Below are 54,902 nucleotides of genomic sequence, written 5' to 3'. Positions count from 1 at the left end.
CGCGCCCCTCCGGTCCTCAGGCCAGGAACGCCTTCAGGTCGTCCAGCAGCCGCTCGGCATGCGTGGCGCCCAGACCATGCGGCGCGCCGTCATATTCGATCAGCTGCGCCTGCGGGACCAGCGTGGCCATGCGGCGGGCGGTGGCGTCGATGGGCACGATCTTGTCGGCGGTCCCGTGGACCACCAGCGTCGGCACCGTGATCCGTGCCACATCGGCGGTGAAGTCGGTCATCCCGAAGGCCGTCACGCATTCCAGCGTGGCGCGCGGGCTGGCCATCAGCGCCATGCCCTGCGTCCAGTCCAGTACGGCCTGGCTGACCCCGCCGCTGAACACGCCCTGCCCGTAGAACTGCTTGAAGAAATCCGCCAGGAAGGCCGGGCGGTCCTTGCGCAGACCCGCGCGCATCTCCTCGAACAGCGAGGCCGGCGCACCGTCGGGATTGGTCTCCGATTGCAGCAGCCCCGGTGCTACGGACGAGATGAACGCCGCCCTGGACACCCGGCCCGCGTCTGCGCCCGAGAAATACCGCGCAACCTCGCCGCCGCCCATCGAAAAGCCCACGAGGGCCGCATCCGTCAGATCCAGCTCCTCGATCACCGCGGCCAGGTCGCCCGCCATCGTGTCATAGTCATAGCCCGACCAGGGCTGCCCCGACCGGCCGAAACCCCGGCGGTCATAGCTGACGACCCGGTACCCGGCCTCGGCCAGACCCAGGGCCTGCACCTCCCAGCTGTCGGCAGTCAGCGGCCAGCCATGGATCAGGACCACCGGGCGCCCCTCGCCCCAGTCCTTGACGTAAAGCGGGGTGCCATCCGGCGCGGAGATCATCGGCATGTCGCGGTCCTTTCGGTCTGATGTGACCGGGGAAACGCAAGGGCCCGGGCGGGGTTCGCCCGGGCCCGATCACGCTTCTGTCGCCCTCAGGGCAGCCGCACCCAGGTCTGGCTGCTGCACAGAAGCCCGCCCGCGATGCAGCCCGACAGGCTCATGCGGTCGCCCGCCACCGCGGCCTTGCCGGCATAGACCTTGTCGTTCGACGGACGCCAGACGCGGCCCGTGTAATCGCCGCTGCCCTGCGGCGCCATGTCAATGACGATCTGCCGCCCCACATTCGGCGAGGCATATTCGGCCCCGTCGCGGAAGGTGCGCGCGATCGTGCCGCAGAACGCCCCGCCGCAGGGGGCCACGGTGACATGGGCAAAGGCCCCCTCGTCGGGCTGGGTCTGCCACAGCCCCTCGATCGGGTCGGCGGCGGCGGCCCCCGCAGACAGCAGCAGCCCGGCGGCCAGAATGACGTGACGCATGTTCTCTCCTCCTCAGGATGGGGCCAGATTGCGCGGGCGCGGGCCAGGCGGGCAAGCGTGACGTCAGGTCCGCCCCTTGCCGTGCCCGGCCCCCCCGTGGCAAAGGGGGGCCGACCCCCAGGACCTCCGGAGCCGCGCCATGATCCTCTACCCCGCCATCGACCTCAAGGACGGCAATTGCGTGCGCCTCCTGCGCGGCGACATGCAGGCCGCGACCGTCTTCGGCACCGACCCGGCCGCGCAGGCCCGCGCCTTCCAGGACGCCGGCGCCGAATGGCTGCACCTGGTCGACCTGAACGGCGCCTTCGAGGGCAAGCCCGTGAACGCCGCCGCCGTCGAGGCGATCCTGGCCGCCACCACCATTCCCACCCAGCTGGGCGGCGGCATCCGCGACATGGCCACGATCGACGCCTGGTTGGACCGCGGCCTGACCCGCGTGATCCTGGGCACCGTCGCCGTCGAGAACCCGGACCTCGTGCGCGACGCCGCCGAGGCCTTCCCGGGCCGCATCGCGGTGGGCATCGACGCCCGCAAGGGCCGCGTGGCCACCCGGGGCTGGGCGACCGAGACCGACATCGACGCCACAGACCTGGCCCGCCGCTTCCAGGATGCCGGGGTCGCCGCGATCATCTACACCGACATCGACCGCGACGGCGCGATGGGCGGCCCCAACATCTCGGCCACCGAGGCTTTGGCCCGCGCCGTCACCATCCCGGTGATCGCCTCGGGCGGCGTCTCCTCGCTGAAGGACCTCAAGGCCCTGGCCGACACGCGGATCATCGCCGGCGCCATCTCGGGCCGCGCGCTCTACGACGGCGCCCTCGACCTGCGCGAGGCGCTTCGAACCCTCGCCTGACCCTTTCATCTTGGCACAAATATCCCGGGGGGATCGCGCCCTTCGCGCGATGGGGGGCTGGCCCCCCTCTGGCCCTGCCGCCCGCTCTGCGCTAGACCCCTGCCGGACAGCCCCAGCCAAAGGCGCATCCCCGATGCTCAAGACCCGCATCATCCCCTGCCTCGACGTGGCCGATGGCCGCGTGGTCAAGGGCGTCAACTTCGTCGACCTGATCGACGCCGGCGACCCGGTCGAGGCCGCGCGCGCCTATGACGCCGCCGGCGCCGACGAGATCTGCTTTCTCGACATCCACGCCACCCACGAGAACCGCGGCACCATGTTCGATCTGGTGACCCGCACGGCCGAACAGTGCTTCGTGCCGCTGACCGTGGGCGGCGGGGTGCGCAGCCATCTGGACGTGCGCGCGCTGCTGCTGGCCGGGGCCGACAAGGTCAGCTTCAACTCGGCCGCCGTGGCCGATCCCGATGTGGTGGCCGCTGCCGCCGACCGCTTCGGCAGCCAGTGCATCGTCGTGGCCATCGACGCCAAGACCGTGGCGCCGGGCCGGTGGGAGATCTTCACCCATGGCGGGCGCAAGCCCACCGGCATCGACGCCGTCGACTTCGCCCGCATCGTCGAGGCGAAGGGCGCCGGAGAGATCCTGCTGACGTCCATGGACCGCGACGGCACCCGCTCGGGCTTCAACCTGCCCCTGACCCGCGCCATCGCCGATGCGGTGAACGTGCCGGTCATCGCCTCGGGCGGGGTCGGCACGCTGGACCATCTGGTCGAGGGCGTGACCGAGGGCCATGCCAGCGCCGTGCTGGCGGCCAGCATCTTCCATTTCGGCACCCATACCATCGCCGAGGCCAAGGCCCACATGGCCGCCGCCGGCATCCCGATGAGGCTGACATGACCCCCTGCACCGCCTCGCCGCCACGATCGAGGCCCGCAAGTCCGCCGATCCCGACGGCAGCTGGACCGCGAAGCTCCTCGCCAAGGGCCCCGAGAAATGCGCCGAGAAGTTCGGCGAGGAGGCCGTCGAGGCGATCATCGAGGCCGTCAAGGGCGACCGCGCCCGCCTGACCTCCGAGGCGGCGGACGTGATCTTTCACCTTCTGGTGATGCTGGCCGCCCGCGACGTGACCCTGGCGGATGTCGAGGCCGAGCTGGCCCGCCGCGAGGGCGTGTCGGGCCTGGCCGAAAAGGCGGCGCGCGACACGGGCTGACACCCGAGGGGCGGCAGGCAATTTGCCCCTGCCCGCCCCGGAACCCTTCCCCTCGGGCGGCCACAAGGGCTATAAGCCCTGCAATCGCCGCGCAGGGCGCGGCCAGACCAGAAGATGGCAGAGGACGGCATGAGCAACGATTCCACCCATGACAATCATCACGAGGGCGACGTGGCCTTCATCCGGTCGCTGGCCGAACTGCTGAATGCCAGCGAGCTGTCCGAGATCCAGGTCAAGCGGGAATACGGCGAGCACGACCGCCTGACGGTCAGCCTGTCCAAGCAGGGCAAGCAGGTCGTCTATGCCCAGGCCCCCCAGCAGCAGACCTCGTCCTTCCAGCCCGCCCCCGGCCCCTCGACCTCGCTGACCGTCGCGGCCCCGGCGGGCGCCCAGGATCCCGCCAGCCTGCCCGGCGCGGTGACCTCGCCCATGGTGGGCACGGCCTATCTGTCCGCCGAGCCCGGCACCGCCCCCTTCGTGGCCGTGGGCCAGACCGTGGCCGAGGGCGACACGCTGATGATCGTCGAGGCGATGAAGACCATGAACCACATCCCCGCCCCCCGGGCGGGCACGGTCAAGCGCATCCTGATCGAGGACGGCATCCCGGTCGAATTCGGCACTCCCCTGATGATCGTCGAGTGATCCCATGTTCGACAAGATCCTCATCGCCAACCGGGGCGAGATCGCGCTGCGCGTGATCCGGGCCTGCCGCGAGATGGGCATCGCCTCGGTCGCGGTCCATTCCACCGCCGATGCCGACGCGATGCATGTGCGCATGGCCGACGAATCGATCTGCATCGGTCCGCCCTCCTCCGCGCTGTCCTACCTGTCGATGCCCGCGCTGATCTCGGCCTGCGAGATCACCGGCGCGCAGGCGATCCATCCGGGCTACGGCTTCCTGTCCGAGAATGCCGGCTTCGTGCAGATGCTGGAAGACCACGACATCACCTTCATCGGCCCCCGCGCGGAACATATCCGCATCATGGGCGACAAGATCACCGCCAAGGACACCATGAAGGCGCTCGGCGTGCCCTGCGTGCCCGGCAGCGAGGGCGGCGTGAACGACGTGGACGAGGCCTTCCGCGTCGCGGCCGAGATCGGCTATCCGGTCATCGTCAAGGCCACCGCCGGCGGCGGCGGGCGCGGCATGAAGGTCGCGCTGGACGAGACCGGCCTCGACGTCGCCTTCCGCTCGGCCCGGGCCGAGGCCAAGGCGGCCTTCGGCAATCCCGACGTCTATCTGGAAAAGTACCTGCAGCGTCCCCGCCATATCGAGATCCAGGTCTTCGGTGACGGCAAGGGCCGCGCGGTGCATCTGGGAGAGCGCGACTGCTCGCTGCAGCGCCGCCACCAGAAGGTGCTGGAGGAGGCCCCCGGCCCCGCCATCACGCCCGAGCAGCGCGCCCGCATCGGCAAGGTCTGCGCGGACGCGGTGGCCAAGATCGGCTATTCCGGCGCCGGCACGATCGAGTTCCTGTTCGAGGACGGCGAGTTCTACTTCATCGAGATGAACACCCGCCTTCAGGTCGAACATCCGGTGACCGAGGCGATCTTCGGCGTGGACCTGGTCCGCCAGCAGATCCGCGTCGCCGCCGGCCTGCCGATGGAGTTCCACCAGGAGGATCTGGTCATCAACGGCCACTCGATCGAGGTGCGGATCAACGCCGAAAAGGTGCCGGGCTTCTCGCCCTGCCCCGGGCGGATCACCCAGTATCACGCGCCGGGCGGCCTGGGCGTGCGGATGGATTCCGCGCTGTACCAGGGCTATGCGATCCCGCCCTATTACGACAGCCTGATCGGCAAGCTGATCGTGCATGGCCGCGACCGCGACGAGGCGCTGGCCCGCCTGTCCCGCGCGCTTGGCGAGCTGATCGTGGACGGGGTCGACACGACCGTGCCGCTCTTCCGCGACCTCTTGGCCGAGCCGGACATCCAGTCGGGCAACTACTCGATCCATTGGTTGGAGCGCTGGCTGGCGCAGCACTACACGTAGGCGGCGATGCTGACGCCCGCGCAACTGCTGACCGGCTATGCACGCGGCGTCTTCCCCATGGCGGAAAGCGCCGAGGATGATCGCCTGCACTGGTACGACCCGCCTCTACGCGGCGTCCTGCCGGTGGGCGGCGTCCATGCCGCCAAATCCCTGCTGCGCGATCTGCGGCGGGGCGGCTGGTCGGCGCATCTGGACGGCGATTTCGACCGGGTGGTGGCGGCCTGCGCGGATCGCGAGGCGACTTGGATCAACGCGCCGCTGGCGACGCTCTATGGCGCGCTGCACGGGCTTGGCCATGCCCATGCCATCGAGATCCGGCACGAGGACCGATTTGCCGGGGGGATCTTCGGCGTCACCCTGGGGGGCGCGTTCTTCGGGGAATCGATGGTCTCGGCGCGGCGGAACGGATCGCGGATGGCGCTGATCTGGGCCTCGGCACATCTGGCGCGTTGCGGCTTCACGCTGTTCGACACGCAGTTCCTGACGCCGCATCTGGCCCGCATGGGCGGGGTCGAGATCCCGCGAGAGGCCTATCGCCTGCGCCTGTCAGACGCGCTGCGCCACGACGCCGATTTCCGCGCCCATCCCCTGCCCCCGGCCGATCAGCTCTGGCAGGACATCACCCAGACATCGTAGCGCGCGTCATCCAGCGCCGAGAGCGCGGGCGCGCTGGCGATCATCCAGCCGCTGAAGACCGTGGCATTCTGGCGCAGGTCGGTGATGATCAGCTGCGCGAAGGCGTCCGAACTGGGATCGCCCGCCGGATAGCGGCATTCGCCCAAGCGGATCTCCAGCCGGCCATAGCGCTGCGCCTCGCCCACCTGCAGCGGCAGATCGACCGTCCGCCCCGAGACCTTGTCCAAGCCCCGCAGCATCGCGCCGGGCGCGCGGACCGTGTCCTGGGCTGCGGCGGGACCCGCCAGCAGCGCCAGGCACAGGGCGGCGCAGATCACGGGACCGATCATGGGGCCACCTCATCGCCCGACTGGCTGTCGACGAATTTCAGCATCAGCTGCAACAGGCTGACGGCGCCCTGCACATCCTCGATCTCGTCGCCCGGACCCAGATCCTCGGGGCTGCCGCCCGGCTGCAGCTGGATATAGGCCCCGCCCAGAAGCCCGTCCGACTGGATCAGCGCGGCGCTGTCCAAGGGCAGCACGATGTCGTCGGGGATCGTCAGCACGGCATCGGCCAGATAGGTCTGCGGGTTCAGGCGGATGTCGCTGACGCGCCCGATGCGCACGCCCGCCAGCCGCACCTCGGTCCCCACGGCGACGCCGTCGACATCGGGAAAGGAGGCGGTGACCTCGTAGCCCGCACCGCTGCTCCACCGGCCCTGCGCGGCCCAAGCCAGAAAGCCCACCGCCACGGCCAGGACCACGGCGCCGGCGATCAGTTCGGCCCGCGCCTCGCCCCGGTGAAGGCCCGTCGCGGACATGCTATTCGGGACGCCATGCGTCATAGTCGCTGCGCGGCTCCGGCTGCGCACGGTACAGCGATCCGGCGGGGACATAGGCCCCGGGCGTACCAGTCTGGTTGGACTTGTGGGGCTGTTCCCAGGCCTTGCGCGGCACGGCCAACTCGGTCGGCGGCTCGGCCCAGGTGTGGTGCAGCCAGCCATGCCATTCCGGCGTGATCTGGCTGGCCTCGGCCTCGGCGCCGTAGATCACCCACCGCCGCTTGCCGTCCTTGGTCTGGTAGAAGATGTTGCCCGCGCCATCCTCGCCGACGCGAACGCCATGCCGCCACGTCCAGAACTGGGTGTTGAGCGTCTGGCTGTTCCACCAGGTCAGAAAGCGCAGCAGAAACGACATCGACAGGACCCTTTTCAGCAGGATGATCCCCGGGATATGCCCCGGTTCCGCGCAAAGGTCCAGCCGTCAGCCGGACCGGACGACCAAGGCCGGGATCACCCGGCCGAGGCGCTTTCCTTCTTGGCATCTGCATGAATCAGCAGCGGCTTGGCGGCGGTCGATTCGACGGCCTCCTCGTTCACCACGACCTCTTCGACGCTGTCCAGACCCGGCAGTTCGAACATGGTGTCTAGCAGGATCTCCTCCATGATCGAGCGCAGACCCCGCGCGCCGGTCTTGCGCTTGATCGCGCGCTTGGCGATGGCGGTCAGCGCATCCTCCGTGAAGGTCAGCTGAACGCCTTCCAGATCGAAGAGCCGCTGGTACTGCTTGACCAAGGCGTTCTTCGGCTTGGTCAGGATGATGATCAGCGCTTCCTCGTCGAGGTCCGTCAGCGTGGCGATCACCGGCAGGCGGCCGACGAATTCCGGGATCAGGCCGAACTTCAGCAGATCCTCGGGCTCCAGTTCCTTGAACAGCTCGCCCACGCCGCGATCGTCCTTTTCCTTAACCGCCGCGCCGAAGCCCATCGCCGTGCCGGCGTTGCGCTGCGCGATGATCCGGTCGAGGCCCGCGAAAGCGCCGCCGCAGATGAACAGGATGTTCGTCGTGTCCACCTGCAGGAATTCCTGCTGGGGGTGCTTGCGCCCGCCCTGCGGCGGAACGCTGGCGACCGTGCCCTCCATGATCTTCAGGAGCGCCTGCTGCACGCCCTCGCCTGACACGTCGCGGGTGATCGAGGGGTTGTCGGACTTGCGGGTGATCTTGTCGACCTCGTCGATATAGACGATGCCGCGCTGCGCGCGTTCCACGTTGTATTCCGACGACTGCAGCAGCTTGAGGATGATGTTCTCGACATCCTCGCCGACATAGCCGGCCTCGGTCAGGGTCGTCGCATCGGCCATGGTGAAGGGCACATCCAGGATGCGGGCCAGGGTCTGCGCCAGCAGCGTCTTGCCGCAGCCGGTGGGGCCGATCAGCAGGATGTTGGACTTGGACAGTTCAATGTCGGTCTTGGACCCGTGGTTGAGCCGCTTGTAGTGGTTGTGCACCGCGACCGAGAGGACGCGCTTGGCATGTTCCTGGCCGATCACGTAGTCGTCCAGCACGCCGCAGATCTCGCGCGGGGTGGGGACGCCGTCACCGGATTTCAGGCCGCTGGACTTGGTCTCCTCGCGGATGATGTCCATGCACAGCTCGACGCATTCATCGCAGATGAAGACGGTCGGTCCCGCGATCAGCTTGCGGACCTCGTGCTGGCTCTTGCCGCAGAAGCTGCAATAGAGCGTGTTCTTGCTGTCGTTGCCGGACTGGTTCGCCATCGTCCACTTCCTTCACTGCCGCCCCGCGTAGCCGCGCTGCGGGCGGCGTCGGATTTCAGGTCCCGCGCGCCGCATCTTCGGTTTCCTGCGACGGATCGGCCGCCGCAGGTCATTTCCGCCATGTTACGGGCCAGCCCGGCCCGTCACAATCCCCAAGGCACCTATTTCTTGTCGGTCGCCTCGGCCTTGCCGCGGGGGGCCACGACCTCGTCGATCAGGCCCCAGTCCCGGGCCTCCTCCGCGGTCATGAAGCGGTCGCGCTCCAGCGCCTCCTCGACCTCGGCCAGGGTGCGGCCGGTATGGGTGACATAGATCTCGTTCAGCCGGCGCTTGAGCTTTTCGGTCTCGCGGGCATGGATCAGGATGTCGGTCGCCTGGCCCTGAAACCCGCCCGACGGCTGGTGGACCATCACCCGGCTGTTGGGCAGCGAATAGCGCAGGCCCTTTTCGCCGGCGGCCAGCAGCAGCGAGCCCATCGAGGCCGCCTGCCCCACCACCAGCGTGGACACGCGGGGCCGGATGTACTGCATCGTGTCATAGATCGACAGGCCCGAGGTCACCACGCCGCCGGGGCTGTTGATGTACATGCTGATGTCCTTGGACGGGTTCTCCGCCTCGAGGAACAGGAGCTGCGCGCAGATCAGCGTGGACATGCCGTCATGGACCGGACCCGAGACGAAGATGATCCGTTCCTTCAGCAGGCGCGAGAAGATGTCATAGGCCCGTTCCCCGCGAGAGGTCTGTTCGACCACCATGGGAACGAGGTTGTTCATGTAGAATTCTGCCGGATCGCTCATCGTGTGTCCTTGCCTGTTCGTCTCTGGTGCCGCGATTCGTCCGGGCGTGAACCCCTGTCTTAGCCGCGATAGGTTGACAGAGTCTTAGTAACCGGCAAGGTCAGCCGCAAGGGATGGAACGAAAAACGACCCCCCGGGGACGTCAGGAGGCAGTCGTGAAACTGATCGTGGGCCTAGGCAATCCCGGTGCGAAATATGCGGCCAATCGTCACAATATCGGCTTCATGGCGGTGGATCGCATCGCAGAGGATCACGGCTTCGGCCCCTGGCGCCCCCGCTTACAGGCACTGACCGCCGAGGGGCGGCTTGGCGAGATGCGGGTCACGCTGCTCAAGCCGCAGAGCTTCATGAACCTGTCGGGGCAGTCGGTGGGCGAGGCGATGCGCTATCTGAAGCTGACCCCCGCCGAGATCATCGTGCTGCATGACGAACTGGATCTGGCGCCGGGCAAGGCGCGGGTCAAGCAGGGCGGCGGGCATGCGGGGCATAACGGGCTGCGCTCGATCCACCAGCATCTGGGGCCGGATTACGGGCGCGTGCGCCTTGGGATCGGGCATCCGGGCCACAAGGACAAGGTCGCGCCCTATGTGCTGTCCGATTTCGCCAAGGCGGAACAGGACTGGCTGGACGACCTGCTACGCGGCATCTCGGACGGGGCGGCGGCGCTGGCGGCGGGCGACGGGGGGCGGTTCCAGAACGCGGTCGCCAACCGCACCGCGCCCGCCCGCAACAGCGGGACCGAGGCGCCCGCCAAGCGCGCCCCAGACCCCGCGCCGCCCAAGGCGCCCCGCGCCGATGCCCCCGCACCAGGCCCCGACCCGGCCGCGCCCGAGGCACCCGAGGCGACTGCCAGCCTGGCCGACCGGCTGCGCGCCCTGACCGACCGCTTCAGATGAGCGATCGGGTCCGGGCGGCGTTCCGCGACCAGGCCCGGGCCTGCACCGATCTGGGATCGCCCCTGACGGCGGCACTGTGCCGCAGCCTGCCCGGGGCGCTGGAGGCCGTGGGCGGCCCGGTCGCCAACCGCGTGCTGGGCTGGCCGGGCGATCCGTCCCCTTCGGCGGCGTCGGTGCCGTTGCGGCTGTGCGGGGCGCTGCATGCGCTGGTGCTGACCGGGGCGGCACCCGATCTGGCGCGGGCCTATGTGGCGGCCGAGGTGCCGGACGGGCTGCTGGAGGAGGTGCTGCAGGCCCACGACGCCGCGATCCTCGACTGGCTGGGCAGCCCGCCCCAGACCAACGAGGTCGCGCGCTCGGCCGCGCTGATCGGGGCGGCGCGGTTCCTGCGGGGCCTTGCGCCCCTGCCGCTGCGGCTGCGGGAACTGGGCGCCTCGGCCGGGCTGAACCTGAACTTCGACCGCTATCACCTGCAGGACGGGGGCACGGGTGTCCGGCTGGCCCCCGACTGGCAGGGCGATCTGCCGCAGGGGGCCATCGAGGTCGCCAGCCGCCGGGGCGTCGATCTAAACCCGCTGGACCCCGACCGGGACGGGCTGCGGCTCATGGCCTATTGCTGGGCCGACCAGACGGCGCGCATGGCCCGGCTGCGCGCGGCGCTGGATCTGGCGCGAGGCGATCCGCCACCGGTGGACCGGGGCGATGCGGGCGACTGGCTGACGGACCAGCTGGCCCGCCCCGCGCCGGGCGCGCTGACGATGGTCTTTCACACCATCGCCGCGCAGTATTTCCCGCCCGCGACCGCCCATGCCTGCGCCAGGTCGCTGGCCCGCGCAGGGGACGCCGCCACCCCCGAGGCGCCCTTGGCCCATGTCGAGATGGAGGCCGACGGGGGCGAGGGCGCGGCCCTGCGGCTGACGCTGTGGGACGGGGTGCGGCGGCACTGGGCGCTCGGGCGTGCGGATTTCCATGGGCGCTGGATCCGGTGGCAGCCCCGCCAGATGTGACAGGTTCCCCCCTTCCCCCGGCCGTCTCTGCAGCCTACCCTGTCCGGATGAAGACCAGATGCGGAAGGAGACGCCCATGCAGCCGTCGGTGAACGTCCTGGGCGGCAAGCTGCAGCCCTGCTCGACCCGGCCCGTGACCGGGTTCTATCGCAACGGCTGCTGCGACACCGGCCCCGAGGACCGGGGCAGCCACACGGTCTGCGTCGTCCTGACCGAGGAATTCCTGGCCATGTCGCGCTATCTGGGCAACGACCTGACCACGCCGCGCCCCGAATTCGGCTTTCCGGGGCTGCAGGCGGGCCAGCGCTGGTGCCTCTGCGCCAGCCGCTTCCTGCAGGCGGCGCAGGAATTCGCGGCCCCGCATGTGGTGCTGGAATCCACGCACAAGCGCGCGCTGGACATCGTGCCGCTGGAACTGCTGCAGCGCCACGCGCGGCCCGCCGCCGACTAGGGGGCGCGGGCAGGCATCAGGGGTGCGACCGGTGCGCCCCCCGGAGCCGTCAGATCTTCATGTCGAAGCCCAGATGCTTGGCGACGGTGAAGATGTCCTTGTCGCCGCGCCCGCACATGTTCATCACGATCAGGTGGTCGGCGGGCAGGTCCGGGGCGATCTTGATCACATGGGCTAGGGCATGGCTGGGCTCCAGCGCCGGGATGATCCCCTCCAGCGCACAGCACAACTGGAAGGCGCCAAGCGCCTCGTCATCGGTGATGCTGACATATTCGGCCCGGCCGATATCCTTCAGCCAAGCATGTTCCGGCCCGATGCCCGGATAATCCAGGCCCGCGCTGATCGAGTGCCCTTCCAGGATCTGGCCGTCATCGTCCTGCAGCAGATAGGTGCGGTTGCCGTGCAGCACGCCCGCGCGCCCGCCCGACAGGCTGGCGCAATGCTGCATGCGGTCGTCGACGCCCTTGCCCCCGGCCTCGACGCCGATGATCCGGACATCGGTGTCGTTGAGGAAGGGATAGAACAGCCCCATCGCGTTCGATCCACCGCCGATGGCCGCGATGATCGTGTCGGGCAGGCGCCCCTCGCGCGGCATGATCTGCTCGCGCACCTCCTTGCCGATGATCGACTGGAAGTCGCGCACCATCGCCGGATAGGGATGCGGCCCCGCGACCGTGCCGATGCAGTAGAAGGTGTCGCGCACATTGGTCACCCAATCGCGCAGCGCATCGTTCATCGCGTCCTTCAGCGTGCCGCGGCCCGATGTCACGGGGATCACCTCGGCGCCCAGCAGGCGCATGCGGAAGACGTTGGGCGCCTGACGCTCGACGTCATGGGCGCCCATGTAGACGATGCACTTCAGCCCGAAGCGCGCGCAGACGGTGGCGGTCGCCACGCCGTGCTGGCCCGCCCCGGTCTCCGCGATGATCCGGGTCTTGCCCATGCGGATCGCCAGCAGGATCTGGCCCAGCACGTTGTTGATCTTGTGCGCGCCGGTGTGGTTCAGTTCGTCGCGCTTCATGTAGATCTTGGCGCCGCCCAGGTTCTCGGTCAGCCGTTCCGCGAAATACAGCGGGCTGGGGCGGCCCACGTAATGCGTCCACAGATCGTCCATCTGCGCCCAGAAGGCGGGGTCGGTCTTGGCGCGCTCGTATTCGGCCTCGAGGTCCAGGATCAGGGGCATCAGCGTCTCGCTGACGAACCGGCCGCCATAGATGCCGAAACGGCCCTGCTCGTCGGGGCCGGTCGTGAAGCTGTTGGGCAGGTCGTCGGGCATGGGATGCGCCTTCTGGGTTCGGAACGGACGGGATGGGGCCCGGGCCTGCGCCCGGTCGCCCTCTTCTAGCGGCCTTCGCGGCCGGGGTGAAGCCCCGGCCCGGCCCGGCGAGGCGCGACAGATCGGCGGGAGGCCGTGCCGCGCCAAAGGGCCGCAGCGCCGCCCGAGGCTCAGCGGAAGCGACCCTGCTCGATCGGGGCGGGCGGCACGGGCTGGGTCACCAGATGGCTGCGGCGCTTTTCGTAGAAGGCGTTGCCGCCCGCGACCAGCACGTAATGCATGTTGTCATAGGGGAAACGATAGCCGTGGGTGTGGAAGAACATCGCGTTGCCGATGCGCGGATGGCGTTCGCCGCGCAGGACGGCGCTGGCGGCGCGGCGCACGTCGGGCACCCGCTCCAGATCGATGGGGCGCGACAGCACGCCGGGGGCGAACTGGTTCTTCTGGCCCACGACCTCGCAGACCGTGTCGGGAAACTGGTCCGAGGCGACGCGGTTCATCACCACGCTGCCCACCGCGATCATCCCGTCGCGGCTGGAGCGGTTGGCCTCGAAGAAGATCGCCCGCTCCATGCAGGATTGCGCGTTGAGTCGCTTGCGGCCGAAGCCGGAATCGCCGCAGCCCGTCAGGACCAGCAGCACGGCCGACAGCGCCGCGACGGCGCGCGATGTGGAAGGTAGCGTCATGACCTGCCCGTCCCTTTTGTTTTGCGCCGACATTCGGGCATGGATCGCGCCGGGGCAACCCGAAAGGACAGGGGTCGCCCCATTTGCCCGGTGGCGGGGTCAGGCGGCGGGCTTCTGCGCCCGGCCCGCCACATAGGTCTGCGCCACGGCGCGGTCGTCCCCCATGATCTGCAGGATGAACAGTTCCTCGGCCAGGGTGCGGGCGCGGTCCATCCGCAGCGCCATGGCGGGGGTGGCGCGAGCGTCCAGCACGACCAGATCGGCCATGCTGCCGGGGGCCAAGGTGCCGATCCGGTCCTCCATTCCCAGGGCCAGGGCATTGCCGCGCGTGGCCCAGTGGAAGGCCGCCAGCGGGTGCAGGCTCTGGCCCTGAAGCTGCAGGATCTTGTAGCCCTCGGCCAGGGTCGCCAGCATCGAATAGCTGGTGCCGCCGCCGATATCGGTGGCGATGCCGCTGGTCACCCCCGCCGCCCGCAGCCCGCCCGCATCGAAGAGCCCCGAGCCGAGGAAGAGGTTCGAGGTCGGGCAGAAGACCGCGCGGCTGCCGGTCTCGGCCATGCGCGCGATCTCGCGCGGTTCCAGATGGATCGAATGGCCCAGCAGGGTGCGCGGGCCCAGCAGGCCGTAGGTGTCGTAGATGTCCAAGTAATCCCGTGCCTTGGGGTACAGGCTTAAGGTGAAGTCGATCTCGGCCCGGTTCTCGGACAGGTGGGTCTGAATGTGGCAATCGGGATGCTCGGCGGCCAGCTGGCCCGCCATGTCCAGCTGCTCGGGCGAGGAGGTGATGGCGAAGCGCGGGGTGATCGCATAGCGCTGGCGGCCCGTGCCGTGCCAGGCCTCGATCAGGGCGCGGCTGTCGTCATAGCCCTGCTGCGGCGTGTCCAGCACCTCGGGCGGGGCATTGCGGTCCATCATCACCTTGCCCGCCACCATCGCCATGTCGCGGGCATGGGCGGCGGCGAACAGCGCCTCGGCCGACTGCCTGTGGACCGAGCAGAAGGCGACGGCCGTGGTGGTGCCATGCGCGGTCAGCAGGTCCAGGAAGGCCCCGGCCATGGCGGGGGCATGGCCCTGCCGGGCAAAGCGCGCCTCCTCGGGGAAGGTGTAGTCGTTCAGCCAGTCCAGCAGCTGCGCCCCCCAGCTGGCCACGACCTGCACCTGCGGGAAATGGATATGCGTGTCGATGAACCCCGCCAGGATCAGGTGCGGGCGGTGGTCGGTCTGAGCGATGCCCGCCGGGATCAGGCCCCGGCGCGACATCTCGGCGTGATCGCCGGTGGCGGTGATGACCCCGTCGGTCACCAGGATCGCCCCATCCTCCCAGAAACGGTGGCTGTCATCCGTGTCATGGGGGTCGGCGTGAAAATCGAGGACGCGGCCCCGGATCAGCTGTTGCATGGATATTTTCGTGAAGAAGAGAGGGTGAGGCACGCCATCAGCTCGGCGGCGGTGAAGGCGGCGATGATCTCGGGGCGCTTGTCGCGACTGAAACCCGCGCCGATGGGACAGGTGAGGGGCGCGGGGTCGAGGCCGCGCGCAATGGCGAAGCGGGCGAATTGCGCGCGCTTCGTGGCGCTGCCGATCATGCCGACATAGGCCAAGTCGCGCCGGGCCAGCGCCTCGGCGGCCAGAAGGAAGTCCAGCGCGTGATCATGGGTCAGGATCACCACGAAGGTGCCGGGGCGGGCGTCGCGGATCAGCGCCTCGGGCAGAGGGGTCAGCCGGGTGGGCCCCGAGGCCCGCGCCAGCTCCTCGGGGCGGCTGTCGATCAGCAGGGCGTTGACGGGCAGCGGCTGCAGCGCGCGCGACAGGGCCCGGCCGACATGGCCCGCCCCGAAGATCAGCGCGTCGGGATGGGCGGGGGGCGTGGGCGCCTCTCGGTCCAGCGACAGGATCACGCGGCCGCCGCAGCATTGCCCGATCTCGGGGCCGAGGGGGATGTCCATGCGGGCCGTCGCCTCGCCGCGCGCCAGCATCTGGCGGGCGCGGTCGATGGCCATGTATTCCAGCTGCCCGCCGCCGATCGTGCCCTGGATCGTGTCCGGGCCCACGATCATCTCGGCCCCCGCCTCGCGCGGGGTCGAGCCGCGCGCCGAGGTCACGCGGACGCGGATCATCCGCGCAGCCGCTCGACCGCCATCAGCACCCGCTCGGGCGTGGCGGGCGCGTCCAGCCGCGCGGGTTCGCGGTAGCCCGCGACCGAGGCCACGGCCATGTTGATCGCCTCGAAGACGCTGATGCCCAGCATGAAAGGCGGCTCTCCGACGGCCTTGGAGCGCTTGATCGTGCGCTCTGAGGCCTCGGACCAGTCGGCCAGCGCCACGTTGAAGATGCGCGGGCGGTCGCTGGCCAGAGGCACCTTGTAGGTCGAGGGGGCATGGGTCTTGAGCTGCCCCTGCTCGGACCACCACAGCTCCTCGATGGTCAGCCAGCCCGCGCCCTGCACGAAGGCGCCCTCGACCTGCCCCCTGTCCAGCGCCGGGTTCAGCGACCGGCCCACGTCATGGAGCACATCCGTCCGGTCGATCACGTATTCGCCGGTCAGCGTGTCGACCGAGACCTCGGACACCGCCGCGCCGTAGGCGTAGTAGTAGAAGGGCCGCCCCTTGCCGGTCGCGCGGTCCCAGTGGATCTTGGGCGTCTTGTAGAAGCCCGCCGCCGACAGGTGGATGCGTGCCATGTAGGCGGCCCGGATGACCTCGGTGAAGGGGATCAGGTGGTCGCCCGCCCGGATCTGGCCGGGCAGGAAGGCCACGTCCCCGGGCGCGACCTGCCACCGTTCGGCCACGAACCCCACCAGCCGCGCCTTGATCTGGTCCGCCGCGTCCAGCGCCGCCATGCCATTGAGGTCGGTGCCCGAGGAGGCCGCGGTGGCCGAGGTGTTGGGGACCTTCTCGGTCGTGGTCTTGGTGATCTTGATGCGGGCGATGTCGCATTGGAACGCCTCTGCCACCACCTGGGCCACCTTGGTGTTCAGCCCCTGCCCCATCTCGGTCCCGCCATGGTTCAGGTGGATCGAGCCGTCGCTATAGATGTGGATCAGCGCGCCCGCCTGGTTGAACCAGGTCGCGGTGAAGCTGATCCCGAACTTGACCGGCACCAGCGAGATGCCCTTGCGGATCACGCCGCCTTTCGCGTTCCAGTCCAGCACGGCCTGCCGGCGGGCGTGATAGTCGCTGCTGGCCTCAAGCTCGTCGAAGATGCGGGGCAGGATCTGGTCGGTGACCTCCTGATGATAGGGGGTCAGCTGGCCGTTCTGATAGAGGTTGCGCTTGCGCACCTCCAGCGGGTCCAGACCCAGGGCGTAGGCGATCTCCTCGATCATGCGCTCGGCCACGATCACGCCCTGCGGGCCGCCGAAGCCGCGGAAGGCGGTGTTGCTGACGGTGTTGGTCTTCAGCGGGTGGCTGCTGATGCGGACGTCGGGATAGAAATAGGCGTTGTCGGCATGAAACAGCGCGCGGTCGGTGACCGGGCCCGACAGGTCGGCGGAAAAGCCGCAGCGGGCGTACCAGTCGCCCTCCACCGCCTGGATGCGGCCCTGATCGTCGAAGCCCACCGCGTAATCGACCACGAAATCGTGGCGCTTGCCGGTGGCGATCATGTCGTCGTCGCGGTCGGGGCGGATCTTGACGGCGCGGTTCCAGCGCTTGGCCGCCACCGCCGCCACGCAGGCGAACAGGTTCATCTGCGTTTCCTTGCCGCCGAACCCCCCGCCCATGCGGCGCACGTTCACCACGACCGAATGGCTGGACACGTTCAGGACATGGGCCACCATGTGCTGCACCTCGGACGGGTGCTGGGTCGAGACATGCAGCGCGACATCGTCATCCTCGCCCGGGATGGCCAGCGCGATCTGGCCCTCCAGATAGAAGTGATCCTGCCCGCCGATGGCGAAGCGGCCCTCGATCCGATGCGGGGCGCGGGCCAGGGCTGCGGGCGCGTCGCCGCGGCGCAGGGTCAGGGGGTCGGTGACATAGCCCATGCCCGCATCGCGCGCCGCGATCGGGTCCAGCGCATGGGGCAGCGGGTCATAGGTGATGCGCGCCCTGTGGGCGGCACGGCGGGCCTGGTCGCGCGTCTCGGCCACTACGGCAAAGACCGGCTGGCCCCAGAACTGCACCACGCCTTCGGCAAAGATCGGGTCGTCGTTCTTGCCGTTGGGCGAGACGTCGTTGACGCCGGGCAGATCGGCGGCGGTCAGCACGCCCAGCACCCCGGGCTGCGCCAGCACGTCCGAGAAATCGCTGCCCGTGATCCGCCCATGCGCGCAGCTCGACAGGCCCAGATAGGCATGGATGGTGCCCGTCGGCTCGGTCAGGTCGTCGGTATAGTCGGCGCGGCCGGTCACATGCTTGATGGCGCTGTCATGGGCCTGATCCTGATGGGCCAGTCCCCGGATGGCGGTCCTGTCGTCCTTCATGGCCTCAGGCTCCTACGGGTTGGCGCAGCCGCACGGGCAGGCCGGGATCGGATTGCTCCAGCCAGAAGCGGCGAAGCAGGTTGCGCGCCACCAGGGCACGGTAATCGGCGCTGGCCCGCATGTCGGACAGCGGCGTGAAATCCTGCGCCAGCGCGCGGGCGGCGGCGTCGAAGCTGCTTTCCGCAAAGGGCTGGCCCTGCAGCGCGGCCTCGGCGGCCCGGGCGCGCTTGGGGGTGGCGGCCATGCCGCCGAAGGCCAGCCGGGCGTCCGTGATCACCCCGCCTTGCACCTCGAGGCACAGGCCCGCCGCCACCGCCGTGATGTCGCTGTCATGGCGCTTGGTGATCTTGTAGGCGGCGATGCGCGCGCCTGCCCGGGTCGGGATGACGATCCGTTCCACGAACTCGCCGGGCGCGCGGTCCTGCTTGCCGTAGTCCAGGAAGAAATCCTCCAGCGGCAGCTCGCGCCGCGCGTCCCCGCGCCGCAGCACGATCCGCGCACCGAGCGCGATCAGCAGCGGCGGCGTGTCCCCGATGGGCGAGCCGTTGGCGATGTTGGCGCCGATCGTGCCCATGTTGCGCACCTGCCAGCCGCCGATCCGCAGCCAGTAATCATGGGCTTCGGGGATGTGGCAGGCGATCAGGGGGGCGGCCTCGGAATAGGTGACGCCCGCGCCAAGATGCAGGTCGCCGTCCTCGACGCGGATGTCCTTCATCAGGTGGCCGATGAAGACGGCGGGGCTGATGTCGCGCAGGAACTTGGTCACCCACAGCCCGACATCGGTGCCGCCCGCGACCAGCGTGGCCTGCGGCTGGTCCAGCAGGACCTGCGCCAGATCGTCGGCGTCAGCGGGGATGATGGCGCGGTCGGCGCCGCGCGCCAGTGTGATCCGCCCGCCCGCCATGCCGGCCAGCCGGGCGGTGACCGAGGCGCGTTCGCGGGCCAGCGCGTCCTGCGCCTGGCCCCCGGCGGCGCCTGCGGCCAAGGCCGCGGTGATGATCGGCTGATAGCCGGTGCAGCGGCAGATGTTGCCCTGCAGCGCCACCTCGATGGCGGCCTCGTCCGCCTGCGGGTCGGTCATCCACAGACCATAGAGCGCCATGACGATGCCCGGCGTGCAGAAGCCGCACTGGCTGCCATGATGCTCGACCATCGCGGCCTGCACGGGATGCAGCCCGCCGTCGGGGCCGCGCAGATGCTCGATCGTCACGACATGGGTGGCGTGGCAGGAGGCCAGCAGCCGGATGCAGGCATTCACCGGCTCGTAGACCAGCCCGCCCTCGGTCAGGCGGCCCAGCAGCACGGTGCAGGCGCCGCAATCGCCCTCGGCGCAGCCCTCCTTGGTGCCGGTCAGGCGGCGGGCCAGGCGCAGATGGTCCAGCAGCGTGTCCGACGCGCCCACCTCGGTCAGGGCGACCTGTTGGTCGTTGAGCAGAAACCGCAGCTGGGTCATGGTGATCCTTCCTCGCTTGGTCCCGATGCTAGGCGGAAATGGATGGTTGCGAAATCGGGCGCGGCATAGAAGACTTTACACGTCTCATTGAAAGCGGGCCACCCTCATGTCCTATCTGGAAAGCCTGCGCGTCTTCGTGAGGGTGGTCGAGCTGGGCTCGATCACCGCCGGAGGCAGGGATCTGCGCCTTTCCCCGGCAGTTGCCTCGAATCGTATCAAGGATCTTGAAAATCGCTTCGGGCTGCGGCTGCTGAACCGCACCACCCGCAAGCTGACCCCGACCGAGATCGGGCGCGCCTTCTATGACCATGCCCGCCGGGTGATCGAGACGCTGGACGAGGCCGAGGCGCTGATCGGCAGCTTCTCGGGCAAGCCGCAGGGGGTGATCCGGCTGACCGCGCCCCTGGGGCTGGGGCGACGGCTGATCGCGCCGCTGGTCCCGCCCTTCTGCGCGGCCAATCCCGGGGTCGAGATCCGGCTGCGCCTGTCGGACCGCAACGTCAACATCGTCGAGGATGCCATCGACCTGGCCTTCTTCCTGGGCGAGCCCGCGGATTCGGCGCTGAAATGGCGCAAGATCGCGGACTGCCCGCGCGTGCTGGTCGCGGCCCCCGCCTATCTGGCGCGCGAGGGGGTGCCCGAGGGGCCCGACGATCTGGCCGGGCACAACTGCCTGCTGCTGCGCTATCCGCGCAGCCCGGAATATTTCTGGACGCTGCAGACGCCCGAGGGGCCGCGCAAGATGATGGTGCAGGGGCGCTTCGACACCGATGACGGCGACGTGCTGACGGGGTGGGCGCTGGACGGCCACGGGATCGCGAACCGGCCCATGTACGAAGTCGCGGGCGATCTGGCGGCGGGGCGGCTGGTCGAGGTGCTGGCCCGTCACCGCCCCCTGCCCGCCCAGTTCGGCTGCCTGACGCCGCATCGGCGGCTGCAGGACCCCAAGGTGCGGCTGTTCGCCGATCACGCGGTGCGCGAGCTGCGCCCGCTGTTCTGACCGCCGGTCCGACCCCTGCCCCGACCGGCGCCTAGAGCCCCGCGACCGCGGATGCGCCGACCTGCCGGAACCAGCGCAGGATCAGGTCGCGCTCGGCATCCTCCATTCCGGTGATGTTGGCGGGGGGCATCGCGTCGGTCAGCCCGGCCTGGACATAGATGTCGCGCGCGGCGCGGGCGATGTCAGCGGGCGTTTCCAGCAGCACCCCCTTGGGGGCGTGATGGATCCCCTCCCAGACCGGCTCGCGGGCATGGCACATCGAGCAGCGGCCGATCACGGCATTGGCGGCCTCGTCAAAGCCCGGACCCTCGGCGAAGCGCGCCTCGACCGGCGTCAGCGGGCGGGCCATCGCTTCGTCATAGCTGTCCTGGTTCACGCCCAGGGCCGACAGCCACATGACCCCGATGAACAGCATCACCGTCACCGCCCAGGTCCACCAGCGATAGCCCCTGCGGGCATGCATGGTGTTGAAGAAATGCCGGATCGTCACCCCCATCAGGAAGATCAGCGCCGCGATCAGCCAGTTGTACTGGCTGGCGAAGGCCAGGGGGTAGTGGTTCGACAGCATCAGGAAGATCACGGGCAGCGTCAGGTAGTTGTTGTGGGTGGACCGCAGCTTGGCGATCTTGCCGTATTTCGGATCGGGCGCGCGGCCCGCCTTGAGGTCGGCCACCACGATGCGCTGGTTGGGCATGATGATCAGGAACACGTTCGCGGTCATGATCGTCGCGGTGAAGGCGCCCAGATGCAGCAGCGCCGCCCGGCCCGTGAAGATCTGGTCATAGGCCCAGCCCATCGCCACCAGCGCCACGAACAGCAGCCCCATCAGCACCGTGGGCCGGTTGCCCAAGGGCGACTTGCACAGCCCGTCATAGATCAGCCAGCCCAGGGCCAGCGACCCGGCCGAGATCGCGATGCCCTGCCAGATGGCCAGATCGGCCTTGGCGGGCTCGATCAGGTACAGGTTCGCGCCCGCCCAGTAGGTGACCATCAACAGCGCCGCGCCCGACAGCCAGGTGGCATAGCTTTCCCATTTGAACCAGGTCAGATGCTCGGGCATCCGCTCGGGCGCGACCAGGTATTTCTGGACATGGTAGAAGCCGCCGCCATGGACCTGCCATTCCTCGCCATGCGCGCCCTTGGGCATGCCGGGCGCCTTCTGCAGGCCCAGATCCAGCGCGATGAAGTAGAAGGACGACCCGATCCAGGCGATGGCGGTGATGACATGGGTCCAGCGGACGGCGAAGGCCAGCCACTCCCACAGGATGACGGTTTCCGGGATCATCTCAGCTGCCCCGATAGGTCGAATAGCCGAAGGGAGAGACCAGCAGCGGCACGTGGTAGTGATCGTCACGCGACATGCCGAAGCGGATCGGGATCACGTCCAGAAAGCGCGGGCTTTCGGCAAGCACCCCCGTCGCATCCATCCAGGCGCCGGCGTGGAATTCCAGCTCGTAGGTACCGGTGACGAAGGCCTCCTCGGGCAGGATGCGCGCATCGGTGCGCCCGTCGGCATTGGTGCGCATCCGGGCCAGTACGTGGCGCGTGCCGCCATCGAGGCGGCTCAGCACCACCTCCATCCCCGCGGCGGGCGCGCCCCGGGCGGTGTCCAGAACATGGGTCGTCAGATAGCCCGCCATCGCGGCTCTCCCTTGCTGCGTTTTCCCCGTGATACCCGCTTCCGGTCGGCAATCGAGCCACGGGCATCGCAAGGCAGTCTATAGGGATCGTGGACAATCGCCCGCAACCCGCCTGTGCGTCCGCCACTGCCCCGACCCCGACGATCCCCAGCTAAGACCCGCGCGCGCCGATCGGAAACGCTTTTCCCGCCGGGCCCTGCGCGTGCCGCCCGCACTGCCGCCGGATTGGGCAGCGGTCGCACCCGCCGCCCCCGAAAAACCGCCCGTCTCGCGGGATTTTCCCCCTTGTGCGGGGCGATGTTCGCCGTCACCACAAGGCAGCATCGTCAACGGAGGCAGAATGGCCGATCCGATCCGCCGCCGGGGCCGCCCGCCCAAGGCGCAGGTTCCCCTGCCCGGCACCGTGCAGGCGCTGGACCGCGCGCTGGACCTGCTGGACCTGCTGGCCGCCCGTCCCGGCCTGACGCTCTCCGAGGTGGCCGAACATGCGGCCCAGCCCCCCTCGACCGTGCACCGCGTCCTGCACACGCTGGCCACGCGCGGCATGGTGGAAAGCGATCCCGCGACCCAGGCCTGGAATATCGGCCCGCAGGCCTTCCGGTTGGGGTCGGCCTTCATGCGCCGCTCGGGGATCGTGGAGCGCGCCCGCCCGATCCTGCGCGCACTGATGGAACATACCGGAGAGACGGCAAACCTCGGCATCCTGCAAGGCGACGCCGTGCTGTTTTTGAGCCAGGTCGAGACGACCGAGACGATCCGCGCCTTCTTTCCGCCGGGCACCCGCTCGCCGCTGCATGCCTCGGGGATCGGCAAGGCGCTCTTGGCTTTCGGAGCGGCGGGCGGCGCCACGGGTCCGCTGCAGGGCGCGGCGCCGCTGGCGCGCTTCACCGACAACACCCTGACCGACCGCCAGGCGCTGCAGGCGGATCTGGCGCGCATCCGCCATCGCGGATTCTCCTTCGACGACGAGGAGCGCACGCGCGGCATGCGCTGCATCGCGGCCCCGGTCTTCGACCTGTCGGGCGAGGCGGTGGCCGGGGTCTCGGTCAGCGGCCCCGCGCACCGGATCGCGGCCGAGCACGTGAAGACCCTGGGCGCGGTGGTGGCCGCCGCCGCCGCCAGCCTGACCGAGGCGATGGGCGGCCAGACGCCCTGAGCCCCTAGTGGCCGCCGAAGAAGGTGTATTTCGCCACGAACATCGCCGCGATGATCCAGGTCGCGGCATGCACCTCTCGGGCGCGGCCGGTCAGCAGCTTGATCAGCGCATAGCTGATGAAGCCGAAGGCCAGCCCGTTGGCGATGGAATAGGTGAAGGGCATGGCGATGGCCGTCAGGACCGCGGGCGCGGCCTCGGTCACGTCGTCCCAATCGACCTCGGACAGCTCGCGCACCATCAGCGTGGCGACATACAGAAGCGCCGGCGCCGTGGCATAGGCCGGGACCGCGCCCGCCAGCGGCGCAAAGAACATCGCTGCCAGGAACAGCACGCCCACGACCACCGCCGTCAGCCCGGTCCGGCCCCCCGCCTGCACGCCCGAGGCGCTTTCGACATAGGCCGTGGTGGACGAGGTGCCCAGCAGCGCGCCTGCCGTGATCGCCGTCGAATCGGCCATCAGCGCGCGGCCCAGGGCGGGGTTCTGGTGGGTCGGCCCCTCGGTCAGCAGGCCCGCGCGCTTGGCCACCCCGATCAGCGTGCCGGTCGCGTCGAAGACCTCGACCAGCACCATCACCAGCACGACCTGCACGATGCCGAAGGTCAGCGCGCCCATCAGGTCCATCTGCAGGAAGGTGGGCGCGATCGAGGGCGGCATCGACACCACGCCGCCGAACTGGCTGACGCCTAGGGCGATGGCGGCCAGCGTGGTCACCAGGATGCCGATCAGGATCGCGCCGGTCACCTTCAGCGCGTCCAGCGCCACGATGACGAAGAACCCCGCGATGGTCAGCAGCGTCCCCGTCGCCGTCAGGTCGCCCAAGGCCACCAGCGTGGCCGGGCTGTCCACCACGATCCCCGAGGATTGCAGCGCGATGATCGCCAGGAACAGCCCGATCCCCGCCGCGATGGCGCTGCGCATGGACGACGGGATGCCCGCGATCAGCCAGCGCCGGATGCCGGTGGCCGACAGGAACAGGAAGATCAGGCCGCTGATGAACACCGCCCCCAGGGCCTGCTGCCAGGTGAAGCCCATCATGCCCACGACCGTGAAGGCGAAGAAGGCGTTCAGCCCCATGCCCGGCGCCATGCCGATGGGCCAGTTGGCCCACAGCCCCATGATCAGCGATCCCAGGGCCGCCGCCAGGCAGGTGGCCACGAAGACCGCGTCCCGGTCCATGCCGGTCGTGGCCAGGATGTCGGGATTGACGAAGATGATATAGGCCATCGTCAGGAAAGTGGTGATGCCGGCGATCACCTCGGTCCTGACGCTGGTTCCCTTGTCCGACAGCTTGAAGTAACGGTCCATGACCCCCCCTTTGGCAGCGGCCTTGTTGGGCTGCCTTTCGGCGCAGCCTGGGCCCGGCGGGCCTGGGCGACAATGCCCGCCCGCCCGCAAGTCTTTCAATGCCCGATTGAAAAGCAGTGGGATCTTTGCGGTTTCCTTGATACAGAATTCGGCGTCTGCCCGCTTGCCGTCGCCCGCGCTGCGCGCTTTTCTGGCAGCGTCACGACCTTGGGCCCAAAGGGGACTTCGATGCGCTACAGCCGCGATCTGCGAGGATATGGCGAAACCACCCCCGATCCCCGCTGGCCGGGCGGCGCCCGCATCGCGGTCCAGATCGTGCTGAATTACGAGGAGGGCGGCGAGAACAGCATCGAGCATGGCGACCCCGCCTCCGAGGCGTTCCTGTCCGAGATCATCGGCGCGCAACCCTGGCCCGGGCAGCGGCACTGGAACATGGAATCGATCTACGACTACGGCGCGCGCTCGGGCTTCTGGCGGATGCACCGGCTGCTGAAGGACATCCCCGTCACCGTCTACGGCGTGGCCACCGCGCTGGAGCGCAGCCCCGAACAGGTCGCCGCCATGCAGTCCGCCGGGTGGGAGATCGCGACCCACGGGCTGAAATGGATCGACTATCGCAACGTGCCCGCCGAGGTCGAGGCCGACCACATCGCCCAGGCCGTGGCCCTGCACACGGCGGTCACCGGCCAGCGCCCCCATGGCTTCTATCAGGGGCGCACCTCGATGAACACGGTGGCGCTTGGCTGCGAGGAAGGCGGCTTCGCCTATCTGGCCGACACCATCGCGGACGAGCTGCCCTATTGGCATGTCCACAAGGACAGGCCGCAGCTGATGGTGCCCTATACGATGGACGCCAACGACATGCGCTTTTCCAGCGGTCAGGGCTTCGGCACCGGCACCGATTTCTTCGACTACCTCCGCGACAGCTTCGACATGCTTTACGCCGAGGGCGCGGCGGGGGCGCCCAAGATGATGTCCATCGGGTTGCATTGCCGCTTGGCGGGTCGGCCCGGACGCGCCATGGCCATCCAGCGGTTCCTGGACCATGCCCGCGCACATGAGGGGGTCTGGTTCGCCTCGCGCCTGGACATCGCCCGCCACTGGGCCGAGGAACACCCCTATTGGCCCCGCCCCCGCCCCTCGCAGATGGCGCGCGCCGATTTCGTCGCCCGCTTCGGCAGCATCTACGAGCATTCGCCCGTCATCGCCGAACGGGTCTGGGACGCCGAGATGGGGGCCGTCCATGACAGCGCCCAAGGCCTGGCTGCCCGCATGGCGCAGGTCTTCCGGCAGGCCTCCGAGGCCGAGCGGCTGGCGGTGCTGAACGCCCATCCCGATCTGGCCGGAAAGCTGGCGCAGGCGAAGCGCCTGACCTCGGACAGCAGCGCCGAACAGGCCAGCGCGGGGCTGGATGCCCTGACCGACGCCGAGCGCGCCGGGTTCACGCAGCTGAACGAGGCCTACATGGCCAAGCACGGCTTCCCCTTCATCATCGCGGTGCGCGACCATGACAAGGCGGGCATCCTGTCGGCCATGCAGGCGCGCCGGGACAACGACACCGCGACCGAACGCGCCACCGCCGAGGCCCAGGTGATCCGCATCGCCACCCTCCGCCTGCAGGAGATCCTTTCGTGACCGACCAGACCCCCGACCACCAGACTGCCGACAGCCCGCCCGAAGGTGCCCCCACCGGCGACATCGCCCGCGTCCTGCCCGCGCAGCATGCCGGGCCCTATGCGGGTCCGGTGGCGGGCCTGCCGCCGCAGACCGGCATGACCACCGACACGGCGGTCTTCACCACCGCCTATGCGGTCATCCCGCGCACGGTCATGCGCGACATCGTCACCAGCTATCTGCCCGGCTGGCAGGGCATGCGCTTCTGGATGCTGGCCCGCCCCCTGTCGGGCTTTGCCGAGACCTTCAGCCAGTACATCGTCGAACTGGCCGAGGGCGGCGGCAGCGAGACCCCCGATGACGACCCTGAAATTCAGCACGCGATCTTCGTCACCGGCGGCGACATGCAGGTGATCATTGACGGGACCGAGCATCTGCTGACCCCCGGCGGCTTCGCCTATATCCCGCCCGGCACGCCCTGGCGGGTGCGCAACCGCACGGCGGGGCCCGCGGGGTTCCACTGGTGGCGCAAGCGCTGGCAGCCGGCGGCCGGGACCGATCGGCCCGACCCCATCGTGGTGCAGGAACAGGACATCGCGCCCTCGATGATGCCCGACACGGACGGGGCCTGGGGCACGACGCGCTTCATGGACCCCGCCGATCTGCGCCACGACATGCACATCACCGTGGTGACCTTCAAGCCCGGCGGCTCGATCCCCTTCGCGGAAACCCATGTGATGGAACACGGCCTCTTCGTGCTGGAGGGCAAGGCAGTCTATCGCCTGAACCGCGACTGGATCGAGGTCGGACCGGGCGACTTCATGTGGCTCCGCGCCTTCTGCCCGCAGGCCTGCTATGCGGGTGGCCCGGGACCGTTCCGCTACCTGCTCTACAAGGACGTGAACCGCCACGCGCCCCTCTGGCCCAACCGTTGAGGCCGGGGGCATCGGTCACTTCATCGGATCATGGCCCCAGTTCATCAGGGAGAAGCGCCAGTCGCTCGTCTCCTTGTCCTCGTCGGGCCCGCCCTGCGCCAAATGGCGCTTGATATAGCCGTTGACCTTGGCCATGTGCGACCAGTCGTCCTCGGTCAGGTCGGCCTTCTTCTTGTCCTTGATGCGCAGGATGTGGCGGCCGGACTTGTGGCCGGTGCTTTCGCCCTCGCCGCCGGTATCGCCGACGGACTTGCTGTCCTCGGTCTCCAGCCAGTCCTTCAGCTCGGTCGGGGTCATGTTGACCAGCTCCTGCCAGTCGCTCCAGGTGTCGTCCTGCGCTGCCATCATGTCCTCCGTGACGGGCTGTGGGGGCCGAACACCCGCGCGCGGGGCGCGGTTCCCCGCCCTCAGCCCTTGGTGGCGCCCACGGCGGGGGTGATGGTCCGCGCCCGGACGCGCGCCTCGCGCCAGGTGATGTAGCTGATCGCCCCGATCATCAGCCCGCCGCCCAGCAGCACCCATCCGTCCATCGGCTCGTGGAACACCAGCACGCCCACGAGGCTGGCCCAGACCAGCTGCAGGAAGGTCACCGGCTGCGTCACCGCCAGGGGCGCGGCCGCGAAGGCCCGCGTCATCGTGTAATGCCCGGTGGTGGCGAAGACCGCGACCAGCCCCAGCCAGCCCAGCTGCGCCCAGCTGGGCGGCACCCATTGCGCGATGGCCAGCGGCGCCAGCCCCACCGCCACCATCAGCGACATCATCGCCACCACCACCGAGGCCGGCACCCGCCCCGACAGCTGCTTGGCCACCAGATAGGACGCCCCGAAGGCGACCGAGGCCAGGACCTGAGACAGATGCCCGGGATCCAGCTCGCGCAGCCCCGGGCGCAGCACGATCAGCGCGCCCATCAGCGCGACGCCCACCGCGATCATCCGCCGCGCCGCCAGCCGCTCGCCCAGAAACAGCGCCGCGCCCAAGGTCACGATGATCGGGTTGAGAAAGCCGATGGCGGTCACCTCGGCCACGGTGATGCGCGACATGGCATAGAACCACGCGACAACCGCCACCACATGCAGCGCGCCGCGCAGCGCGAACATGCCCCAGACATCGCGGGGAAACCCGCCCCGCAGGGCACCCAGGATCACCGGGGCCAGGAAGACCAGCCCGAACAGGAACCGGATGAAGGCCGCCTGCGAGGCAGGCAGCGCCCCCTCCAGCCCGCGCACGATGGTGTTGACGCCGACGAAGCACAGCCCCGTCACCAGCATCCAGCCCATGCCGACCAGATCGCGGCGCGTGTGAGGTTCCATCTGCATCATCTGCAATTGTCGGGTTTTCCCCATGGACGCAAGCCCCCACGAGAGCCGCGCCCCTCACAGACGCGGCCTCCCCCATTCATCTTGGCAAAAATATCCCGGGGTCCGGGGCAGAGCCCCGGTTCCCCCCCTCACAACTGCGCCGCGACCTCTTCCGAGATGTCGAAGTTGCCCGTCACCGTCTGCACGTCGTCGTCATCCTCCAGCGTGTCGATCAGCCGCATCAGCTTCTGCGCGGTTTCCAGGTCGGTCACCTCGGTCGGCGCCTGCGGCTTCCAGATCAGCTTGGCGGTGTCGGCATCCCCCAGGGAGGCCTCCAGCGCCGCCGCGACCTCGTTCAGCGCCGTGTCCGCGCAATAGATCCAATGGCCCTCGTCGTCGCTTTCCACGTCGTCGGCGCCGGCCTCGATCGCGGCCAGCATGACCGTGTCGGCATCGCCCGCGGACGCGGGATAGACGATCTCGCCCACCCGGTCGAACATGAAGCTGACCGACCCGGTCTGGCCCATGTCGCCGCCCGACTTGGTGAAGTAGCTGCGCACGTTCGACGCGGTGCGGTTGCGGTTGTCGGTCATCGCCTCGACCACCAGCGCGATGCCGTTGGGGCCGTAACCCTCATAGCGAATCTCGTCATAGCTCTCGGCATCGCCGCCTTGCGATTTCTTGATGGCGCGATCGATCACGTCCTTGGGGACGGATTTGACCTTGGCCTCCTTGACGGCCATGCGCAGGCGCGGGTTCTTCTCGGGATCGGGATCGCCCATCTTGGCGGCGACGGTGATCTCTTTGGCCAGCTTCGAGAACAGCTTGGACCGCAGCTTGTCCTGCCGGCCCTTGCGGTGCTGGATGTTGGCCCATTTGGAATGACCTGCCATGTCGGGTCGTCCTTCGTCATGCGGTAAAAACAGGAATGTCGGGCGCTTCTAGTCCAGCCTGCCCCCTCATCGCAAGACGAACCGGAAAGACCCGGCACGCGTTCGGGGCAAAGGATCCGATTTCGGACCGAAGGGACATGATGACAACCGACCAGATGATGCTGTTCGCCCTGCTGGGCGTGATCGTGGGACTGATGCTGTGGGGGCGGTGGCGCTACGACCTCGTGGCCTTCGCGGGGCTGATGGCGGCGGTGCTTCTGGGGCTGGTCCCCTCGACCGAGGCCTTCTCGGGCTTCGGCAATCCGACCACGCTGATCGTGGCGCTGGTCCTGATCGCCACGGCGGGGCTGACGCGGTCGGGCGCGGTGGCGCGGCTGGCGCGGCTGATGTCGGGGCGCGACCGGGGCACCACCGGGCACATCCTGCTGTTCGGGGGCGTGGGCGCGCTGCTGTCGGGCTTCATGAACAACATCGCCGCACTGGCCATGCTGATGCCGGTCGACCTTCAGACCGGGCGCAAGCTGGGCCGTGCGGCGGGGCTGACGCTGATGCCGCTGGCCTTCGCCACGATCCTCGGCGGCATGCTGACGCTGATCGGCACGCCGCCCAACCTGATCGTCTCGGGCTTTCGCGCCGACGTGCTGGGCGAGCCCTACCGCATGTTCGACTTCCTGCCAGTGGGCGGCGCCGTGGCGCTGGCGGGCCTGGCCTTCATCGCCCTGATCGGCTGGCGGCTGATCCCCCGCCCCGACGAAAGCGAGGCCGGCACCGATGCCGACAGCCGACAGCGCCGCTATGTCGCCAGCCTCGTGCTGACCGAGGCCAGCCTGACCGCCTCGCGCACCATCCGCGAGGCCCGGGCCGAGGCGGCGGGCGCGGGCGTGCGCATCACCGGCCTGATCCGCCACGGGCAGGAGGTGGCGGGCCCGCTGGACGATCAGGCCTTGGCGGACGGCGACATCCTGATCCTGCGCAGCACGCCCGGCAGCCTGGACGAGTTCCGATCGACCTCGAACCTGGCCTTTCCCGACGGGCGGCAGGAGCCCCGCGCCCGCAAGGATGCCGAGGGCCAGCAGCTGATCGAATGCCTGGTGTCGGTCGCGGCCGAGATCGCGGGCCGCTCGGCGCAGAGCTTCGGGCTGGCCAACCGGCATGACAGCGTGCTGATCGGGCTGCGGCGCGACGGCGTGGCCCTGCGGCGCGGGTTGGCCCGGCAGGAGCTGCGCGCGGGCGACATGCTTCTGGTGCTGGTCCCGGAAAGCCGCATGGCCGACATGCTGGCCGCGACCGGCCTGCTGCGCCTGGACGGGGGCAGCCTGCCCGTGCAGCGCGAGCGCCACATGCGCGCGGCGGTGGGGCTGTTCGCGCTGGCCGTGCTGGCCGCCACCTTCGAGCTGACGACGATGCCCATCGCGCTCGGCTGTGTCATCGTGGCCTATGTGCTGTTCGGGGTGCTGTCGGTGAACGAGCTCTACGATCATGTCGACTGGCCGGTGATCGTGCTGCTGGGCTCGATGATCCCGCTTGGACTGGCGCTGGACCAGACCGGCGGCTCGGCCCTGATCGCCGGGGGGCTGGCGCAGCTGACCCAAGGCTATCCGGCCTGGGTCGCGCTGGTCCTGCTGATGGGGGGCACGATGTTCCTGTCGGACGTGCTGAACAACAACGCGACCACGATCATCGCGGCCCCCGTCAGCATCCGGCTGGCCGAACAGCTGCAGGTGCAGCCCGACGCCTTCCTGATGGGGGTGGCGGTCGCGGCCTCCTGCGCGTTCCTGACGCCCATCGGGCACCAGAACAACACGCTGATCCTGGGCCCGGGCAACTACCGCTTCGGCGACTACTGGCGCATGGGCCTGCCGCTGGAGATCATCGTGATGGTCGTGGCCGTGCCGCTGCTGCTGATCGTCTGGCCGCTGTGACGCAGACCCCCCGACATGCAAAACGCGGCCCGAGGGGGCCGCGATCAGCAGGTCGACAGGATGTCGTCCGGTCTTTAGAGGGCGGCCGAGCCGCCCAGGATGCGACGGACTTCGCCGTCGCGCGTCAGGCCCTTGGCCGCCAGTTCCTGGTCGGACAGCTGGCTCAGGCGGTTCAGCGCCTTCATCTGCGGGCTGGCTTCGGCCAGCATGATCATGAAACGTCCCACGGCGCGGAACGGCGCCAGCAGGGCTGCGCCCGAAAAGCCATTGGACGGGCGGTCGACAGAAGCGATGGTAGCCATTGCGGAAACTCCTTGCACGAGAAAGGCCGTTTCCTCCCCTGCACCCTAGATCGGGCTTCGGGGCGAATTTCACAACCGACGATGCTGCATGGCAGCATTGCGGCTGAGTCAAGCAAGACGCATGGAACTATCCGTGCAGCGGCCAGACCAGCGGGATCACGATCGCCGCCACCACCGCCATCAGCAGGTTCAGGGGCAGGCCGACCTTGATGAAGTCGGCAAAGCGATAGCCGCCCGGCCCGTAGACCAGGGTGTTCGTCTGATAGCCGATGGGCGTGGCAAAGCTGGCGCTGGCCCCCATCATCACCGCGACGACCAGCGGGCGCGGATCGACGCCCAGGGTCAGGCCCAGGCTGATCGCCACAGGCGTCACGATGACCGCGACCGCATTGTTCGTCACCGTCTCGGTCAGCGTGGTGGCCAGCATGTAGACGGCCAGCACCAGCGCCCAGGGGGGCAGCGTGACCATCCAGGGGGCGACCCGGTCCACGACCAGCTGCACGGCGCCGCTGTTCTCCAGCCCGGCGCCCACGGCCAGCATGGCGAAGATCAGCGCCATCAGGCGCCCGTCCACGAAGGACAGCGCCTCGTCGGCATCGATGCAGCGGGTGCCCAGCACGACCGCCACGCCGATGAAGGCCAGCAGCAGGATCGGCGCGACCTCGAAGGCCGACAGGATCACCACGCCCAGCAGCACCGCCACGACGATGGGCGCATGGCGGCGGCGATAGGCGCGGTCCGAGGGCGCGTTGACCTCGACCATGTCCATGTCGCTGGCCAGGCGCTGGATGTCGGCCGGGGCCCCCTCCAGCAGCAGCGTGTCGCCCACGCGCACGACCAAATCGTCCAGCTGCCGCCCGATGTTCTGGTTCTTGCGATGCGCCGCCAGCACATAGACGCCATAGCGGCGCCGCAGGCGCATGGATCCCAGGCTGCGCCCGACCATGTGGCAGCCCGGCGTGATCAGCACCTCGACCGTCGAGGTCTCGACCGAGGACAGCTTGTCGACCATGCGCAGGTCCTTGTGGGTCTGCAGGCCCAGCACCTCGGACATCGGCGTGCGCAGCACGACCCGGTCGCCCTCCTCCAGCGCGACGGCGGCCAGGTCGCGGCGCAGCGAGGCGTCGCCGCGCAGCACGTCGATCACGCGGGCATTGTCGCGGGCAAAGATGTCGATGTCGTCCAGCCGCCGGCCCACCAGGCCCGAGCCCTCGGGGATCGCCACCTCGGTGAAGAACTTCATCTTGCTGCGCCCCGACAGCAGCTGCGACATGGAATCGCGGTCGGGCAGCAGGCGCGGGGCGAAGATCAGCAGATAGGTCACCCCAACGATCGCCATGGGCAGGCCCACCCAGGTGATCTCGAAGATGGTGAAATGCTCCATCCCCGAGGCCTGCGCCACGCCGTCGACCAGCAGGTTGGTCGAGGTGCCGATCAGCGTCATCGTGCCGCCCAGGATCGACAGATAGGACAGCGGGATCAGCAGCTTGGAGGGGGACTTGCCCATCTCCTTGGCCAGCTGCATGAAGATCGGCATCATCACCACGACCAGCGGCGTGTTGTTGACGAAGGCCGACATGATGCAGACCAGGATCGAGACCGAGGCCAGCGTCAGCATCGGATGCGCCCCGGCATGGCGCGCGGCCCTCTGGCCGATCCAGTCCAGCGCGCCGGTCCGCACCAGCCCGCCCACGATGATGAACATGAAGGCGATCGTCCAGGGCGCCGAGTTCGACAGCACCCCCGCGATGGCGCTGGTATCCAGGATGCCCAGGGACAGAAGCGTGACCGCGCCGATGATGGCGGTGACCTCGGGGGGATAGGTTTCGCGGATGAACAGGGTCAGCATCGCGATGATGATGAAGATGGTGACGACCGCACTGGTCGTCCCGGTCAATTCAAATCCGAACATTCACAACTCTATCCTGCCGCGGGCCGTGCCGCATTCGGGCACTCTGCGCCGGAACCCCGAGGCGCCGCAACCCGTCTTCGCGGGTGCGGCAAGACCCCGCGGCGGCGCCCCTATCTTCTTCATTAAATATCCTGCAGGGGGTCGCCGGCGGGTGCGTCCCTGGTCCGAGGACTAGCTGAGGAGGAGCGACGCAAGGTCCCCCCGGGCCCGGCGCACGCCGCCGCGCGGCCCTCAGAGGTCGGGAACCGGATGCGTCGCCGCCAGCCGCCCGCCGTCGCGCAGGGGCACGACGCTGCGCGCCAGCCCGGTGCGGTCATCGGTCTCGACCAGCACGCCCGACAGGGTCGCCTCGCCCTCGGCCGGGGTAAAGCGGTCCCGCGCCATGCCGGTGATGAAGCGGCGCAGCGGCTCGGTCTTGTCCATGCCGATGACGCTGTCATAGTCGCCGCACATGCCCGCATCGCTCTGGAACGCCGTGCCGCGCGGCAGGATCTGCGCATCGGCCGTGGGCACATGGGTGTGGGTGCCGACGACCAGGCTGGCGCGGCCGTCGCAGAAATGGCCCACGGCCATCTTCTCGCTGGTCGCTTCGGCATGGATGTCGACCAGCGCCGCCTGCACCATGCCGCCGGGCGGATGCGCCCGCAGCACCGCGTCCAGCGCCGAGAAGGGATCATCATAGGGCCGCGACATGAACACCTGCCCCAGGGCCTGCACGATCAGCGCCTTGCGCCCGCGCGCATCGCTGATCACCGCATGGCCCCGGCCCGGCGCCTCGCGCGCGAAGTTCAGGGGGCGGATGATGCGCGGCTCGCGCTCGATGAAGGTCAGCATGTCCTTCTGATCGAAGGCATGGTCGCCCAGGGTCAGGGCATCGGCCCCGGCCTGCAGCAGCAGCTGCGCGTGACCGGCGGTGACGCCGCGCCCGCCGCTGGCGTTTTCCGCATTCACGATCACAAGGTCGGCCTTCAGCCGTGCCCGCAGGCCCGCCAGCCGTTCGGTGATCGCCCGACGGCCCGCGCGGCCCATCACATCGCCAAGGAAGAGGATTTTCATGCCGCCCTGCTAGGCGAAAGCCCGGGGCAACTCAAGCCCACATGGACGGGTTCAAACATCGGCCATCGTCTGCCCAACCGGCAGGCAGACAGCAAAAAGGGCCGCCCGAGGGCAGCCCTTTCCGTTAGCTCGCAATCAGCGTCGGTTCAGACGAACTGCACGTTGGTCGCCGATTCGCGACCGTCACGGCCACGCTCCAGCTCGAACGTCACTTTCTGGCCATCGGCGGGAGCCGACAGGCCCGCGCGCTCAAGAGCCGAAATGTGCAGGAAAACGTCCTGACGGCCGCCTTCCGGTTGAATGAAGCCGAAGCCTTTGGTGCTGTTGAACCATTTCACGGTGCCGTTGGCCATCGTGAGATCTCCTGTCTAAGTTACCACCCGCAGAATGCAGTGGCTTGGCCGTCAGATTAACAAAGCAGACTGAAGGCAGAACCAGACAGGATGCAGAGAATTTAACGTAGCCAAGCCTTAGTAACGCCGCGCGACTCATCATGCAAGAGAAATCTGGTGCCGGCTGAGGGATTTGAACCCCCGACCCCCTGATTACAAATCAGACGCTCTACCACTGAGCTAAGCCGGCATGCCGATCCGTTACCGCGAGAGGCGCGTTTGCGCAAGTCACGCGTGGCCCTGCCCCGTGCGTCCCCCGCCCAGGTTGGTGCGTGCCAGCAGCGCCACCGCCAGCAGGCCCACCGCCATGACCAGAAGGGCGGCCGGGGCGGCATTGCCCAGATCCTCCAGGCTGGCGCGTTCATGGGTGCGGGTGGCCAAGGTCTCGAAGTTGAAGGGACGCAGCAGCAGCGTGGCGGGCAGTTCCTTGACGCAGTCGACGAAGACCAAGAGCAGCGCCGCCCCGACCGAGCCGCGCATCATCGGCAGGTAGACGGCGCGCAGCACGCCCGCATTGGCCCGGCCCAAGGACCGCGCCGCCATGGGCAGCGAGGGCGGCACGCGGGTGAAGGCCGCGTCGATCGCCCCCTGCCCGATGGCGAAGAACCGCACCAGATAGGCCAGAACGATGGCCGCGCCCGTGCCCGTCACGATCAGCCCGGGATCGGTGCCGGTCAGCGCCAGCCAGCCATCCGCGACCTTGTGGTCCAGCGCCGCCAGCGGGATCAGCAGCCCCACCGCCAGCACCGCGCCGGGCGCGGCATAGCCGATGGTCGTCACCGGCATCAGCAGGCGCGGCAGCGCGCTGCCCGACAGCCGCGCGCCATAGACCATGACCAGCGCCAGCGCGACGGTCAGCACCGCCGCCACCCCGCCAAGCGACACGGTGTGCCACGCCGCCCGAACCAGCCCCGGCGACAGCCAGCCCTGCGGATAGGAGGCCGCATAGGTCGCGATCACCGCGACCGGCAGCACGAATCCGATGGCGAAGGGCAGCGCGCAGGCCAGCATCGCCGCCAGCCCCGGCAGGGCGCGCAGCCGCTGGCGCTGGATCGGGCGCGGCTGGCGGGCGCTCTGGTGATAGCGGGCCCGCCTGCGGGCGAATCGCTCCCACAGGGCCAGCACCATGATCAGGGCCAGCATGGCGCAGGCGATCTGGGCCGCGCCCCCGGCATTGCGACGCTCCAGCCAGGTGGTGAAGATGCCGGTGTTCAGCGTCTGCACGCCGAAATAGCTGACGACGCCGTAATCCGCGACCGCCTCCATCATCGCGATGGCCGAGCCCGCGACGATGGCCGGGCGCGCCAGCGGCAGGCCCACGCGGGCGAACAGCCCCCAGGGGCCGGTGCCAAGCGCGCGGGCGACCTCGTAGGCGCTGCCGGACTGTTCGTGCAGCGCCGCGCGGGTCAGCAGGTAGACATAGGGGTAAAGCGCCGCCGCCAGCACCACGATCGCCGCCTCGATCGAGCGGATGCGGGGGAACCAGTAGTCGCGTGCCGTCTCCCATCCGAACCAGCCGCGCAGGGCGATCTGGACGGGTCCGGAATAGTCCAGGAAATCGGCCAGCGCATAGGCGCCGATATAGGCGGGCACGGCCAGGGGCAGCAGCAGCAGCCATTGCAGCGCGCCGCGGCCCGGGAAATCGTACATGCTGACCAGCCAGGCCGATCCGGTGCCCATCGCGGCGGCCAGAAGCCCGGTCCCCAGGGCCAGCGCGACCGTGTTGCCGAAATAGCGCGGCATGACGGTCGACAGCAGATGCGGCCAGATGTTGTCGGTCGGGTTGGCGGCGATCCAGGCCACCGACAGCACCGGCAGCAGGACCAGCCCCGCGACCAGCACCGCGGCGATCGACCACCCGCGCCCGCCGCCCTGGCGCAGGGCGTGATCGGCATGGGCGCTGCGGGACGGGTCTGGCGCGGTCCGGGTCATCCGGCTGGCGATATGCCAAAGCGGTTTGACTGTCCACGCCGGACGCGTAATCTGCGCGCGAGCGACCGGCAGGGCCGGCGACCGAAGATGACAGCCAAGAAGAAGAAACGGGGACAGCGATGCAGATGGTATTCCACATGGGGGTGCATGGCACCGACGGCGACCGGCTGCTGAAGACCCTGCTGGACAACAAGGCCGGGCTGCAGAAGGTCGGCACCGAGGTCGTCCCCCCCGAGCGCCACAAGAGCGTCTTCGACGACGCGCTGCGATCCCTCAACGGCGGCACCGCGACCCCCGAGATGGAGGAGATCATGCTGGACGCGATCCTGGAAAGCGACCATCCGTCGCGGGTGGTGATGTCCACCTGGACCTTCCAGGGGGCGCCGGGCCGGGCGGTGGGGCGCACCGGGCTCTATCCCAAGATCGGCGCGCGCACGGCGGCGCTGGCGCAGCTGTTCCCCTCGGCGCAGACCGAGTTCTTCCTGGCGATCCGCAACCCCGCCACGCTGCTGGCCGAGGTGCTGCCGCAGTTCAGCGGCAACGGCTACGAGGATCTGATGCAGGGCTGCCACCCGCTGGAGCTGCGCTGGCGCGACGCCATCCACCGGCTGCTGCGGGCCGCGCAGGGGCGGCGGGTGGTGCTGTGGTGCCACGAGGACGTGCCGCTGATCTGGCCCGAGGTCGTGCGCCTGACGGGCGACCTGCCCCATGACGCGCCGCTGACCGGCGGCACGGGCTTCCTTCAGGACCTGCTGGACGACCGGGGGATGGCCGCGCTGACCGAGGCGATGACCGACCGCGACCAGATGGACATCTTCCAGCGCCGCCGGATCCATGCCGACATCCTGCGCGACCACGCCCTGCCCGACGCGCTGGATCAGGAGATCGACCTGCCCGGCTGGACGCAGGACCTGGTCGACCAGGTGACCGACACCTATCGCTCGGACGTGGCCGAGATCGCGGTCCTGCCGGGGGTCGAGTTCATCCTGCCCTGAGGGGCGACAGGCCCCCCGGGCGGGACCGATGCCCGCCCGAGGGGCCGGGGCTCAGACCATGCCCAAGGCGGCCTTGTACATGTCCAGGATCGCCTCTTCCTCGGCGATGTCGTCCTTGTCGCGGCGGCGCAGGGCGATGATCTGCTTCATCACCTTGGTGTCGTAGCCGCGGGCCTTGGCCTCGGCCATGACCTCTTTCTGGCGCTCGGCGATGTCCTTCTTCTCGGCCTCCAGCTGCTCGAACTGCTCGATGAACTGGCGCAGCTCGTCGGCTGCGACTCCGTAAGCCTGATCGTCCTGCATCAAAGAAATCCCTTCCTGTCAGTTCGGCCTGCCTGTTAGGCGGTCTTGTTGCGCGGTGCAATCGCCGCTAGGTGACACGCGCGCGACATCCGCCCTGTGCAAGGAGCCTGCCATGACGACCTACGACTTGATCATCTGGGTCGGAGCGGCCCTGACCCTGGCCGGGCTTGCGGGCCTGGTCTGGTGCATCCTGACCGTCACCCGCGCCCGACGCCGCGGGATCGACGACGCCGCGCTGCGCGTGAAGATGCGCGGCGTGCTGGCGGTGAACATGGCGGCGCTGGCGGCCTCGACCATCGGGCTGATGATGGTGGTGATCGGCATCATCCTGTCGCGCTGACGCCTTGGGCCCCGCCAAGGGGGCCCGGCGCTTGGCGCTTGACTTTCGCGGTCCCCTGCCCCATCTGTCCCCCATCGCCGTCCACTGCCGCGTGAGCAGCCACGGGCCCTGCCCGACCGACGCCGACATTCATTCAAGTTTCCCATTCACGCGGGGAGGCAGCAGGCATCCTCGTATCACGCCTGCACCCCTCACGAGCCGCGCGCTGACAGCGTGGCCCCTGCCTTTGCATCCGATACGAGGGATGCGGGGGACGAAAGTTTTTTCATGGACCAGAACACCACCCGTCGCCGCCCGAACCGTGGCGGCAAGTCGACCCCCAGCCGTGCCCCGCATGCAGGCTTTTCCAACGAGGGCCGCAACGCCCCGGCGCGCGAACCGATCACCGTCGGCCCCTTCGCCGACATGGGCATCGATCACCGCATCAACGCCAACATCATCGCGATGGGCCTGACCACGCCCACGCCGATCCAGGAACAGGGCATTCCGGCCATCGTGAACGGGCGTGACGTGCTGGGCCTGGCCCAGACCGGCACCGGCAAGACGGCGGCCTTCGGCCTGCCGATGCTGACCCGCCTGATCAACTACGGCAAGAAGCCCGACCCCAAGACCTGCCGCGCGCTGATCCTGGCGCCGACCCGCGAACTGGCCACCCAGATCGCGACGAACATCGACGCCTATGCCGAGGGCACGCCGATCCGGTCGTTCCGCGTCGTGGGCGGCGCGTCCATCAACACCCAGACCGAGCGCCTGTCGCGCGGCGTCGACGTGCTGATCGCGACGCCGGGCCGCCTGATGGACCTGATCGAGCGTCGCGCGATCAGCCTGGAGGCCACCACCTATCTGGTGCTGGACGAGGCCGACCAGATGCTGGACATCGGCTTCATCCACACGCTGCGCAAGATCGCCCGGATGCTGCCGCGCGAGCGTCAGACGCTGATGTTCTCGGCCACCATGCCGAAACTGATGTCGGAACTGTCGGATACTTATCTGACGAACCCGCTGAAGGTCGCCGTGAACCCTCCGGGTCAGGCTGCCAAGAAGATCGAGCAGGGCGTGCATTTCGTCACTCAGGGCGACAAGGCCAAGCTGCTGGCCGACTACATGTCCAAGCATACGACCGAGATGGCGATGGTCTTCGGCCGCACCAAGCATGGCTGCGACAAGCTGGCCAAGCTCTTGGACAGCTGGGGTTTCGCGGTCGCCGCGATCCACGGCAACAAGAGCCAAGGCCAGCGCGAGCGCGCCCTGGAGGCGTTCCGCAAGGGCGAGACCAAGGTGCTGGTCGCGACCGACGTGGCGGCGCGCGGCCTGGACATCCCGGACGTGGCCCACATCTACAACTATGACCTGCCGAACGTGCCCGAGAACTATGTCCACCGCATCGGCCGGACCGCGCGGGCGGGCCGTGACGGGCGCGCCGTGGCCTTCTGCTCGCCCGCCGAGCTGGGAGAGCTGCGCGCCATCGAGAAGGCGATGAAGAACACCATCCCCGTGATCGGTGGAGAGGTCCCTTCGGCAGCCGCCGCAGCCGCCGCCGGGTCGCCCGGCGGGCCGCAGCGCGGACGCGGCAAGCCGATGGGCGGCAAGCCCATGGATGCGGGTGCCGGCAAGCGCCCGGCGCGTCGCCCCTCGCGCGCGCCGAAAAGCCGCATGGCCTGAGGTACGTCGCCCCGGCCTTGGTCCGGCGGCGCTGCCGCGTCGTGGATATTTGAGTGAAGAAGAAGCCGCGGGATGCAGATCCCGCGGCTTTGGCTTGTGGGGCCTGTCCCATGCGGGTAAGCGGCGGCGTCATGGCCAAGCTGTATTTCCATTATTCGACAATGAACGCGGGCAAGAGCACCCTGCTGCTGCAGGCGGCCTACAACTATCGCGAGCGCGGGATGGAGGTGCTGCTGATGACCGCGGCCCTGGACGACCGGGCCGGCATGGGCCGCATCGCCAGCCGGATCGGCATCGCCGAGGCGGCGATGACCTTCGACAGCGCCTCGGATCTGGACACGCTGATCGCCGCCGCCTCGCCGCAGCCCGCCTGCGTCTTCGTGGACGAGGCGCAGTTCCTGACCCCCGAGCAGGTCTGGCAGCTGGCCCGCGTGGTCGACGACCGGGGCATTCCCGTCATGTGCTATGGCCTGCGCGTCGATTTCCGGGGCGCGCTGTTCCCCGGATCCACCGCGCTGCTGTCGCTGGCCGACACGCTGCGCGAGGTGCGCACCATCTGCCATTGCGGGCGCAAGGCCACCATGGTCATCCGCCGCGACGCCGCGGGCGAGGCCGTCACCCGTGGCGCGCAGGTGCAGGTCGGCGGCAATGAGACCTATGTCTCGCTCTGCCGCAGGCATTGGCGCGAGGCCGTGGGGGGCTGATCAATTCTGGGCGCGCCCGGTCTGCACGCGTTGCGGGAGCGCGGGGCTTGATGTAACCATCGACGAAACAGGCCGCCACACAGGCAAGGGGACATCTCATGCGCGCATTCCTGATCTGGCTCGCCGCCGCGCTGGCCTTGGCCGCCCCCGCCCGGGCCTTCGAGACCACGGCCACCTCGGCCTGGGTCTATGACGTGGCGACGGGCACGGTGCTGATGGAAAAGAACGCCGACGTGCCGCTGCCCCCGGCCTCGATGTCCAAGCTGATGACCCTGACCATGCTCTTCGAGGCGCTCCATGACGGGCGCTACACGATGGAGAGCACCTTCCCCGTGTCGGTCGAGGCCTGGCGGATGGGCGGATCGAAGATGTTCGTCGAGCCCGCCGACCGCCCAACGGTCGAGGAGCTGATCCACGGCATCATCGTCAATTCGGGCAACGATGCCTGCGTGGTGGTGGCCGAGGGCATGGCCGGGACCGAGGCGGCCTTTGCCCGGCAGATGACCGCGCGCGCCGCCGAGCTGGGGATGACCCATACGAACCTGACCAATTCGTCCGGATGGCCCGACCCCGAACACCGCATGTCGATGCACGATCTGGGCGTGCTGGCCGCCTACATGATCCGCGAGTTTCCCGAACTCTACGAGAAGTTCGCGATGACCGAATACACCTACAAGGGCCGCGTGCCCTCGAACGCGAACAACCGCAACCCGCTGCTGCGGCTTGGCACCGGCGAATGGACCGCCGACGGGCTCAAGACCGGCCACACGCAGGAGGCGGGCTATGGCTTGGTCGGATCGGCGATCCAGGACGGGCGGCGGGTCATCTTCGTCATCTCGGGGCTGGACAGCGACCGCGCCCGCGCCGAGGAATCCGAGCGCATCGTCAACTGGGCCTTTCGCGACTTCGCCATGAACCGGCTGGTCCCCGCGGGCGAGACGGTGCTGGAGGCGCCCGTCTGGCTGGGCACCGAGACGCGGGTGGGCCTGACGACCCGGAACGGCGTCAACGTGCTGGTGCCGATCGCCGTGCGCGACCAGGTCCGGGTCGAGGTCGTCTATGACGGCCCGATCCCCGCCCCGATCGCAGAGGGCGCCGAGATCGCGCGGCTGGTGGTGACCGTGCCCGGCCGGCCCGACACCGTCACCCCGCTGCTGGCCGCCTCGGCCGTGCCCGAGGCGGGCTTCGTCGGCCGACTGCGCGGCGCCGTGATGCAGCTGGGCCAGCGCGCGATCAGCGCCGTCACCGGCTGATGCTGATCAGCTTCGAAGGCATCGACGGCTGCGGCAAGTCCACCCAGGCCCGGCTTCTGGCCGAGGCCTTGCGCGCCGAGGGCCGCGAGGTCGTGCTGACCCGCGAGCCCGGCGGCAGCCCCGGCGCCGAGGAGATCCGCCGCCTGCTGGTCGAGGGCGCGGGCGAACGCTGGTCGCCCGAGACGGAATGCCTGCTCTTCACCGCCGCCCGCCGCGATCATCTGGAGCGCACCATCCGCCCCGCGCTGGCGGCGGGCCACACGGTCGTCACCGACCGCTTCGCCGACAGCACCCGCGTCTATCAGGGCGCCGCGCGCGGCGACCTGCGGGATCTGGTCGACCGGCTGCACGGGCTGATGATCGGGATCGAGCCCGACCGCAGCTTCGTCATCGACATCGACCCCGCCACCGGGTTGCAGCGCGGCGCGGCACGCGGCGGGGCCGAGGACCGCTTCGAAAGCCTGGGGTTGGGGTTTCAGGAACGCCTCGCCACCGGGTTTCGCGCGCTGGCCCGGGAATATCCCGACCGGGTCCGCCTGATCGACGGCACGGGGACGCCCGCGCAGGTCGCCGCCCGCATCCGCCTGGCCCTGTGACGCCCGTTCCCATGAAGACAGACGCCCCCGACATTCCCGAACCCGACCGCGTGCCCGGCGCGCCTCATCCGCGCCACGCCTCCCGCGTCATCGGCCAGGACGCGGCCATCGCCGCCTTCACCGAGGCCGCGCGCGGCGGTCGGCTGCACCACGCCTGGCTCTTGACCGGGCCGCGCGGCGTGGGCAAGGCGACCCTGGCCTGGGCCATCGCGCGCTGGCTTCTGGCCGGGGCCGACAGCGCCCATCTGTCGGTCGAACGCGAGGGGCCCGAGGCGCGGCGCATCAAGGCCCTGTCCGAGCCGCGCCTGCAGCTGATCCGCCGCCCTTGGGACGACAAGGCCGGGCGCCTGCGGGCCGAGATCACCGTGGACGAGATCCGGCGCCTGCTGTCCTTCTTCCACCTCTCGGCGGCGGAGGGCGGCCGCCGCGTGGCCATCATCGATGCCGCCGACGACATGAACACCGCCGCCGCCAATGCCCTGCTGAAGGTGCTGGAGGAACCGCCCAAAGACGCGCTGATCCTGATGATCGCGCATCAGCCCGCGGGCCTTCTGCCCACCATCCGCTCGCGCTGCCGGACGCTGCGCCTGTCGCCGCTGGCCCCGCGCCAGATGGCGGGGATCCTGTCGGACATGGGCATCGACGAGGATGCAGAGGCTCTGGCCGCGCTGTCGGGGGGCTCGGTCGGAGAGGCGCTGCGGCTGGCGGGCCAGGGGGGCTGGACCGCTATCAGGATCTGGTCGACCTGTTCGCCACCCTGCCCCGGATGGACCGGCTGGCCGCCGTGCGCTTTGCCGACGCGGCGGCGGGGCGGGCGGGCGCCGAGGGCGACCCCTTCGATCTGACCATCACCGTGCTGGACCGCTTCCTCACGCGCATGGCGCGCGCCGGGCTGATGGGCGCCCCCCTGCCGCAGGCCGCGAAGGGCGAGGGCGCGCTGATGGCGCGGCTGTCCCCCGACGACCGCGCCGCCCGCATCTGGGCCGAGGCGCAGGCCCGCCTGTCGGCGCGCGCCCGCACGGGGCGGGCGGTCAACCTTGACCCTGCCGCGCTGGTGATGGATATGGTCCTGGATCTGGCGCAGCTGCCGCCAGCCCAGGCCGCGCTGCCGCACAAGGGATGAACGATGCACGACGCGACCCCCCTGTCGCTGACCGACAGCCATTGCCATCTGGATTTCCCCGATTTCGAGGGCGAGCATGACGCGCTGATCGCCCGTGCCCATGCGGCGGGCGTGACCCGCATGGTCACCATCTGCACCAGGCTGCGCCAGGAACCGCAGGTCCGCGCGCTGGCCGAGGCGCATGCGGGCGTCTTCTACGCCGCCGGCACCCACCCGATGAGCGTGGCCGACGAGCCGATGGCGACGCTGGACCAGCTGGTGGCCCTGGCTGATCATCCCAAGTTCGTGGCCATCGGCGAGACGGGCCTCGACTATCACTACACCGCCGAGACGGCCGCCCTGCAGCAGGACAGCCTGCACATCCATATCGAGGCCGCGCGCGTGACCGGCCTGCCGCTGATCATCCATGCCCGCGACGCGGATGAAGACATGGCCCGCATCCTGACCGAGGAGCACCGCGCGGGCGCCTTCGGCTGCGTGATGCACTGCTTCAGCTCGTCGCCCGCTTTGGCCGAGGCGGCGCTGGATCTGGGCTTCTACCTGTCCATGTCGGGCATCGCGGCCTTCCCGCGGTCGTCCGACCTGCGCGACATCTTCAAGGCCGCGCCGCTGGACCGGATCCTGGTCGAAACCGACAGCCCCTACCTGGCCCCGCCCCCCCATCGCGGGCGCCGCAACGAACCCGCCTATGTCGCCCATACCGCCGCCGTCGGCGCGCAGGTCTTCGGGCTGGACCTGCCCGACTTCGCGGCCCGGACCGAGGCGAATTTCGACCGCCTCTTTGCCAAGGCCGCCCGGTGAGCGGCCCGACGCTGCGCGCCACCATCCTGGGCTGCGGATCCTCGGGCGGCGTGCCCCGCCTTGGCAACCGGTGGGGCGAGTGCGACCCCGCCAACCCCCGCAACCGCCGCCGCCGCTGTTCGCTGCTGGTTGAGCGCGACGGCCCCGGCGGCACCACGCGGGTGCTGATCGACACCGGCCCCGACCTGGTGCCGCAGATGCTGGATGCCGACGTGGCGGTGCTGGACGCGGTCGTCTACACCCATGCCCATGCCGATCATGTCCACGGCATCGACGACCTGCGCCAGATGGTCTTCAATGCCCGCCGCATCCTGCCGATCCATGCCGACGCGCCCACGGCCCATGCGCTGACCACCCGCTTCGGCTATGTCTTCGAGACGCCCGAGGGCAGCCAGTACCCCCCCATCTGCGCGCTGCACCCGATCACCGGGCGCATCACCGTCGACGGCCCCGGCGGCCCCGTCGCCCTGATCCCCTTCCGCGTCCAGCACGGAGAGATCACGGCCCTGGGCTTCCGCATCGGCGGCCTCGTCTACCTGCCCGACGTCTCGGCCATCCCCGAGGCCGCCTGGCCGCTGATCCAGGATGCGCCGGTCTTCATCTGCGACGCGCTGCGCCCCCAGCCCCATCCCAGCCACGCCCATCTGGCGCTGGCCCTGGACTGGATCGCCCGCTCGCGCAGCCCGCGGGCCATCCTGACCAACATGCATATCGAGATGGACTACGCCACCATCGCTGCCACGACGCCCGCCCATGTCACCCCCGCCCATGACGGGCTGCAGATCGTCACCACCGCCCTGACCCCCGACCTTCCCCCCGCCGCATGAGCGCGCTCTTCACGATCATCCTGCCGATCTTCCTGGTGGTGGGGTTCGGCTATCTGGTCGCGTGGCGCGGCTGGTTCGGCCCGACCGCCGTGGACGGGCTGATGAGCTATGCCCAGAACTTCGCCGTGCCGATGCTGCTCTGCGTGTCGATGTCCCGTCTGGACCTGGGGACCGAGTTCCGCGCGCAGCTGCTGATCCCCTTCTATCTGGGCGCCTTCGCGGGCTTCGGGCTGGGCTGGGCGGGGGCGCGCTACCTGTTCCACCGGCCGCCGATGGATTGCGTGGCGATCGGCTTCGTCTGCCTCTTCTCGAACAGCCTGCTCTTGGGCATCCCGATCACCGAACGCGCCTACGGGCCCGAGGCGCTGGACGGCAACTGGGCGATCATCGCCCTGCATTCGCCGCTGCTCTACACTTTCGGGATCACGGTGATGGAGTTCACCCGCGCCCGCGGCTCGGGCCTGTCGGTCGGGCGCATCTCGCTGCGCGCCCTGTCCGGCGTGCTGCGCACCGCGCTGGTCATCGGCATCCTGTCGGGCCTGACCATCAACCTGCTGACGCAGGCGGGGCTGGTGCTGCCGCAGGGGGTCTGGGACGCGGCCGACATGATCGCGCGCTCGGCCCTGCCGGCGGCGCTCTTCGGGCTGGGGGGCGTCCTCTTCCGCTACCGTCCCGAGGGCGACATGGGGGCCATCGCGCTCTGCTGCGCCTGCGCGCTGGTCCTCCATCCCGCCATCACCTTCGCCACCGGCCACCTCCTGGGCCTCGACCGCGACGGGATGCGCTCGGCGGTGCTGACCGCGTCGATGGCGCCGGGCGTGAACGCCTATCTCTTCGCCAACATCTACGGCGCCGCCCGCCGCGTCGCCGCCTCCAGCGTCCTGATCGCCACCGCCCTCTCGACCCTGACGATCTGGATGTGGCTCGCGATCCTGCCCTGACCCGAAACGCCTTTCATCTTGGCGAAAATATCCCGGGGGGTCGCCGGCTGGTGCGCCACTGGTCCGAGGACCAGCCGGCGACGGGGCTGGCCCCCCGCCGTCGCGGGACGCAAGGACCCCCTCAGATCGGCACCCGCAACGCCCCCAGGGGCTCCTCCAGCACCGTCTCCTCATATCCGAAATGCGACCGGATGGCCCGGTCCAGCGCCGCAAAGCCCTCGGCGCAGCGGGCAAAGGCCGCCGCGCCGGGATCCGCGACCAGCGCCTCGGCGGCTTGGTGCAGATCGCCGATCAGCGCGTGGATCAGCCGATGCTCGGCCATCAGCCGCGCGATCACCGGGGCCAGCGCCGCCCCCCCGGCCGAGGACAGCGCGGGGAACATCCACTGCTCCTCGATGTCGTGATGGTTCTGCAGCAGCGCGCAATCGCGCCCGCAGGCGGTGCCGAACATCGCCATATTGCGCGCCAGCTGCGTGCCCGCCAGCGCGGGCGCCAGTTCCCCGGGCTGGGCCACGCGCGCCCGGATCTGGGACAGAAGGCGCGCAACCCCGTCCAATTCGGCCCGGTACATGTCGTGGATGGCGGCCAGGCGGCGGCCATGCGCGCGCTCGGCCCGGGTGATCGCCGGATAGGCGGGCGGGGCAGGACGCGCCGCCGCGTCCTCCAGCTCGTCCAAGGTCATCGGCCCGCGCGTCGCCTCGGTCATCGCGGCGTGACGCCCCGGATGCGCTCGGACCGGCGGCGCAGCAGCTCGACCGTGGTCAGAAGCGCGATCGAGAAGATCACCAGCAGCGTGGCCACCGCAAGGATGGCCGGGCTGATCTGCTCGCGGATGCCGTTCCACATCTGGCGGGGGATGGTCTGCTGATCGGGGCCGGCGATGAACAGCACCGCCACCACCTCGTCGAACGAGGTGACGAAGGCGAACAGCGCCCCCGACACCACGCCCGGCAGGATCAGGGGCATGGTCACCTTGAAGAAGGTCGTGCGCGGATTGGCCCCCAGGCTGGCCGCCGCGCGGTTCAGCGACTGGTCGAACCCCACCAGCGTCGCGGTCACGGTGATGATGACGAAGGGGATGCCCAAGGTCGCATGGGCCAGGATCACCCCCAGATAGCTGCCCGCCAGCCGCCCGCATTGCGGATCCAGACCCACCAGGGTCAGCAGCTCGCAGGGGTTCGAATAGAAGAAGAACATCCCCGTCGCGGTGATGATCAGCGGCACGATCATCGGAGAGATCAGGATCGCCATGATCGCCCGGCGATAGGGCATCTCGGGGCGCGACAGGCCAAGCGCCGCCAGCGTCCCCAGCCCGGTCGCCACGATGGTCGAGCAGACCCCGATGATGATCGAGTTCTTGGCTGCCTTGACCCAGTTCGCATTGGCCCAGGCATCCGACCAGAAGGCCCAGCCCGTGGCCTCGGGGTCCTGCATGCCGAAGGTCAGCAGGCTGGAATACCAGCGGGTGCTGTAGCCCTCGGGGTCGAACTCCAGCATCCGGTCGGTGAAGGTGAAATAGGGCTCGGCGTTGAAGCTCAGCGGGATGATGACCACGATGGGCGCGATGAGGAAGAAGAAGATCGCCGCGCAGCCGGCCAGATAGGCGTAATGCCAGACGCGCTCCAGCGGTGATGCATAGCTTGGAAGTGCCATTCGCCTATCCCAGTTTCAGGTTGTCGACGCCGACGAGGCGGTCATAGACCCAGTAGAGGACCAGCACCGCGCCCAAGAGCAGGGCGGCCAGCGCCGCGGCCATCGACCAGTTCAGCGTGCCGGTCATATGCTGGGCGATCATGTTGGAGATCAGCATCCCCGAGGATCCGCCGACCAGCGCGGGGGTGATGTAGTATCCGACCGCCAGGATGAAGACCAGCATCGCGCCCGCCCCCAGTCCCGGCAGGGTCTGCGGGAAATAGACCCGGCGGAACGCCGTCCAGCTGGTCGCTCCCAGGCTGCGCGCGGCGCGCACATAGGTCGGGTTGATCGTCCGCATCACCGAGTACAGCGGCAGGATCATGAAGGGCAGCAGGATATGCGTCATCGCGATAATCGTGCCGGTCTGGTTGTAGATCATCTGCAGCCGCTGGCTGCCGCCGATCACGCCCAGCCAGACCAGGATGTCGTTGACCACGCCCTGCTGCTGCAGAAGCACCATCCAGCTGGTCGTGCGCACCAGAAGCGAGGTCCAGAAGGGCAGCAGCACCAGGATCATCAGCAGGTTCGAGCGGCGCATCGGCAGCGTCGCCAGCAGATGCGCGATGGGAAAGCCCAGGATGAAGGTCAGGGCGGTGATCACCGCCGACAGCCAGAAGGTGCGCCAGAACAGCGTCGCATAGATGCGCTGCTGTTCCTCGACCTGCTGGATCGCGCCGGTCTCGTCGCGGGTGCGGTCCATCGAGGCCAGGTAGAAGTTCGCGGTCAGCGGGGTCGAGGCCTCGCGCATGACCGACCACAGGCGCGGGTCGCCCCAGTCCTCGTTGATCTCCAGCAGGTTGGCCTGATAGGGCGGCTCCATCCCGCCGCGCACCTGGCGGCCGGTCGAGGTGAACAGCGACCGCGTGCCCGGCATGTCATAGTTGATCCGCGTGCCCACCACGCCGATGCTGCGCGCATCCGCGCTGGCGACCAAGTCGGTGGCCAAGGCCGTCCAGGCGGCCTCGTCCGGGGGCGTGCCGCGCTCCGTTTCGGCGAACCACGCCGAGACCTGCGGCATGTTGGCCGAGAAGCCGTCATTGTGGAAGGACCGCGTCAGCATCTGCCCGATCGGCACCACGAAGGTGACCAGGATGAAGACCAGCAGCGGCAGCACCAGCAGGAAGGCCCGCTTGCGGGCGCGGCGCTGGCTGCGCACCAGCGCGCGCGCCAGCGGCTTGCCGTCCTCGGTGGTCAAGAGCCCCGACCCCACCCCGGATGCGGTGGTGGCGATGGCGGCATGTGGATCAAGTGCGGCGTTCGCCATGTCGTCCCCGGCAGTCAGGGCCGCCACCCCGGATCCGATCGACGGACGGGGCGGCGGCGTTTCGGATCAGGAGGAGGCGAGCCAGCTGTTGAACCGCTCGGTCAGCTCGGCGGCATGGTCGGCCCAGAATTCCGGGTCGTCCAGCACGGCGTTCTCCAGCGCCGCGGGGCTGGTGGGCATGTGCGGCGCCATCTCGGTCTCGTCGTCCTGATACAGCCCGACCAGCGAGGCCGAGGACATCCGCGCCGGACCATAGGCGATGTAGCGCGCCTGATCGGCCAGCCGCTGCGTGTCGGTGGCGAACTTCAGGTATTCCATCGCCGCTTCCGGATTCGGGGCATCGACCGGGATCACGAACATGTCCATGTCCATGTACTGCCCGTCCCAGATGATCTCGAAGGGCTGGTCCTCGGCCACCATCGCGTCAAAGACGCGGCCATTGTAGGCGGTGGTCATGGTGACCTCGCCATCCGCCAGCAGCTGCACGGGCTGGGCGCCGGCCTCCCACCAGACGGTCTGGTCCTTGATCGTGTCCAGTTTCGCAAAGGCGCGGTCGACGCCCTCGTCGGTGGCCAACAGGTCATAGACCTCGTCGGCGGCGGCCCCGTCGGCGATCAGCGCCAGGTACAGCGTGCGCTTGGGGTTGCGCGGCAGGCCGCGCTGGCCGGGATAGGTCTCGGTGTCGAAGAAGTCGGCGGCCGTGGTCGGCGCCTCGCCCTCGAACTTGGTGGTATTGTAGGCGATGACCGTGCCCCAGACGATGTTGGCCACCGCGCAGTCCTGCAGCGCGCCGGGCACGAAGTCGTCGGCGGCGGGCGTGCCGTCGGGGGCGGCGGGCAGCATCGCGGGGTCGATCTCGACCAGCGCGCCCTCGTCGCACAGGCGGATCGCGTCCGAGACCTCGATGTCGAAGACGTCGCCGGTGACATTCCCCGCCTCGACCTGCGCGCGCAGCGGCGTGGCGGGGTTGTCGGCGGCGATCATGTTGACGGTGATGCCCGTCTCGGCGGTGAAGGGCTTGTTATAGGCCTCGACCTGGCTCACCTCGTAGGCGCCGCCCCACGAGACAACGTTCAGCTCCTGCGCGGTGGCGCCGAAGGCAAGGCCACTGAGCGCGGTCGACAGGATCAGGGTGGTTTTCATGAACAGAACTCCCGGTTGGTTGGATCGGGCATTTGCGCCCGTTGTGATTGGCCCCCAGAGGGGGCGGGGGCCGGGCGACGGATCGCCCGAACCCCAAGGGGATCAGCTGGCCAGCCAGCTGTTGAAGCGCTCGTTCAGCTCGGCATCGCGGTCGACCCAGAACTCCAGGTCCGAGGCCAGCGCGGCGCCCATGTTCGCCTCCGATGTGGGCAGGTTCGGGCCCATCGGCTCCTCGGTGCCTTCGATATTGCCGACCATCGCGGCGGCGGACCGGCGCGGCGGGCCATAGCTGATGAACTCGGCGGCCCGGGCCTGCGGCGCGGGGGCGGTGGACCAGGCCACGAATTCCAGCGCCTCCTCCAGGTTCGGGGCGCCTGCGGGGATCACCCAGCCTTCCATCTCGTAGATCTGGCCGTCCCAGATGATCTCGAAGGGCTGGCCGTCGGCCTGCGCCGCGTTGAAGATGCGGCCGTTGAAGGCATAGGCCATGCTGACCTCGCCATCCGCCAGCAGCTGCGGGGGCTGGGCGCCCGCCTCCCACCAGATGACCTCGTCCTTGATCGTGTCCAGTTTCGCGAAGGCGCGATCCACGCCCTCGGGGGTGGCCAGCACCTCATAGACCTCGGCCGCGGGCACGCCATCGGCCATCAGCGCCAGTTCCAAATTGAACTTGGCGCCGTTGCGCATCGTGCGCTTGCCGGGAAAGCCCTCGATGTCGAAGAAATCCGCCGGGCTGGCGGGCTTGGCATCGGGGAACTGCTCGTCGTTGAAGGCCAGCACCATCGAATAGACGTCGGTGCCCACGAAGCATTCGGTCACCGCGCCCTCGATGAAATCGTCCATCGCCGCGGTGCCGTCCTCGGCGGGCAGCAGGATGGCGGGGTCGATCACCTCCAGCGCGCCCTCGTCGCACAGCCGCACCGCATCGGCATATTCGACCGAGGCCACATCGATGCTGACATTGCCGGCCTCGACCTGCGCCTTGATGGGCGTGGCGGGGTTGTCGGCATCCGACATGACCACGGCGATGCCGGTCTCGGCGGTGAAGGGCTTGGCATAGGCCTCCAGGTGGCTGTTGCCATAGGCACCGCCCCAGGACAGCAGGTTCACATCGGCCAGGGCCGGGCCGGAGACGAGGCCGAGGGCCGTGCCGAGGGTCAGAAGTCGTTTCATCATGTACTCCAGCTGGAAATCGGGTGCGGCACGGGGGCCGGGCAGGGTTTCGGACGACGGCCCGGCCCCGGGGGCCGAGCCTTGGGGCGGCGGGCCGCGATCAGACGGGATCGAGCGCGCGGGCATCCTGCGGGTGCCAGCCGATGCGGATCGCCTGACCCGGCTCCAGCCGCGTCTGGCCGATCGTGTTGCGCATCTTCATGACGAAGTTGTCGCTGCCCGCGACCTTCAGCCGGGCGCGCAGGATGTCGCCCATGTAGACGACCTGCAGCACCTGGGCCTCGATCGTGTGGGCGCCCTCGGACATCATCTCGGGCTTGAACTCGACCCGCTCGGGGCGGATCGAGACGGTGGTGCGCTGGCCCGTCTCGCGGATGTTGACCGCGGTGGCGTCGATCACCCCGCCGCCGTCCAGCCGCACCAGCGCCTTGTCGCCCTCCAGCCGCTCGATGGTGCCGGGAAGGGCGTTGTTCTCGCCGATGAAGCCCGCGACGAAGCTGTTCTCGGGCGCCTCGTAGAGCGACGCGGGCGGGGCCAGTTGCTGGATGCGCCCGTCGTTGAAGACGGCGATGCGGTCCGACATGGTCAGCGCCTCGCCCTGGTCGTGGGTCACATAGACGACGGTGATTCCAAGTTGTTCGTGCAGGTGCTTGATCTCGAACTGCATATGCTCGCGCAGCTGCTTGTCCAGCGCGCCCAGGGGTTCGTCCATCAGCACCAGTTCCGGATCGAAGACCAGCGCGCGGGCCAGCGCGATGCGCTGCTGCTGGCCACCCGACAGCTGCGCGGGGCGGCGGTTGGTGAACTTGCCCATCTGCACCATGTCCAGCGCCCGGGCGATGCGGGTGTTGCGTTCGGCCGAGGACATGCCCCGCACCTCCAGCGGAAAGGCCAGGTTCTCGCCCACGGTCATGTGCGGGAACAGCGCATAATTCTGGAACACCATGCCGATGCCGCGCTTGTGGGGGGGCACCTGGTTGATCGGGCGGCCGTCCAGGCGGATCTCTCCGTGGGTGGCGGTCTCGAAGCCGGCCAGCATCATCAGGCAGGTGGTCTTGCCCGATCCCGACGGCCCCAGCATGGTCAGGAACTCTCCCTTGCCGATGGACAGGTTCAGGTCCTTCACGACAAGCGTCTGGCCGTCATAGCTTTTTTGCACATGCTCGAAGGCGACGAAGGCGTCGCCGTGGCGGTCGTCCAGCAAAGGGCGCTCTCCCTGTTGTCGTTGGTTGTTCAGCGCAGGATCAGGTTAAGCGGCGCCCTGCCCGGCTGGCAACATCAATTGCGACATTTCATGTCCCCAACGCGCCGCGCCCGAAACCCCTGTCGGGGCTTCGGGCGCGATCACCTGTGACAACGAGGGGCCGGCCCGGACGCCTGCCTGTATTTCAGGCAGATCTCCGGTCCGGCAGGCAGGCCGCGATCAGCCGGGCTGACGCGGCCCCTTGCGATGGGCCTTGGGCGCCGAGGGCTTGTCGGTGCTGCGCGGCTTGCCCTTGGCCCAAGCGGGCTTGCCCGCGTCGGCCGAGGATTTCTTCTTCCACGCCTTCACCGCCGGGTGCGGGCCGGTCTCGCGCGGCTCTGCGGCGGCGGCGTCATCGGGCACCCATCCGCCGCGGGCGGCCTTCACGCGGCTCTGGTGGTCGCCATCCGCCGCTGCGGGCTTGGCACGGGGCGCGGGCTTGCGCCCTTCCGACCGGTTGTCCGTCCGGGTCTCGCCGCGCGGCGCGCGGGGCGCGCGTTCGGGCTGCGCGTCCAGATCGGGCTCGCCCTCCATCCGGCGCATGGTCACCTCGGGGGTGATCTCCATGAAGTCGCCGAAGCGGTCGGCCTGCTCGGCGGCGATCTGGATATAGGACAGGTCCTGCTTGACGCGGATCGCGCCGATGCCGTCGCGGGTGATCCCGCCCGCATCGCAGACCTTGGGCAGCAGCCAGCGCGCCTCGGCGCGGCCCGAATGGCCGACCGACAGCGTGAACCAGACCGAGGGGCCGAACTCGCGCTGCGGGCGCGGCGCCATCGGCGCCGGCGGGGCATGCGCCTCGGACAGTTCCTCGGCGGCGGGGCGGCCTTCGCGCCACATCTTGAGGAACGCCACGGCGACCTGCTCGGCGCTGAACTGCTCCAAGAGCTGCGCAGCCAGCGGGGCGTCGTCGCCCGCGGGCTCGGTCAGCCCGGGATGATCCAGCATGCGCTGGTCGTCACGGGCGCGGACCTCGTCGGCGGTGGGGGCGTCCAGCCATTCGGCGGTCACCTTGGCGTTCTGCATCAGCCGCTGCGCGCGGCGATAGTCGGCGGACGGCACGATCAGCGCCGAGATCCCCTTGGACCCCGCGCGGCCCGTGCGGCCCGAGCGGTGCAGCAGCGTGTCGGGATTGGTCGGCAGATCGGCATGGATCACCAGTTCCAGCCCCGGAAGGTCGATGCCGCGCGCCGCCACGTCGGTCGCGATGCAGACGCGGGCGCGCCCGTCGCGCAGCGCCTGCAGCGCATGGGTGCGTTCCTGCTGGGACAGCTCGCCCGACAGGGCCACGCATTTGAAGCCCCGGTTCGACATGCGCGCCAGCAGGTGGTTCACGTTGGCCCGCGTCTTGCAGAAGACGATGGCATTGGGCGCCTCGTGGATGCGCAGCAGGTTGAAGATCGCGGGCTCGCGGTCGCGGGCGGTCACGGTGTAGGCGCGATAGGCGATGTCGCCGTGCTGGCGCGCCTCGCCCATGGCGGCGATGCGCAGCGCGTCGCGCTGGAAGTCGCGGGCCAGCTTCTCGATCGCCTGCGGCACGGTGGCCGAGAACATCAGCGTGCGGCGCTCGACCGGCGCGGCGCCCAGGATGAACTCCAGGTCCTCGCGGAAGCCCAGGTCCAGCATCTCGTCGGCCTCGTCCAGGATCGCGGCCCGCAGGTCGGTCAGATCCAGGCTGCCGCGGTCGATATGGTCGCGCAGGCGGCCCGGCGTGCCGACGACGATCTGCGCGCCGCGCTGCAGGGCGCGCTTCTCGTTGCGATAATCCATGCCGCCGACGCAGGTGGCGATCTGCGCGCCGGTCCCGGCATAGAGCCACTCCAGCTCGCGTGCGACCTGCAGGGCCAGCTCGCGGGTCGGCGCGATGGCCAGCGCCAGGGGCTGCATGCCCTGCAGCATCTGGCCCGCGTCGTCCAGAAGGTCCGCGCCGATGGCCAGGCCGAAGGCCACGGTCT

55 protein-coding genes, 1 tRNA gene and 1 pseudogene (1 of these 57 running past the window's edge) are annotated in these 54,902 nt (G+C 69.3%); 24 read left to right on the top strand and 33 right to left on the bottom strand.

Translation table 11 applies throughout. The annotated features are described in order from the left end of the window. Positions 1-16 precede the first annotated feature (16 nt). Together E4191_RS04820 and E4191_RS04815 are read right to left on the bottom strand one after the other, a co-directional pair. Positions 17-835: an alpha/beta fold hydrolase gene (locus tag E4191_RS04820; protein WP_135312393.1), complete on the bottom strand. Its 819-nt coding sequence runs from the start codon at positions 833-835 to the stop codon at positions 17-19. Between the two features lie 86 nt (positions 836-921). After that, positions 922-1,305 carry a DUF2147 domain-containing protein gene (locus E4191_RS04815; RefSeq protein ID WP_135312392.1) on the bottom strand — a complete coding sequence of 128 codons (384 nt, stop codon included), beginning with the start codon at positions 1,303-1,305 and terminating at the stop codon, positions 922-924. 139 nt (positions 1,306-1,444) lie between these two features. Here E4191_RS04815 and hisA point away from each other — a divergent pair, with 139 nt between their 5' ends. From hisA to aat, 6 genes are all read left to right on the top strand, one after another. Further along, complete coding sequence (gene hisA, locus E4191_RS04810; protein WP_135312391.1) at positions 1,445-2,161, top strand: 1-(5-phosphoribosyl)-5-[(5-phosphoribosylamino)methylideneamino]imidazole-4-carboxamide isomerase; 717 nt, start codon at positions 1,445-1,447, stop codon at positions 2,159-2,161. A gap of 133 nt (positions 2,162-2,294) precedes the next feature. After that, positions 2,295-3,056 carry an imidazole glycerol phosphate synthase subunit HisF gene (gene hisF, locus E4191_RS04805; RefSeq protein WP_135312390.1) on the top strand — a complete coding sequence of 254 codons (762 nt, stop codon included), beginning with the start codon at positions 2,295-2,297 and terminating at the stop codon, positions 3,054-3,056. 4 nt (positions 3,057-3,060) lie between these two features. Beyond that, positions 3,061-3,369, top strand: a complete 309-nt coding sequence (locus tag E4191_RS04800) for a phosphoribosyl-ATP diphosphatase (RefSeq protein ID WP_135312389.1) — start codon at positions 3,061-3,063, stop codon at positions 3,367-3,369. A 129-nt stretch (positions 3,370-3,498) separates the two neighbouring features. After that, positions 3,499-4,011 carry an acetyl-CoA carboxylase biotin carboxyl carrier protein gene (accB, locus tag E4191_RS04795; protein WP_135312388.1) on the top strand — a complete coding sequence of 171 codons (513 nt, stop codon included), beginning with the start codon at positions 3,499-3,501 and terminating at the stop codon, positions 4,009-4,011. A 4-nt stretch (positions 4,012-4,015) separates the two neighbouring features. Continuing rightward, positions 4,016-5,362, top strand: coding sequence for an acetyl-CoA carboxylase biotin carboxylase subunit (gene accC, locus E4191_RS04790; RefSeq protein WP_135312387.1), 1,347 nt, complete (start codon positions 4,016-4,018; stop codon positions 5,360-5,362). 6 nt (positions 5,363-5,368) lie between these two features. Then, complete coding sequence (aat, locus tag E4191_RS04785) at positions 5,369-5,998, top strand: leucyl/phenylalanyl-tRNA--protein transferase (protein ID WP_135312386.1); 630 nt, start codon at positions 5,369-5,371, stop codon at positions 5,996-5,998. Here the strand turns inward: aat and E4191_RS04780 are convergent. The 5 genes from E4191_RS04780 to E4191_RS04760 form a co-directional block, all read right to left on the bottom strand. Further along, positions 5,965-6,327: a DUF2155 domain-containing protein gene (locus E4191_RS04780; protein ID WP_135312385.1), complete on the bottom strand. Its 363-nt coding sequence runs from the start codon at positions 6,325-6,327 to the stop codon at positions 5,965-5,967. The genes aat and E4191_RS04780 overlap by 34 nt on opposite strands. Continuing rightward, a complete protein-coding gene (mlaD, locus tag E4191_RS04775; protein ID WP_135312384.1) occupies positions 6,324-6,800 on the bottom strand; it encodes an outer membrane lipid asymmetry maintenance protein MlaD in 477 nt (158 codons plus the stop codon). The genes E4191_RS04780 and mlaD overlap by 4 nt, the downstream gene beginning before the upstream one ends. A 1-nt stretch (position 6,801) precedes the next feature. Then, positions 6,802-7,176: an NADH:ubiquinone oxidoreductase subunit NDUFA12 gene (locus E4191_RS04770; RefSeq protein ID WP_135312383.1), complete on the bottom strand. Its 375-nt coding sequence runs from the start codon at positions 7,174-7,176 to the stop codon at positions 6,802-6,804. A gap of 95 nt (positions 7,177-7,271) precedes the next feature. Beyond that, a complete protein-coding gene (gene clpX / locus E4191_RS04765; protein WP_135312382.1) occupies positions 7,272-8,537 on the bottom strand; it encodes an ATP-dependent Clp protease ATP-binding subunit ClpX in 1,266 nt (421 codons plus the stop codon). A gap of 161 nt (positions 8,538-8,698) precedes the next feature. After that, positions 8,699-9,334, bottom strand: a complete 636-nt coding sequence (locus E4191_RS04760; RefSeq protein ID WP_135312381.1) for an ATP-dependent Clp protease proteolytic subunit — start codon at positions 9,332-9,334, stop codon at positions 8,699-8,701. A gap of 155 nt (positions 9,335-9,489) precedes the next feature. Here E4191_RS04760 and pth point away from each other — a divergent pair, with 155 nt between their 5' ends. The 3 genes from pth (at position 9,490) to E4191_RS04745 (ending at position 11,688) form a co-directional block, all read left to right on the top strand. After that, complete coding sequence (gene pth, locus E4191_RS04755; protein ID WP_135312380.1) at positions 9,490-10,230, top strand: aminoacyl-tRNA hydrolase; 741 nt, start codon at positions 9,490-9,492, stop codon at positions 10,228-10,230. Beyond that, positions 10,227-11,237, top strand: coding sequence for a DUF2332 domain-containing protein (locus tag E4191_RS04750; protein WP_135312379.1), 1,011 nt, complete (start codon positions 10,227-10,229; stop codon positions 11,235-11,237). The genes pth and E4191_RS04750 overlap by 4 nt, the downstream gene beginning before the upstream one ends. Positions 11,238-11,313: 76 nt before the next feature. Then, positions 11,314-11,688 carry a DUF2237 family protein gene (locus E4191_RS04745; RefSeq protein WP_135312378.1) on the top strand — a complete coding sequence of 125 codons (375 nt, stop codon included), beginning with the start codon at positions 11,314-11,316 and terminating at the stop codon, positions 11,686-11,688. Positions 11,689-11,737: 49 nt separating this feature from the next. On the opposite strand, the gene trpB is transcribed toward E4191_RS04745, so the two are convergent. The 6 genes from trpB to xdhA all read right to left on the bottom strand — a co-directional run bounded on the left by trpB (position 11,738) and on the right by xdhA (position 19,526). After that, positions 11,738-12,964 (bottom strand): tryptophan synthase subunit beta, encoded by a 1,227-nt coding sequence (gene trpB / locus E4191_RS04740; RefSeq protein WP_135312377.1) that lies wholly within the window; start codon positions 12,962-12,964, stop codon positions 11,738-11,740. Positions 12,965-13,134: 170 nt separating this feature from the next. Then, positions 13,135-13,650 carry a cell wall hydrolase gene (locus E4191_RS04735; RefSeq protein WP_135312376.1) on the bottom strand — a complete coding sequence of 172 codons (516 nt, stop codon included), beginning with the start codon at positions 13,648-13,650 and terminating at the stop codon, positions 13,135-13,137. Between the two features lie 99 nt (positions 13,651-13,749). Then, a complete protein-coding gene (guaD, locus tag E4191_RS04730) occupies positions 13,750-15,048 on the bottom strand; it encodes a guanine deaminase (protein ID WP_135312375.1) in 1,299 nt (432 codons plus the stop codon). Beyond that, positions 15,036-15,767, bottom strand: a complete 732-nt coding sequence (gene xdhC, locus E4191_RS04725; protein ID WP_135312374.1) for a xanthine dehydrogenase accessory protein XdhC — start codon at positions 15,765-15,767, stop codon at positions 15,036-15,038. The genes guaD and xdhC overlap by 13 nt, the downstream gene beginning before the upstream one ends. Continuing rightward, complete coding sequence (gene xdhB / locus E4191_RS04720) at positions 15,764-18,073, bottom strand: xanthine dehydrogenase molybdopterin binding subunit (protein ID WP_135312373.1); 2,310 nt, start codon at positions 18,071-18,073, stop codon at positions 15,764-15,766. Before xdhB ends, xdhC begins: the two co-directional genes overlap by 4 nt. Positions 18,074-18,077: 4 nt before the next feature. Beyond that, the gene (gene xdhA, locus E4191_RS04715) at positions 18,078-19,526 is read right to left on the bottom strand and encodes a xanthine dehydrogenase small subunit (protein ID WP_135312372.1); all 1,449 of its coding nucleotides are present in this window, start codon (positions 19,524-19,526) and stop codon (positions 18,078-18,080) included. A 106-nt stretch (positions 19,527-19,632) separates the two neighbouring features. Here xdhA and E4191_RS04710 point away from each other — a divergent pair, with 106 nt between their 5' ends. Then, the gene (locus tag E4191_RS04710) at positions 19,633-20,526 is read left to right on the top strand and encodes a LysR family transcriptional regulator (RefSeq protein ID WP_135312371.1); all 894 of its coding nucleotides are present in this window, start codon (positions 19,633-19,635) and stop codon (positions 20,524-20,526) included. A gap of 31 nt (positions 20,527-20,557) precedes the next feature. Here E4191_RS04710 and E4191_RS04705 read toward each other — a convergent pair whose 3' ends face one another. After that, complete coding sequence (locus E4191_RS04705) at positions 20,558-21,811, bottom strand: urate hydroxylase PuuD (RefSeq protein WP_407947047.1); 1,254 nt, start codon at positions 21,809-21,811, stop codon at positions 20,558-20,560. Position 21,812: 1 nt separating this feature from the next. Next, the gene (gene uraH / locus E4191_RS04700) at positions 21,813-22,166 is read right to left on the bottom strand and encodes a hydroxyisourate hydrolase (protein WP_135312370.1); all 354 of its coding nucleotides are present in this window, start codon (positions 22,164-22,166) and stop codon (positions 21,813-21,815) included. Positions 22,167-22,506: 340 nt separating this feature from the next. Here uraH and bhcR point away from each other — a divergent pair, with 340 nt between their 5' ends. After that, the gene (gene bhcR, locus E4191_RS04695; RefSeq protein WP_135312369.1) at positions 22,507-23,322 is read left to right on the top strand and encodes an HTH-type transcriptional regulator BhcR; all 816 of its coding nucleotides are present in this window, start codon (positions 22,507-22,509) and stop codon (positions 23,320-23,322) included. Between the two features lie 4 nt (positions 23,323-23,326). On the opposite strand, the gene E4191_RS04690 is transcribed toward bhcR, so the two are convergent. Further along, positions 23,327-24,628: an NCS2 family permease gene (locus tag E4191_RS04690; protein WP_135312368.1), complete on the bottom strand. Its 1,302-nt coding sequence runs from the start codon at positions 24,626-24,628 to the stop codon at positions 23,327-23,329. 228 nt (positions 24,629-24,856) lie between these two features. Between E4191_RS04690 and puuE the strand changes: the two genes are divergently transcribed. Together puuE and E4191_RS04680 are read left to right on the top strand one after the other, a co-directional pair. After that, positions 24,857-26,263 (top strand): allantoinase PuuE, encoded by a 1,407-nt coding sequence (gene puuE, locus E4191_RS04685; RefSeq protein WP_135312367.1) that lies wholly within the window; start codon positions 24,857-24,859, stop codon positions 26,261-26,263. 74 nt (positions 26,264-26,337) lie between these two features. After that, a complete protein-coding gene (locus E4191_RS04680) occupies positions 26,338-27,177 on the top strand; it encodes a bifunctional allantoicase/(S)-ureidoglycine aminohydrolase (RefSeq protein WP_269436668.1) in 840 nt (279 codons plus the stop codon). A 15-nt stretch (positions 27,178-27,192) separates the two neighbouring features. Here E4191_RS04680 and E4191_RS04675 read toward each other — a convergent pair whose 3' ends face one another. The 3 genes from E4191_RS04675 to E4191_RS04665 form a co-directional block, all read right to left on the bottom strand. Next, positions 27,193-27,525, bottom strand: coding sequence for a DUF3140 domain-containing protein (locus E4191_RS04675; RefSeq protein WP_135312366.1), 333 nt, complete (start codon positions 27,523-27,525; stop codon positions 27,193-27,195). 59 nt (positions 27,526-27,584) lie between these two features. After that, the gene (locus E4191_RS04670) at positions 27,585-28,487 is read right to left on the bottom strand and encodes a DMT family transporter (RefSeq protein ID WP_228461549.1); all 903 of its coding nucleotides are present in this window, start codon (positions 28,485-28,487) and stop codon (positions 27,585-27,587) included. Between the two features lie 137 nt (positions 28,488-28,624). Further along, on the bottom strand, positions 28,625-29,368 hold the full coding sequence (locus E4191_RS04665; RefSeq protein ID WP_135312365.1) for a YebC/PmpR family DNA-binding transcriptional regulator: 744 nt from the start codon (positions 29,366-29,368) through the stop codon (positions 28,625-28,627). 140 nt (positions 29,369-29,508) lie between these two features. Between E4191_RS04665 and E4191_RS04660 the strand changes: the two genes are divergently transcribed. Further along, positions 29,509-31,290, top strand: coding sequence for an SLC13 family permease (locus tag E4191_RS04660; protein ID WP_135314323.1), 1,782 nt, complete (start codon positions 29,509-29,511; stop codon positions 31,288-31,290). Positions 31,291-31,364: 74 nt separating this feature from the next. On the opposite strand, the gene E4191_RS04655 is transcribed toward E4191_RS04660, so the two are convergent. The 6 genes from E4191_RS04655 to E4191_RS04630 form a co-directional block, all read right to left on the bottom strand. Then, positions 31,365-31,592 carry a hypothetical protein gene (locus tag E4191_RS04655; RefSeq protein WP_135312364.1) on the bottom strand — a complete coding sequence of 76 codons (228 nt, stop codon included), beginning with the start codon at positions 31,590-31,592 and terminating at the stop codon, positions 31,365-31,367. Between the two features lie 127 nt (positions 31,593-31,719). Next, positions 31,720-33,504, bottom strand: a complete 1,785-nt coding sequence (locus tag E4191_RS04650; protein ID WP_135312363.1) for an SLC13 family permease — start codon at positions 33,502-33,504, stop codon at positions 31,720-31,722. Between the two features lie 231 nt (positions 33,505-33,735). Further along, positions 33,736-34,560, bottom strand: a complete 825-nt coding sequence (locus tag E4191_RS04645; protein WP_135312362.1) for a TIGR00282 family metallophosphoesterase — start codon at positions 34,558-34,560, stop codon at positions 33,736-33,738. A 146-nt stretch (positions 34,561-34,706) separates the two neighbouring features. Further along, on the bottom strand, positions 34,707-34,913 hold the full coding sequence (locus E4191_RS04640) for a cold-shock protein (protein WP_042248736.1): 207 nt from the start codon (positions 34,911-34,913) through the stop codon (positions 34,707-34,709). A 154-nt stretch (positions 34,914-35,067) separates the two neighbouring features. Continuing rightward, a tRNA-Thr gene (locus tag E4191_RS04635) sits at positions 35,068-35,142 on the bottom strand. Positions 35,143-35,180: 38 nt separating this feature from the next. Further along, positions 35,181-36,884 (bottom strand): ABC transporter permease, encoded by a 1,704-nt coding sequence (locus tag E4191_RS04630; protein WP_135312361.1) that lies wholly within the window; start codon positions 36,882-36,884, stop codon positions 35,181-35,183. 119 nt (positions 36,885-37,003) lie between these two features. Here E4191_RS04630 and E4191_RS04625 point away from each other — a divergent pair, with 119 nt between their 5' ends. Further along, positions 37,004-37,879 (top strand): hypothetical protein, encoded by an 876-nt coding sequence (locus E4191_RS04625; RefSeq protein ID WP_135312360.1) that lies wholly within the window; start codon positions 37,004-37,006, stop codon positions 37,877-37,879. Between the two features lie 51 nt (positions 37,880-37,930). On the opposite strand, the gene E4191_RS04620 is transcribed toward E4191_RS04625, so the two are convergent. Then, positions 37,931-38,182 (bottom strand): DUF2312 domain-containing protein, encoded by a 252-nt coding sequence (locus tag E4191_RS04620; protein WP_042248738.1) that lies wholly within the window; start codon positions 38,180-38,182, stop codon positions 37,931-37,933. Between the two features lie 112 nt (positions 38,183-38,294). Between E4191_RS04620 and E4191_RS04615 the strand changes: the two genes are divergently transcribed. The 9 genes and pseudogenes from E4191_RS04615 to E4191_RS04575 all read left to right on the top strand — a co-directional run bounded on the left by E4191_RS04615 (position 38,295) and on the right by E4191_RS04575 (position 46,429). After that, positions 38,295-38,522 carry a hypothetical protein gene (locus tag E4191_RS04615; protein ID WP_135312359.1) on the top strand — a complete coding sequence of 76 codons (228 nt, stop codon included), beginning with the start codon at positions 38,295-38,297 and terminating at the stop codon, positions 38,520-38,522. 405 nt (positions 38,523-38,927) lie between these two features. Next, positions 38,928-40,184 carry a DEAD/DEAH box helicase gene (locus E4191_RS04610; protein ID WP_228461675.1) on the top strand — a complete coding sequence of 419 codons (1,257 nt, stop codon included), beginning with the start codon at positions 38,928-38,930 and terminating at the stop codon, positions 40,182-40,184. Positions 40,185-40,315: 131 nt separating this feature from the next. After that, positions 40,316-40,888, top strand: a complete 573-nt coding sequence (locus E4191_RS04605; protein WP_135314322.1) for a thymidine kinase — start codon at positions 40,316-40,318, stop codon at positions 40,886-40,888. Between the two features lie 98 nt (positions 40,889-40,986). Beyond that, a complete protein-coding gene (locus tag E4191_RS04600; protein WP_135312357.1) occupies positions 40,987-42,141 on the top strand; it encodes a D-alanyl-D-alanine carboxypeptidase family protein in 1,155 nt (384 codons plus the stop codon). Next, positions 42,141-42,737 carry a dTMP kinase gene (gene tmk / locus E4191_RS04595; protein ID WP_135312356.1) on the top strand — a complete coding sequence of 199 codons (597 nt, stop codon included), beginning with the start codon at positions 42,141-42,143 and terminating at the stop codon, positions 42,735-42,737. Before E4191_RS04600 ends, tmk begins: the two co-directional genes overlap by 1 nt. 11 nt (positions 42,738-42,748) lie before the next feature. Continuing rightward, positions 42,749-43,860: pseudogene (locus tag E4191_RS04590) on the top strand (DNA polymerase III subunit delta'). A 3-nt stretch (positions 43,861-43,863) separates the two neighbouring features. Continuing rightward, positions 43,864-44,661, top strand: a complete 798-nt coding sequence (locus E4191_RS04585) for a TatD family hydrolase (RefSeq protein ID WP_135312355.1) — start codon at positions 43,864-43,866, stop codon at positions 44,659-44,661. Continuing rightward, on the top strand, positions 44,658-45,488 hold the full coding sequence (locus E4191_RS04580; protein WP_228461547.1) for an MBL fold metallo-hydrolase: 831 nt from the start codon (positions 44,658-44,660) through the stop codon (positions 45,486-45,488). Before E4191_RS04585 ends, E4191_RS04580 begins: the two co-directional genes overlap by 4 nt. Next, the gene (locus tag E4191_RS04575; protein WP_135312354.1) at positions 45,485-46,429 is read left to right on the top strand and encodes an AEC family transporter; all 945 of its coding nucleotides are present in this window, start codon (positions 45,485-45,487) and stop codon (positions 46,427-46,429) included. The genes E4191_RS04580 and E4191_RS04575 overlap by 4 nt, the downstream gene beginning before the upstream one ends. A 121-nt stretch (positions 46,430-46,550) precedes the next feature. Here E4191_RS04575 and E4191_RS04570 read toward each other — a convergent pair whose 3' ends face one another. The 7 genes from E4191_RS04570 to E4191_RS04540 form a co-directional block, all read right to left on the bottom strand. Further along, the gene (locus E4191_RS04570) at positions 46,551-47,135 is read right to left on the bottom strand and encodes a hemerythrin domain-containing protein (RefSeq protein WP_135312353.1); all 585 of its coding nucleotides are present in this window, start codon (positions 47,133-47,135) and stop codon (positions 46,551-46,553) included. Next, entirely contained in the window at positions 47,132-48,082 is a 951-nt protein-coding gene (locus E4191_RS04565; RefSeq protein WP_135312352.1) for an ABC transporter permease, read from the bottom strand. The genes E4191_RS04570 and E4191_RS04565 overlap by 4 nt, the downstream gene beginning before the upstream one ends. A 4-nt stretch (positions 48,083-48,086) precedes the next feature. Further along, the gene (locus tag E4191_RS04560; RefSeq protein ID WP_135312351.1) at positions 48,087-49,388 is read right to left on the bottom strand and encodes an ABC transporter permease; all 1,302 of its coding nucleotides are present in this window, start codon (positions 49,386-49,388) and stop codon (positions 48,087-48,089) included. A gap of 66 nt (positions 49,389-49,454) precedes the next feature. Further along, positions 49,455-50,531, bottom strand: a complete 1,077-nt coding sequence (locus tag E4191_RS04555) for an ABC transporter substrate-binding protein (protein ID WP_135312350.1) — start codon at positions 50,529-50,531, stop codon at positions 49,455-49,457. A gap of 102 nt (positions 50,532-50,633) precedes the next feature. Further along, positions 50,634-51,704, bottom strand: a complete 1,071-nt coding sequence (locus E4191_RS04550) for an ABC transporter substrate-binding protein (protein WP_135314320.1) — start codon at positions 51,702-51,704, stop codon at positions 50,634-50,636. A 100-nt stretch (positions 51,705-51,804) separates the two neighbouring features. Next, a complete protein-coding gene (locus E4191_RS04545; protein WP_135312349.1) occupies positions 51,805-52,908 on the bottom strand; it encodes an ABC transporter ATP-binding protein in 1,104 nt (367 codons plus the stop codon). Positions 52,909-53,127: 219 nt separating this feature from the next. Then, positions 53,128-54,902: the 3' portion of a DEAD/DEAH box helicase gene (locus E4191_RS04540; protein ID WP_135312348.1), read on the bottom strand. 145 nt of this gene lie beyond the right edge of the window; the window shows 1,775 of its 1,920 coding nt (coding positions 146-1,920); its start codon lies off the right edge, out of view — the gene reads right to left on this strand; it ends in the stop codon at positions 53,128-53,130.

It is taken from the genome of Paracoccus liaowanqingii (genome assembly GCF_004683865.2).
GTDB lineage: Bacteria > Pseudomonadota > Alphaproteobacteria > Rhodobacterales > Rhodobacteraceae > Paracoccus > Paracoccus liaowanqingii.
Note: the sequence above shows the minus strand (reverse complement) of the source record. Positions and strands in the feature narration are given on the sequence as shown.

What these genes read in the sequence shown, in the direction of transcription:
- E4191_RS04815 (WP_135312392.1), bottom strand. Translation starts at nt 1,305, where the DNA reads ATGCGTCACGTCATTCTGGCCGCCGGGCTGCTGCTGTCTGCGGGGGCC.
- xdhC (WP_135312374.1), bottom strand. Translation starts at nt 15,767, where the DNA reads ATGATCCGCGTCCGCGTGACCTCGGCGCGCGGCTCGACCCCGCGCGAG.
- aat (WP_135312386.1), top strand. Translation starts at nt 5,369, where the DNA reads ATGCTGACGCCCGCGCAACTGCTGACCGGCTATGCACGCGGCGTCTTC.
- E4191_RS04560 (WP_135312351.1), bottom strand. Translation starts at nt 49,388, where the DNA reads ATGGCGAACGCCGCACTTGATCCACATGCCGCCATCGCCACCACCGCA.
- E4191_RS04770 (WP_135312383.1), bottom strand. Translation starts at nt 7,176, where the DNA reads ATGTCGTTTCTGCTGCGCTTTCTGACCTGGTGGAACAGCCAGACGCTC.
- E4191_RS04630 (WP_135312361.1), bottom strand. Translation starts at nt 36,884, where the DNA reads ATGACCCGGACCGCGCCAGACCCGTCCCGCAGCGCCCATGCCGATCAC.
- hisA (WP_135312391.1), top strand. Translation starts at nt 1,445, where the DNA reads ATGATCCTCTACCCCGCCATCGACCTCAAGGACGGCAATTGCGTGCGC.
- accC (WP_135312387.1), top strand. Translation starts at nt 4,016, where the DNA reads ATGTTCGACAAGATCCTCATCGCCAACCGGGGCGAGATCGCGCTGCGC.
- E4191_RS04750 (WP_135312379.1), top strand. Translation starts at nt 10,227, where the DNA reads ATGAGCGATCGGGTCCGGGCGGCGTTCCGCGACCAGGCCCGGGCCTGC.
- E4191_RS04735 (WP_135312376.1), bottom strand. Translation starts at nt 13,650, where the DNA reads ATGACGCTACCTTCCACATCGCGCGCCGTCGCGGCGCTGTCGGCCGTG.
- E4191_RS04745 (WP_135312378.1), top strand. Translation starts at nt 11,314, where the DNA reads ATGCAGCCGTCGGTGAACGTCCTGGGCGGCAAGCTGCAGCCCTGCTCG.
- E4191_RS04570 (WP_135312353.1), bottom strand. Translation starts at nt 47,135, where the DNA reads ATGACCGAGGCGACGCGCGGGCCGATGACCTTGGACGAGCTGGAGGAC.
- E4191_RS04665 (WP_135312365.1), bottom strand. Translation starts at nt 29,368, where the DNA reads ATGGCAGGTCATTCCAAATGGGCCAACATCCAGCACCGCAAGGGCCGG.
- tmk (WP_135312356.1), top strand. Translation starts at nt 42,141, where the DNA reads ATGCTGATCAGCTTCGAAGGCATCGACGGCTGCGGCAAGTCCACCCAG.
- xdhA (WP_135312372.1), bottom strand. Translation starts at nt 19,526, where the DNA reads ATGACCCAGCTGCGGTTTCTGCTCAACGACCAACAGGTCGCCCTGACC.
- E4191_RS04780 (WP_135312385.1), bottom strand. Translation starts at nt 6,327, where the DNA reads ATGATCGGTCCCGTGATCTGCGCCGCCCTGTGCCTGGCGCTGCTGGCG.
- E4191_RS04670 (WP_228461549.1), bottom strand. Translation starts at nt 28,487, where the DNA reads ATGGAACCTCACACGCGCCGCGATCTGGTCGGCATGGGCTGGATGCTG.
- E4191_RS04575 (WP_135312354.1), top strand. Translation starts at nt 45,485, where the DNA reads ATGAGCGCGCTCTTCACGATCATCCTGCCGATCTTCCTGGTGGTGGGG.
- E4191_RS04615 (WP_135312359.1), top strand. Translation starts at nt 38,295, where the DNA reads ATGACGACCTACGACTTGATCATCTGGGTCGGAGCGGCCCTGACCCTG.
- hisF (WP_135312390.1), top strand. Translation starts at nt 2,295, where the DNA reads ATGCTCAAGACCCGCATCATCCCCTGCCTCGACGTGGCCGATGGCCGC.
- trpB (WP_135312377.1), bottom strand. Translation starts at nt 12,964, where the DNA reads ATGCCCGACGACCTGCCCAACAGCTTCACGACCGGCCCCGACGAGCAG.
- E4191_RS04650 (WP_135312363.1), bottom strand. Translation starts at nt 33,504, where the DNA reads ATGTTCGGATTTGAATTGACCGGGACGACCAGTGCGGTCGTCACCATC.
- E4191_RS04675 (WP_135312366.1), bottom strand. Translation starts at nt 27,525, where the DNA reads ATGATGGCAGCGCAGGACGACACCTGGAGCGACTGGCAGGAGCTGGTC.
- E4191_RS04610 (WP_228461675.1), top strand. Translation starts at nt 38,928, where the DNA reads ATGGGCATCGATCACCGCATCAACGCCAACATCATCGCGATGGGCCTG.
- E4191_RS04555 (WP_135312350.1), bottom strand. Translation starts at nt 50,531, where the DNA reads ATGAAAACCACCCTGATCCTGTCGACCGCGCTCAGTGGCCTTGCCTTC.
- bhcR (WP_135312369.1), top strand. Translation starts at nt 22,507, where the DNA reads ATGGCCGATCCGATCCGCCGCCGGGGCCGCCCGCCCAAGGCGCAGGTT.
- E4191_RS04640 (WP_042248736.1), bottom strand. Translation starts at nt 34,913, where the DNA reads ATGGCCAACGGCACCGTGAAATGGTTCAACAGCACCAAAGGCTTCGGC.
- E4191_RS04550 (WP_135314320.1), bottom strand. Translation starts at nt 51,704, where the DNA reads ATGAAACGACTTCTGACCCTCGGCACGGCCCTCGGCCTCGTCTCCGGC.
- guaD (WP_135312375.1), bottom strand. Translation starts at nt 15,048, where the DNA reads ATGCAACAGCTGATCCGGGGCCGCGTCCTCGATTTTCACGCCGACCCC.
- uraH (WP_135312370.1), bottom strand. Translation starts at nt 22,166, where the DNA reads ATGGCGGGCTATCTGACGACCCATGTTCTGGACACCGCCCGGGGCGCG.
- E4191_RS04585 (WP_135312355.1), top strand. Translation starts at nt 43,864, where the DNA reads ATGCACGACGCGACCCCCCTGTCGCTGACCGACAGCCATTGCCATCTG.
- E4191_RS04760 (WP_135312381.1), bottom strand. Translation starts at nt 9,334, where the DNA reads ATGAGCGATCCGGCAGAATTCTACATGAACAACCTCGTTCCCATGGTG.
- E4191_RS04600 (WP_135312357.1), top strand. Translation starts at nt 40,987, where the DNA reads ATGCGCGCATTCCTGATCTGGCTCGCCGCCGCGCTGGCCTTGGCCGCC.
- E4191_RS04660 (WP_135314323.1), top strand. Translation starts at nt 29,509, where the DNA reads ATGACAACCGACCAGATGATGCTGTTCGCCCTGCTGGGCGTGATCGTG.
- accB (WP_135312388.1), top strand. Translation starts at nt 3,499, where the DNA reads ATGAGCAACGATTCCACCCATGACAATCATCACGAGGGCGACGTGGCC.
- E4191_RS04710 (WP_135312371.1), top strand. Translation starts at nt 19,633, where the DNA reads ATGTCCTATCTGGAAAGCCTGCGCGTCTTCGTGAGGGTGGTCGAGCTG.
- E4191_RS04820 (WP_135312393.1), bottom strand. Translation starts at nt 835, where the DNA reads ATGCCGATGATCTCCGCGCCGGATGGCACCCCGCTTTACGTCAAGGAC.
- E4191_RS04645 (WP_135312362.1), bottom strand. Translation starts at nt 34,560, where the DNA reads ATGAAAATCCTCTTCCTTGGCGATGTGATGGGCCGCGCGGGCCGTCGG.
- E4191_RS04625 (WP_135312360.1), top strand. Translation starts at nt 37,004, where the DNA reads ATGCAGATGGTATTCCACATGGGGGTGCATGGCACCGACGGCGACCGG.
- mlaD (WP_135312384.1), bottom strand. Translation starts at nt 6,800, where the DNA reads ATGTCCGCGACGGGCCTTCACCGGGGCGAGGCGCGGGCCGAACTGATC.
- xdhB (WP_135312373.1), bottom strand. Translation starts at nt 18,073, where the DNA reads ATGAAGGACGACAGGACCGCCATCCGGGGACTGGCCCATCAGGATCAG.
- E4191_RS04690 (WP_135312368.1), bottom strand. Translation starts at nt 24,628, where the DNA reads ATGGACCGTTACTTCAAGCTGTCGGACAAGGGAACCAGCGTCAGGACC.
- E4191_RS04705 (WP_407947047.1), bottom strand. Translation starts at nt 21,811, where the DNA reads ATGATCCCGGAAACCGTCATCCTGTGGGAGTGGCTGGCCTTCGCCGTC.
- E4191_RS04605 (WP_135314322.1), top strand. Translation starts at nt 40,316, where the DNA reads ATGGCCAAGCTGTATTTCCATTATTCGACAATGAACGCGGGCAAGAGC.
- E4191_RS04620 (WP_042248738.1), bottom strand. Translation starts at nt 38,182, where the DNA reads ATGCAGGACGATCAGGCTTACGGAGTCGCAGCCGACGAGCTGCGCCAG.
- E4191_RS04565 (WP_135312352.1), bottom strand. Translation starts at nt 48,082, where the DNA reads ATGGCACTTCCAAGCTATGCATCACCGCTGGAGCGCGTCTGGCATTAC.
- puuE (WP_135312367.1), top strand. Translation starts at nt 24,857, where the DNA reads ATGCGCTACAGCCGCGATCTGCGAGGATATGGCGAAACCACCCCCGAT.
- E4191_RS04655 (WP_135312364.1), bottom strand. Translation starts at nt 31,592, where the DNA reads ATGGCTACCATCGCTTCTGTCGACCGCCCGTCCAATGGCTTTTCGGGC.
- clpX (WP_135312382.1), bottom strand. Translation starts at nt 8,537, where the DNA reads ATGGCGAACCAGTCCGGCAACGACAGCAAGAACACGCTCTATTGCAGC.